Genomic DNA, 56934 nt, shown 5'->3' on the forward strand with positions numbered 1-56934 from the left:
GACCATTCCGATTCGTTTCGATCTGCGTGAAGTTCGCCGTTAATGAAAAACTCGGCTCCAGGTAAACGGAGGCTGAGTTAAAAGCCAAAGCGCATCAAACGGATAGCAGCGATGGGGTGGTTTCTACTTGATCGTCGCCAGAAAAATACAAATACTGTATGCATGAACAGTAATCTGGTGCCGTTATGAATAACAACCCACTGACTATGAAAGGTCGGCAACCATGTTCGCCCTGGTAGACGTCAACAGCTTCTATGCCTCCTGCGAGACCATCTTTCGGCCCGATCTGCGCGGGCGGCCGGTGATCGTGCTGTCCAACAACGACGGCTGCGTGATCGCCCGCAGCGCCGAGGCGAAGGCGCTGGGCGTGCCGATGGGCGCGCCTTATTTCAAAATCAAAGAGGAGATGCGCCGCCGCAACGTCGCGGTGTTCTCCTCCAACTACGCGCTGTACGCCGACATGTCCCGCCGGGTGATGGACACGCTGGAAGAGATGGCACCGGCGGTGGAGATCTACTCGCTGGACGAAGCCTTTCTGCGGCTGGACGGCGTGGCGCATTGCGAAGCGCTGGAGCCGTTCGGCCAGCGGGTGCGCGATCGCATCCGGCGCGAGCTGCATTTGACGGTCGGGGTCGGCATTGCGCCGAGCAAAACGCTGGCCAAGCTGGCCAACTTCGCCGCCAAGAAATGGCGCGGCACCGGCGGCGTGGTAGATTTATCCGATCCGGCGCGCCAGCGCAGGCTGCTGGCGTTGATCCCGGTGGAAGAGGTGTGGGGCGTGGGGCGCCGCCTGACTCGCCAGCTGCAGGCGATGGGCATTCACACCGCGCTGCAGCTGGCGGACTGCGATACCCGGCTGGCGCGTAAAACCTTCAGCGTGGTGCTGGAGCGCACGATACGCGAGCTGCGCGGCGAATCGTGCCTGCGGTGGGAAGATGAGGCGGCCGCCAAAGAGCAGATCATCTGCTCCCGCTCGTTCGGCCAGCGGCTGACGCACTACCCGCATATGCGTGAGGCAATCTGCAGCTATGCCGAACGCGCCGCCGAAAAGCTGCGGCAGGAAAAGCGCTACTGCCGCAACGTGTCGGTGTTTATCAAAACCAGCCCGCATTCGGCGGGCGAGGGGTATTACAGCAATATGGGCACCGCCCGGCTGCAAACGCCGAGCAACGACAGCCGCGACATCATCGCCATGGCGGTGCGTGCGCTGGAGAGCATCTGGCAGGAAGGGCGGCGTTACCTGAAGGGCGGCGTGGTGCTGGGGGATTTCAGCGCCGCCGCCATGGCGCAGATCGATCTGTTCGACGACTGCCCGCCGCGCCGCAACAGCGAGCGGCTGATGGCGACCCTCGATCGCCTGAATCAGGAAGGACGCGGGCGCGTGTGGTTCGCCGGGCAGGGGATCGTCAAGCCGTGGCAAATGAAGCGCGACATGCTGTCGCCGGCCTACACCACTCGCTTGGCGGACATTCCGGTGGTGCGGTTGGGGACGTTTTCAGACGAAAAATAATTCGCGTGTCACACCACCGGCGCCACCGTCAGCAGCAGGTTGGCGAAGCGGCGCTGTTCGCCGGAGGCGATCACCAGCAGCGTCCGATCCGATTTGACCGCCGCATAAAAATCCTCACGCGGCAGGTGTTCTACCGGGCAATGCGCCGGCAGCAGCTGTCGGTATTCGGCTTCGATGGTGTTGGTGAAGTCCGGCGGGCAGGCCATCAGCGCCGCGCTTTCCACGTTGATGCAGGCCAGCAGTTTTTCCAGGATTGGCGGGGCGGCGAGTGTGCCGGGCGCCAGGTTCAGATAGACCACGGTGGCGTCTTTCGGCGCGTGGGTCACGCAGGCGTAGTTGCCGTCGGCGATCAGCACCTGGGTCTTATGCCCGCATTGCGCCAGCGCGGCGAGCAGCGGCGGGTGGGTGATGGCGGATTTGATCATAAAGCGATTCCTGAATGAAAGGGCGGCAGCCGTGCCGCCCGCGGTTGAACTACATGCGGTAGATGCCGCCGTTGATGTCGAGGGTAGCGCCGGAGATGAAGCCGTCGTATTCCGCCGCCAGGAAGGCGATGGCACGCGCCACGTCGTCCGGCGTGCCTGCGCGGCCCAGCGGAATGGCGCGAACGGTTTCCTCCGCCGATGCTTGGGTGGTGTGGCGATTATGGAAACGGGTGCCGAGGATCAGGCCGGGCGCCACCGCGTTCACCCGGATGCCGTATTCACCCAGCTCCGCTGCCAACGAGCGCGTCCAGGTGAGCACCGCACCCTTGGTGGCGGAATAGACCAGCGAGCCGGAGTGCCCGCCGGCGCGGCCGGCCTGCGAGGCCAGGTTGACGATACTGGCGCCGTTTGCCGCCTTCAGGAACGGCAGCGCGCTCTGGGTCACGTTCAGCATGGTGGTCATGTTCACGTCGATTACGGTTTGCCAAAAGGCGCGCTCGATCTCGCCCAACCATTTGCGCCCGACGATGCCGCCGACGTTATTGACCAGAATGTCGATGCCGCCGAGAAACTCGGCGCCGGCCGAGACGCAGCGCAGCGTTTCGTCGGTATCGATGAGATCGGCGTAGCCGTAAGCGGCCTTTTGCCCCAATGAATGGGCCAGCGCCACCAGCGCTTTGGGGCCGCTTTCGTCGCTGTGATAGTGAAAATAGATGTCGCAACCGGCCTTGATCAGCCGCTCTGCGGTGGCGCGGCCGATGCCCTGTTCCGCCCCGGTGATAAAGACCTTTTTGCCTGCAAGATCGCCCATGATTGACTCCTTATTGTTCGTTAAGCATTGATGACGCCTTCACGCTGTTTCGCGCAGTAGAAAATGCAGATCAACCCGGTGGCCAGCAGGCACGAGGCCAGGAAAAACAGCCCCGGCGCGCTGCTGCCGGTCAGATCGTTCAATACGCCCACCGCATAAGGCGCGACGAAGCCGCCGATATTGCCGATGCAGCTGACCACCGCCAGCCCGGCGGCCGCGGCCGCGCCGGTGGAAATGTTGGCGGGCATGGATAAAAACGGCGGTACGGCGGTGTAGATGCCGATGGCGGCGATGCACAGGAACGACAGCGCGACGAGCGGATCGTATTTAAAAAATGTCACCGCCCCCATCAGGCCGATAGCGGCGACCACCATGCTGAGGCCGGCGAACACGCCAAGCTTTTTGGTTTTGCTGGCCCACAGGCTCCACGGGTACACCAGCAGCGCGGCCAGTCCGTAGGGAATGAGCGCCAGCAGGCTAACGCGGAAGATATCGCTGCCGGAAAGGGCGGTAATGATCGACGGCAGCCAGGTGCCGAAGCCATAAATGCCGCACACCATGCCGAAGTTGAGCAGTGCGTAGAGCAGGTATTTCTTGTTTTTAATCCCTTTCAGGAAGTCGCCCAGCGTGATTTTAGAGCCGGATTTGGAGCGGCCGGCGTTGCTCATCAGCCAGGCCTTTTCCTCCACGTTCAGATAGCCGACGTCCTTGGGCGAGTTCTTGATCAGGAACGGGATCAGCAGGCCGATGACGATCGGCGGCAGCCCTTCGAGGATAAACAGCAGCTGCCAGGGAGCGAACCCGAACCAATCATGCTGAATATTGAGAATAAAGCCGGAAATCGGCGAGCCGACGGCGTTGGACAGCGGCTGGACGATGATGAACATGCCGAGAATTTTGGTGCGGTATTTTTCCGGGAAGAACACCGTGAAGTAATACACCACCGAGGGAAAGAATCCGGCTTCGCACACGCCCAGCATAAAACGGCAGATATACAGCTCCAGCGGCGTGCGTACAAAGCCGAGCAGGGTCGCGAAGATGCCCCAGGAAATTAATATTCTGGCGAACCAGATGCGCGGGCCGAATTTAATGGTGCCGGCGTTGCTGGGTATTTCAAACAGAAAATACCCGATAAAGAAAATCCCGGAGGCGAAGCCGAAGGCCGAGGCGGTCAGGCCCAGGTTATCTTCCAGCGCTTTGGCGGCGTAGGCCATGTTATTGCGATCGAGAAAGGCCAGGAAATACAATAAAATCATGAGGGGGACAATATGCAGCGTCAATTTCTTGATAGCGCTGCGTTCAATATCCTGCGGCTTGCTTATTTTCATTTTGATATTTCCAATGTGGTTAATCGGAATAATAGAGGCCCGGCCCATAACCCTGAGCTGAACGTTAAATAACGGCACGACGCTGATTCATTGAGGCGCGGGCATCCCTTAAGCGCGACGGCCTTTTCCTTTGTTTTTGGCTGACACCGATCCGGACGATGCCGCTGCGCATCGCCTGGGAAGACGCTGTTATTTCAGTTAGCCGGCGGCTTTGACCGAGCGCCGGCTGATGACCGTCGGCGGGAAGAGAAACTCGCCGGGCGGTTGCGCATCATTGTTGATGCGGCCGATCAGGCGCTCGACCATCAGCTGCGCCATCTCCGCCAGCGGCGGCCTGACGGACGTCAGCCCCGGTTCGGCCAGGCCGGCCAGCGCGATATTATCGATGCCGATCACCGAGATGTCTGCGGGTACCTGGACGCCGGCGGCGCGCACCCCCACCATCAGCCCGATGCCTAGCGCATCGTTAATCGCCACGATACCGTCCGGGCGCGGCGTCAGCGCGAGCACGCGCGGCGCCAGCGTCAGCCCCAATTCAAACATTTCCGTGTCGCCGTAGGCGCTGTTGGCTTTGCCTTCGATCACCCGTTGGCGTTCGCTCAGGCTGTGCCCCAGCGCACTCAGAAAACCGTCGATTTTGTGGCTGCGCCCGACGGTGAGCGTCGCTTCGGTGGCGAACACGATGTGTCGGCAACCGCGTTCGAGCAGGTGCTGCGCGGCCAGGCGCCCGGCGGCGACATTGTCCATCGAGACGCTGTCGAACAGCGGGGTATCGATGGCTGCCCGTTCGGGAAACGGATTGTCGTAGCTGACGATCTTCATGCCCCGCTCGGCGGCCCGAACAAAATGGGTCTGGCGAATGTCGCTCGCCGCCACGATGATGCCGCGCACGCCATGCAGGAACATATCGTCGATAAACGCGGCCTCTTCCTGTTCCTGGCGGTACGCGTTGCCGAGCAAGACGCGGTAGCGGTGAGCCCGCGCCGCACCGTCGATCGCATGCGCCAGCGCCGAAAAGCTCGGGTTGACGATCGACGGCAGCAGCAGGCCGATGATCTTAGCCTGCGGTGCGGGCAACGCCGCCGCCCGGGCCGGCCGGTATCCCAGGGTCGCCATCGCTTGTTCGATGCGCTCACGGGTCTGCGCGCTCATCTGGTGGCTGCGGTTATTCAGCAGGTTCGACACGCTGCTGATGGACACGCCGGCCAACCGTGCGACATCACGAATATTTGCCATTTGCCGATACCTTGCTGCCTGCCGTTAGCCTGCAATCTATAAGGGAAGCCGGCCGCAGGCAAGCCACAACCGGGGCACCGCGCGCATGGGATCGCGCATTTGTGAGAATCGTCAGGCGGCGGCCGCGTTGTTTACTAAACAGTAAGGCGGGGCGGGAGGTTATGCCGAGATGGGGCAAATGTCCGGCGGTGTCTCGGCGGCCTGCTGGCGGAATTTTCCCGGCGTCAGGCCGAAGTGGCGGGTGAAGGCTTTATGCAGCGCCACCTCCGACGAGTAGCCGGCCTGTTCGGCGATACGGCTCAGCGGCAACGCCTGGCGCGCCAGCAGCCGGGCCGCCAGCTGCATGCGGATGGCGGTGAGGGCCTGCAGCGGCGTTTGCTGCGTGACCTGACGAAAGACGCGGGCGAAGTTGGCGCGCGACATATGGGCCCGTTCGCTCAGTTCCACCAGCGTCCAGGGGTGTTGCGGGCGGCGCAGCATCTGTTCAACCACGTTGCCCAACTGCGGATGCAGCAACGCGGCGACCAGATTGCCGCTCTGATTCGGCTGGGCCAGCCAGGCGCGGATCGCCAGCGCGAACAGCAGCGCCATGGTCTGGCTGACAATGGCGTTGTGCCCCTGGCCCTGTTGGCTGAACTCATCGCTCAGCAGCTGGCCGGTCGCCTGCAGCAGCGTCAACTGCCCCTGTTGGCGGCTGTTGAACAGCAAACATTCCGGCAGGCTCGCCAGCAGCGGCGATGCGCTGTGCGGCAAGATTTGCATGCCGCACAGCAGGTGCGTGGCGCTGTCGGCCCCCTCCGGCAGCAGGCGATGGGCGGAGTTGTGCGGCAAGAACAGCAGGCTGCCTTGCTCCAGCGGTACCGGGCGGCCGCCGGGGATCTCCAGCCGACAGCTGCCCGCCAGCACCATGTGCCAGCGGATCTGACTCCACTCCCCGGCGGCATGCTGCGAGCGCCACTCGCCGCTGAAATGGCAATCACGCGCCACGTAACCGCGCATGTCGTTAAGCATCAACAGTTGGCTGAGCGGATCCATTTTGAGACTCCTGGCTAAGAAGCTGATTGTTTCGGCAATGGGCCGGCGTAATGCGAAGCACTAAGATCGGTTCGATAGTGCAGCGATGCGGAGGGCGCCGCTACGATGCATGAGTTATCAATGACATGGAGCCGGTAATGAAAATACTATTCTTTCTGAGCAAGGGCGACAAGCTGGGATTAACGCTGATTCGCCTCAGCATCGCCATCGTCTTCTTATGGATTGGCCTGCTCAAATTCATCCCTTACGAAGCGGACAGCATCACGCCGTTCGTCGCCAACAGCCCGCTGATGTCGTTTTTCTATGACATGCCGCAGGACTATCAGGCGCACCTGACGCACGAAGGCGAACTGAACCTCGCCGCCCGCGCCTGGCAGCAGGCCAACAATACCTATGGCTTCTCCAACGGCCTGGGCGTGGTGGAGGTGGCGATCGCGCTGCTGGTGCTCGCCAACCCGTTCTCCAAATGGCTGGGGCTGTTGGGCGGCATGCTCTCCTTTTGCACGCCGCTGGTGACGCTGACCTTTTTGATCACCACCCCGGAGGCCTGGGTGCCCGCGCTGGGCGATGCGCATCACGGCTTCCCTTATCTCTCCGGCGCCGGGCGCCTGGTGCTGAAGGACACGCTGATGCTGGCGGGCGCGGTGATGATCATGGCGGATTCGGCGCGCAGTGTGCTCGAGAAACAGTGGCGGGGGAAGGTCGCATGAGCGTCATGAACCGGGCCGTGGCCGGCAGCCTGATGCTGCTGGCCTGTTCTGCAGTGGCGGAGGGGACAATGGGGCAAGAAACCCGAACGGTAGAGAGCGCCTACGCTTATCAGGAAACGCGTCAGCGCATTATCAGCACGGCCGAGCAGAAGGGCGTGACGCTGTTTGCCGAGTTCGATCACGCGAGAGCGGCGCGTGAGCATCATCTGACGATGCCACCCACCGCGGTGCTGGTGCTGGGCAACCCGCTGGCGGGCACGCCGCTGATGCTGGCGCGGCCGGCGTTGGCGCTGGATCTGCCGTTCAGGGTGCTGATTGCGCAAGACGAGCGGGGCAAAACGCAGGTCAGCTACCACCCGGCGGAAAGTCTGAAACGGAGCGCCGGGGCCGACGAACGACAGATCGCGGCGCTGAGGCCGCTGGAGCGGTTAGTTGAGGCCGCAATACGCTGATAGAACGGCGATAAACATCACGAGACGAGGCGACACAATGTACGATTATCAGGCGATTATCATCGGTTTTGGCAAGGCCGGCAAAACGCTGGCGGCCTTTCTGGCCGGGCAGGGATGGCGCGTGGCGATGGTGGAGGCGTCGGCGCAGATGTATGGCGGCACCTGCATCAACATCGGCTGCATCCCGACCAAAACGCTGGTGCACGATGCCGAGCTTCACGGGCCGGGCGAACAGGCGTTCAGCCAGGCGATGGCGCGTAAGCGGCAGGTGACCGGTCTGCTGCGGGAGAAAAACTACCAAAACCTGGCGGGGTTTGAACCGGTCACGGTGATCGACGGACGGGCGGAGTTTATCGATCCGCACCGCATCAGCGTGCAGGGTGCGGCGGGAACGCAGGTGCTGAGCGGCGAGCGCATCTTCATCAACACCGGGGCCGTCAGCCGCTGGCCGGCGATCGACGGGTTGGATCGTTCGCAGCGGAGTTACGACAGCACCGGCCTGCTGCAGTTGACGCAGCGGCCCGCGCGGTTGGGCATTATCGGCGGCGGTTATATCGGGCTGGAGTTCGCTTCGATGTTCGCGCAGTTCGGCAGCGCCGTAACGGTATTCGAAGAGGCGGGCGCGTTGCTCGGCCGGGAAGACCGCGATATGGCGCAGGCGATACAGCAAATCCTGAGCGACGCCGGGGTGAGCTTCACGTTTAACGCCGGCGTGAAGCAGGTGCGCGATGTGGAAGGGGGCGTTGAGGTGGTGCATCAGGGCGGCGTGCAGTCGTTCAATGCGCTGTTGGTGGCGGCCGGGCGCGTGCCGAACACCGCCGGTTTGCAGCTGGCGCGCGCCGGAGTTGAGACGGATGAGCGTGGGGCCGTGCGGGTGGATGCGCAGCTGCGCAGCAGCGTGCCGCATATCTGGGCGCTGGGGGACGTCAACGGCGGGCCGCAGTTTACCTATATCTCGCTGGACGATTTCCGCATTGTACGCGACAGCCTGTTCGGCGCGGGTAAACGCAGCACGGCCGATCGCGGCGCAGTGCCTTACTCGGTGTTCATCACACCCAGCTTCTCGCGCATCGGCCTCAGCGAAGATCAGGCCCGGCAGCAGGGGCGCGACATTAAGGTCGCCACGCTGCCGGCGGCGGCGATCCCGCGCGCCCGCGTGTTGGGCGACACGCGCGGCCTGCTGAAGGCGGTGGTCGATGCGCAGACCGGCCAGATCCTCGGCGTGGCGCTGCTGTGCCGCGATGCCCACGAGATGATCAACATCGTCAAAACGGCGATGGACGCCGGGCTGCCCTATACCCGGCTGCGCGATCAGCTGTTTACCCATCCGACCATGAGCGAGTCGCTCAACGATCTGTTTGGGTTGATAGGGTAAAGCGGGGCGAGAGGGGCGGCGCAGATGAGTGAGATCTGCGAAGCACCTCTCGTTTATCGCCCTTCGGGGCGGCGGGTTCTGTACTATTGTTTTCTCTTTGCGGCACGTTCCAGGCCGATGGGGCGCTGGGCGCAACGGAGATCACAGATGAACAAACGGGAATTAGAAAGCGCGATTGTCACCGATTTTTCCAAACGCATGAGCTACGGCGACTACCTGTGCCTGGACTCGCTGCTGGACTGCCAGCACCCGCTCTCCAACCCGCCGCATCATGACGAAATGCTGTTCGTGATACAGCACCAAACCTCCGAACTGTGGATGAAGCTGATGCTGCACGAGCTGCAAGCGGCGGTGCGGCTGGTGCAGCAGGACAAACTCAGCCACTGCTTCAAAATCCTTGCGCGCGTCAAACAGATCCAACGGCTGCTGTTCGAACAGTGGGCGGTGCTGGAAACGCTGACGCCGTCGGAATACGTCGAGTTTCGCGACGTACTGGGCAGCTCGTCGGGCTTCCAGTCGCACCAATACCGGTCGATCGAGTTCCTGCTCGGCAACAAGAATGCGGCGATGCTGGCGGTGTTTAGCAGCGATGCGGAAAAGCACGCTGCGCTGAAGGCGATCCTCGAAGCGCCGAGCCTGTACGACGAATACTTGCTGTACCTGGCGCGCCACGGCCTGCCGATCCCGCAGGAGTGCCTCGAGCGCGACTGGACGCAGCCCTACCAGCGCAACCCGGATCTGCTGCCGGCGTTCAAAGTGATCTACGACAATCCGCAAACCTACTGGGAAGCCTATGAAATGGCGGAGAAGCTGGTGGATATCGAAGAGAGTTTCCACCTGTGGCGCTTCCGCCATATGAAAACGGTGGAGCGGATCATCGGCTTTAAGTCGGGCACCGGCGGTTCCAGCGGCGTCAGCTTCCTGAAAAAGGCGTTGGACCTGACCTTTTTCCCCGAGTTGCTGGACGTGCGCACCGAAATTGGCGCCTGAAATAACGTGGGAGGATAAGGGCGATGAGCGTGAGGATTATCGATAAGGCGGCGGAGAAGGTGGTGGGGGTCAGAGTCGTGGGGCCGTATCCACAGACGATCCCGCAGGGCTCGCAGCAACTGCTGGCATGGCGGCAGCGCCACGGCGTGCCGTTCGGCAAATGGCTGGTGCTGTATTGGGACGATCCGGCGGAAGTGGCGCCGGAAAAGCTGCGCGCCGACGTGGTGATGAGCGTCGCGGACGATTTTGCGCTGCCGGCGGGCAGCGAGGGCGTTACCGTGCAGACGCTGCCCGCCGGGCAGTATGCGGTTTACCACGTGCGCATCAGCGATGGCGACTTCGAGCGGGTGTGGGGCGAGTTCTATCAGAAGCTGCTGCCGGCCAGCGGCTACCAGCCGGTTGAGGGGGTGAGCTACGAACACTATCTCAACGACTGCGAAGCCGACGGCTATTTCGACCTCGATATTTACCAGACGGTGAAGAAGTGGTGAGGGTGGGTTAATGCGAAGGAAGGCTGAATCGATGAACGGTACAGATTCAGCCCGTTGTTTTGACTCAACGTCGGTGACTTTGCCGCCAGCTCATTCACCTCGTTGCCAAAAGGGGTTACAGCGGCAGCCGGTTTAGCCGGCGCCGCTGCCGCCGCCCGAGAGGCTGCGTTAACCGGCTTTCCCGGCGTACCACTTGGCTACTCTTTAGGGAACAGCTGATCGACGGCGTTCTGGATCGCCGCCTGATGGCCGCCGCCCGGTGCGGCGGTGCGTGCGGCGCCGCCGGGCTGGTTGAGATCCAGCTGGCCGCCGGTATTGATCTCTCCGTCCTCTTTCACCGTGATATTGAAGCTGGTGCCGGTGATGTTGATTTGGCCGTTCGCCAGCAGCTCGATCACGCTTTCGCCGCACTCCAGCCGCAGCGATTCGCCGGAGCCGAGGGTAAAGGCGTTAACCACGGCGTCGCTGCGGGTTTTGCCGGTCAGCGCGGAGGCATCGCCTTTGACACCGGTGGCCTGATTGAGCACCACCCGTTTGATCTGGTTGCCGCCCACCAGGTGGGTGTGGTCGTTATCGATGGTGTGGCTCTCATCGTTTTTGACCTGGGTGTCCATGTTGCGTTCCGCCTGGATCCACACCTGTTCGGCGCCGGCCTTGTCTTCGAAGCGCAGGGCGTTGGCGTTGTCGGCGGTGCCGTCCTTGGTGCGGCTCATAAAGCCCATCTGGGTGGCGGCGGCCGGCAGCGCCCACGGCGGCATGCTGGCTTCGTTATAAACGCGCCCGGTAACGATCGGCCGATCCGGATCGCCGTTGATAAAGTCCACCACCACTTCGTCGTTGACGCGCGGGATCTGCACGCCGCCGTAGCCCTGACCGGCCCAGGCGCTGGAGACGCGCACCCAGCAAGAGCTGCCGTCGTCCTTCGGCCCGAAGCGGTCCCAGTGGAATTTCACCTTGATGCGGCCGTATTTGTCGGTCCAAATCGATTCGCCGGCCGGGCCGACCACCCGGGCGGTCTGCGGCCCGTGGGTTTTCGGCCAGGTGGCCTGCTGCGGCGGGTGCCAGGGCACGTCCGCCGGCAGCACGACGAAGTCGATACGGTGTTCGCTGCTTTGATCGTCGCCGCTGGCATAGCGGTTCTCTTTCAGATGGTAGTTGGCCTGCAGCGTCAGGTACTCGCGGTTGTCGTCGGCGTGCGGGGCGTTATACAGCGTAAAGGTGCTGCCGGGAGCGATGCCCAGCGCGGTGGCGGTGCCCCGGATCTGCTGATGTTCGGCCTGCCAGGCTTCCTGGCGCACGCGGGCGTAGAACTCCCCCTGCTGATGCTCGGTGTAGCGGCCCGGCCAGTCGTAGACGTCAATCTGCCCCGGCGTCGGCGAGACCGGGTTTTGCCGCGCCTGGAACAGCCAGGCGTTCGGCTTGCGGAAATCGTAGTCGTCCAGGCTGTAGATGCCCGGCGTGACGCGATCGGACAACGTCCACTGGCTGATGCCTTCCTCGCTGGTGCTGCCACCGGACGGCGTCAGGTGATAGGGGATCATCTCGTAGCCGGGATAGGGCTGGTGGTGGTGGGGCGCATCCCCGAGCACCAGCGTGTGTTTGCCCATCTCGTGTTTGAAATAGTAATAGATGCCCTCCAGCTCCATCAGGCGGCTGATGAAGTTGAAGCTGCTTTCGTTGTACTGCACGCAGTAGCCCCACAGGCGATAGTCGCCGGTCAGCTGATCTTCCAGCTGCATGTTGTGCTCCGCCAACAGGGTCTTGACGATCTGCGGCACCGTCTGTTCCTGGAAGATGCGGAAGTTGCGATCTTTGGTCATCGGCCACAGATCCGGCTGCACGTGCAGGCTATACACCGCGTAGCGGGTGCCGCCGATCTCTTCGCTGCTGACGGCGATGGCGGTGATCTTGCCGTTCAGGTAGCGCGGGGCGCTGAGAAAGCCCTGAGTCGGGATCTCCAGCGTCAGCGGTTGGCCGAGCAGCGCTTTGCGATCGAGCCGCGCGTCGGTACTCAGCAATTCAATAGAGAAGTCGAAAGGGGTGGAAAGCGCTTCGATGCCGTCCAGTGAGCGGAACAGCAGCTGCTCCTGGCCCAGCGGCGTGTGCGCAATAATGCGATCCAACATGAGAACGTCCTCTGTGATTGACGTCGTGTTCTGCTTACCCCAGCGTTGCAGCGGCCTTGCCGCGCGGCCAATGAGGGTGGGCAGCGGTGCGTCAGTCTCATGAAATAGGTGAAACCCCGCCGCGGCGGGGCTTCAGAACGGAATTAACCGGCGGTGGCCGGATTGACCAGCCAGGTGCCGGCGGTGTCGATACTGAGTTGCTGCCGGCGGAGCCGATCGTTGTGGCGGATCTCCAGCTGATAACGGCCCGGCGCCAGATTCAGGCTGGCGAAGCCGTTGTCACCCGGCGTTACCTGCTGCGGCTTGCCGTCGAGGCTGACCTGTTCGCCCGGCTGCAGTTTGAAATACACCAGCGCCACCGGCTGCGGTGGCGGCGCCGCCTTTTCAGGTTCCACCGGCGCAGATGGCGCGGTTTGCGGCGCGCTCGGCTGCTCCGTCAGGGTTTTCTGCGCCGGTGACGCCTCGGTATTTTGCGCTACGGCCTGGGTATCGTCCTTGCCGCCGCTCAGCCAGGCGACGGTGCCGATCACCAGCAGTGCCGCGACGCCGGCGCCGGCCATCATCGGCCGCGAGAATCGGGTGCTGCGCGCGGTAACGGCGCCGGCGGCTGCGGCTGCAGCGGCCGGGTTGGCGGCGACCAGCAGGTTCTCCGGCGCGGCGGCCGGCGTGCTGATGATTTCGTTTTCATCGGCGATCGGCAGATGCAACAGCTCGGCCATTTCATCGATGGTCTGCGGGCGGTCTTCCGGCTTCAGCGCCAGCGCGCGGTCGACGGTGCGCAACAGCTCCGGCGAGTAACCGGCGGGGCGACGCTCGGCCAGCGGCTGATAGCTGTCTTCGATGCTGCGCACCACGCTGACCGGCGGCGGCGAACCGACGATCAGCGTGTGCAGCACGGCGCCCAGCGCGTAGATATCGGTCCAGGGTCCCTGTTCGCCGTCGCTGTTCTCGGTGTACTGCTCGATCGGTGCGAAGCCCGGCTTCAGCATGATCTCCGTTTCGTCCGACAGGTTGCCGATCTCTTTGCGCGCCGACCCGAAGTCCAGCAGCACCGGCAGCTGGCTCTCCTGAATTTGGATGTTATCCAGCGAGATGTCGCGGTGCAGGTAACCTTCCTGATGGATGGTGTTGATGGCGCTGAACAGCGGCGGCAGCAGCCGACGGATCCACGCCTCGTCGATTTTCTCCGGCTGCTGCGCCTGCAGGTTCTTCAGCGTGGTGCCGCTGTAGAACTGGGTGCCCATGTAGGCGGTGCCGTTCTCTTCCCAGAAGCGCAGCACGTGCAGCAGGCCGGGGTGCGAGAAGCGGGCCAGCAGGCGCGCCTCCTGAATAAAGCTGTTTAACCCGGCCTGGAAGGTTTTGCCGAAGCGCTCGCCGCGCAGCCCGATGCTGAGATCGTCGTTGCGTTTCGCCAGCGAGGTCGGCATGTACTCTTTGATGGCGATGGTGCGTTCCAGTTGGTGATCGTAGGCGCGGTAGACGATGCCGAAGCCGCCTTCGCCGATCGCTTCCTGGATCTCGAATTCGTTGAATCGATAGCCGCTCGGCAGGCTGTTCGAATTCGGTTTGGTTATCCCGGTTCCCGACATAGTGATGACTCTCTGTGTTCAAAGGGCCGCCGTCTCGGCGGCCGCGGCGTTATGCCTGAAATTGACAAATGAATTCGTGGTTCTGCAGCGCGATATGCAGCTGGCGATAGCGCTGGTCGTTGGCGCTGCCGGTCAGCAGGGTGTGGCTGATCTGCGGCAGCAGGGTGTTGGTCAGGATGGCGTCGACCATGCGGCCGCCGGACTCCACCTCGGTGCAGCGGCTGACGATCTGCTCGATGACCGCGTCGTCGAAGGTGCAGACGATGTCGTGATTCTCCGCCAGGCGACGCTGGATGCGCCCCAGCTGCAGGCGCACGATGTTGCCCAGCGTGGCGTCGGTCAGCGGGTAATACGGCACCACCAGCAGGCGGCCGAGCAAGGCGGCCGGGAACACCGACAGCAGCGGCTGGCGCAGCGCGCCGCTCAGCGCTTCCGGCTCCGGCAGCAGCTCCGGATCGCTGCACAGCCCGGCGATCAGCTCGGTGCCGACGTTGGAGGTCAGGATGATGATGGTGTTGCGGAAATCGATATGGCGGCCTTCGCCGTCCTCCATCCAGCCCTTGTCGAACACCTGGAAGAAGATTTCATGCACGTCCGGGTGCGCCTTCTCGATTTCGTCCAGCAGCACCACGCTGTATGGGCGGCGGCGCACCGCCTCGGTCAGCACGCCGCCTTCGCCGTAGCCGACATAGCCGGGGGGCGCGCCTTTCAGCGTCGAAACGGTGTGCGACTCCTGGAATTCGCTCATGTTGATGGTGATGACGTTCTGCTCGCCGCCGTACAGGGTTTCCGCCAGCGCCAGCGCGGTTTCGGTCTTGCCGACGCCGGACGGCCCGGCCAGCAGGAACACCCCGACCGGCTTGTTGGGATCGTCCAGCCGCGCCCGCGAAGTGCGCACCCGGCGGGCGATCAGATCCAGCGCATGGCGTTGGCCGATCACGCGTTGGTTCAGGGTGTCGGAGAGTTGCAACACTGCCTCAATTTCGTTTTTCACCATGCGGCCCAGCGGGATGCCGGTCCAGTCGGCCACTACCGCCGCCACGATGTTGGCGTCGACGGCGGCGAAGATCAGCGGCGCCTCGCCCTGCAGCGCGCTCAGCTGCTGCTGCAGTTCGCCCAGCTGGGCGCGCAGCGCGTCGGCGTCAGGGCGCGCCTGCGTCTCTTCTTCAATAGACTTTTCTTCCTGCCGGTGCAGCTGGGCGCGCAGTGTGATGATCTCTTGGATCAGCGCCAGCTCCTGCTGCCAGCGGTCGGTCAACTGTTCCAACTCTTGGCGCAGCGCGGTCAACTGGGCTTCAATCTCCTGCGGGCGCAGGGGATCGCCGATGCCCACCTTGGCCTCGCGGCGGGCAATATCCAACTCTATCTGCAGCGCATCGATGCGGTGGCGGCAGTCTTCGACCTGGGCAGGCTCGGCGTGTTGGCTGACCGCCACGCGCGCGCAGGCGGTATCCAGCAGCGCCACCGCCTTGTCCGGCAGCTGGCGGGCCGGAATATAGCGATGCGACAGCCGCACCGCGGCGTCTACTGCTTCATCCAGCAGCAGCACGCGGTGGTGTTGCTCCAGCGGGCTGACGGTGCTGCGCAGCATCAGCAGCGCCTTGTCTTCGCTCGGCTCGTGTACCTGCACCACTTGGAAACGGCGGGTGAGCGCCGGATCCTTCTCGATGTATTTCTTGTATTCCGACCAGGTGGTGGCGCCGAGGGTGCGCAGCTGGCCGCGCGCCAGCGCCGGTTTCAGCAGGTTGGCGGCGTCGCCGGTGCCCTGGGCGCCGCCGGCGCCGATCAGGGTGTGAATTTCGTCGATAAACAGGATGATCGGCGTCGGGCTGGACTGCACTTCGTCGATCACCGCCTGCAGCCGTTTTTCAAACTCGCCTTTGACGCCGGCGCCGGCCTGCAGCATGCCGATGTCCAGCAGGCACAGCTTCACGTCGCGCAGCTGCGGCGGCACGTCGCCGGCCACGATGCGCAGCGCCAGGCCCTCCACCACCGCGGTTTTCCCGACACCGGCCTCGCCGGTCAGCAGCGGGTTGTTCTGGCGGCGGCGCATCAGGATATCGATGATTTGCCGGATCTCTTCGTCGCGGCCGGCCACCGGATCGATCTCGCCGTTGCGCGCTTTGGCGGTCAGGTCCTGAGCATACTGCGCCAGCACGCTTTCACCGCTGCGCGGCGCGCCGGATACGTTCTCGGCGCTGCTTTCCGCCGGCGCATCCTGGGCGTTTTCCGCCGAGTGAGCGGTGATGGCGGCGAACTGCTCCATCAACAGATCGGCGTTGATGCGCTCGAACTGCGGGGAAATGGCCTTCAGCAGATGGCGCAGGCTGTAGGTTTTCAGGATGCCGAGCAGCAGGTGGCCGCCGCGAATGCGTGCTGCGCCGAATTTCAATGAGCCATAGACCCAGGCGCGTTCTACCGCGCTGTCGATGTGCTCGGACAGATCGGAGATGGCGCTGGCGCCGCGCGGCAGGCGATCGAGCGCCTCGACGATGTCGCGCGCCAGCTGCGCCTCGTCCAGCGCGAAGTGGCGGACGATCTGCTGCAGATCGCCGTCCGGCGATTGCATCAGCTGATGCAGCCAGTGCGCCAGTTCGACGTAGGGGTTACCGCGCAGCTTGCAAAACGCCGTCGCACTTTCCAGAGAGGTGAATAACAGGCTATCCAGTTTGCCAAATAATACCGAGCGGCTGATTTCAGACATGGTTTTCCTCAGGTCTCAGAGTGGCCTGGCGCCGCAGGGCGCCGGCCGAAATAGGGTCAGAACGGATTTTCCAGCGGTTCAGGGCTGAAGATCAGATCGTCGAGATCGCGTTGCCGCCGATCGTCGGCCAGCCAGCTGCTCAGGCCCAATCGTTGCGCGCCGCCGAGCTGGAGGCCGTGCGCCTGTTCCTTCGCCAGGATCAGGCGCACTTCCCAGACGAACTCGATGCCCAGGTATTGGCGCACCCAGTCGCGCAGCTGCCGGCACAGGTCGGCGCCGGGCAGGAAGCGGTCATAGTCCCGCTGCGGCATCGGCCCCAGCTCGATGCGGAATTTGTGCTGAATATCGCGCACCGCGATGCCGAGAAAGGCCGACTCGCCGAGCCGCGGCGCACCGCGCCCGGCCTTGAGCCGCGCCTGCTCGCGCGGTTCCACCCGCAGCCAGTGCGGTACGTTTTCGACGATGCGCACCGGCACCTTGAAATACTGCTGCAAAATCTTGCTCAGGCCTTCCGGATCGCGGCTGTGGCGAATCAGATGACCGGCCATAAAATGTTTGGCGTGGGCGTTGATGCTGTCGCGTTCCTGCTGCGCCGGCTGGCCGATGCCGATCAGACTCGACAGGTATTCGTCGAAGCGCCGGTTGTCCGGGCGATCCAGCGACACCGTCGGCTGCGCGTCGGCCCAGGCGCGGTAAAACAGCAGCGTCAGCCGGTGATGGAACAGATTGGTGAACGCCAGCAGGGTGGTGTCCTGATGGTGGTACACCCGTTCGCGCACGTATTCGGTCAGGTGCAGCGGCAGCGGCCCGTTGGGGCCGAACAGGCCGAAGCTGAAGATCGAGACGTCGTGCAGCGGGCTGTTGGCGCGCGGCGCCACCTGCGCCAGCGTGGAGGGCGCGAACGACAGCGACGGCTCCTGGCCCAGGCGCAGCATCTCGTGACGCGGCAGCGGCGCGCGCCCCAGCAGGTAGGGTTGGCCGCCCTGGGCGTCGATACGGCGCAGCAGCTGAAACAGATCGTGCTTGTAAGGCGCGCTGCGCAGCCGCGGCCAGAAGTCGTCCGGCAGGCGATACAGCGCGTTGATCTGCGGCGGCGCCAGTTCGGTGGCAATCATCTCCGCGCTCATATCAGCGTCCTTTTGCCCATGCGCGCCTGCCAGTGGGCGATTTCGCCGCGCTGCTGGCTGGAGAGCGTCATCTCGGTGAAGGTGTTCATCGCCACCAGGCGCGAGAACAGGCGCTCCAGCACGCTGCCGAGCAGGTAAGGGCTGTTGCCGGAGAACGCCTGCTCATCGACCGTCAGATCGATGGCGATGCCGCGTGCGAACACGATGGGGCCCGGCTCCGGCACTCGCCGATAGACCGGCCGCAGGTTGCAGTGGCGCACGCCCTGGATCTGTTTGGCGATCGCCGGTTCGCTCAGGTTGCCGTACAGCCCCATCAGCTGGCGCAGGCTGGCGGCGCCCTGTTCCGGATCGCCGTCCATCATGCTGAGGTAGTTCAGCTGCAGCTGGCTGATCAGCCGCCAGGTGATCATGCCTTCGGCCAGCACCGGGCGCGGCGGAGTGGGGCCTTTGCGCAGCGAGACCTGCTTGATCGGGATCGAGTCGGGCATCACGAAGTTGCCCTGATCCTGTTGCAGCAGCATCAACGGCAGGTCGCGGCTGGTGCACAGCACGTCGGCGGTGAGGTATTTCAGATCGCTGTGCCACGGCGATTGCCGCTCGTCCACCAGCGACACGAACACTTCCGAACCGGCATAGCCGGTGCGGGTGCCGTAGCGGCGGGCGTGCTCCGACAGCGTGCGCTGTTCGCGCCGCAGCGAGAAGTAGGCGCCATAGTTGCCGTCGTCCGCGCTCAGGGTGCTGTAAAACGGCCGAAACTCTTGCTCGTAGCGTTTTTCGCTGGCGCTGCCGCCGAGCCGCTGCACTGAGAACACTTCGTAATCCAACGGCCGGATATTGTCGACCACCAGATGGTATTCGTGGTTTTTTTCGTTGATCGCGATGCGTTCGGCGACCTTCGGAAACAGGTTGATCACCGGCGTGCAGTGCAGGGCCAAATGGGCGGCATCGACCACCCGTTCCAGCGCGGCGTCGTGCCGATCCAGCAGCACCACGATTTCGAACTGGCGCAGCGCCTTTTTCCCTTCGCGCACGCTCTGCAGCAGCGGACGCAGGCCGTTGACGCTGAAGAACTGGAAGCGCGCCGGGAAGGCGAAATATTCCTGCAGCAGCCGGTAGCCTTCGAAGTTGCGCAGGTCGTTGGGCAGCAGCGCCTGTTCGGCGGCGAAGCCCTCCTGCCGCAACCCGTCCAGCGCCAGCGTGCGCCGCTGTGGCTGCGCCTCCACCGTTTGACAGACAAGCCCGACGCTGTGCTGCATCAGCAGTTCCAGCAGCTGCTGCGCCTGCATGTCCGGCCCGGCCAGGTAAAACATCAGCTGGTCCAGCTGCAGGTTGTTGAGCGTCACGCTTTCGTAGCACTCGAGACGAATGCGCAGCGCGCTGACGCAGCCGCTGTGCTGCAGCCCCAGCGAGGCCAGCGGGATATCGGCCGGAATGCCGCCCAGCTCGACGCCGGCGATGCGCACCGGCTGCAGCGTGACGTCATGGGCGGTGGTATAGCTGCAGGTGATGCCGCTTTTCTTCAGCGTCTGGCTATCCATCATGGTGCCGCGCGGCACCACGAAGCCGTTGCTGATGTCGCCTTTGCTGCTGTCCGGCTGCAGCTCGGCGATCGCCATCGACGGCGTCGGCGACAGGTAATTGGGGTAGATGATCTCCAGCAAGCGCTGAGAAAAGCGCGGGAACTCGGCGTCCATTTTCAGCTGCACGCGCGAGGTGAGGAAGGCGAAGCCCTCCATCAGGCGCTCGATATAGGGATCCGCCACGTCGATGCCGCGCATGCCGAGACGGCCCGCGACCTTCGGGTACTGTTCGGCGAACTCGGCGCCCATCTCACGCAGATAGGCCAGCTCGCGGTTGTAATAGTCTAAAAGTTTACTGTCCATCGCCTTACCCTATGTCTTTCAGATCGAAGTGGCCGTTTTCCAGATCCACGTCGGTACGGAACAGAAACTCCAGCGGATAGGGCACGCACCACAGGCGGCCCTTGATTTCGATCGACAGCACGTTGTGCAGCTCCAGCGAGCCGGTGTCCGAGATGCAGCGCACCTGCAGCCCCTCGGGCAAAATGCGCGGTTCGAAATGGAGAATGGACTCGGTCAGCGCGCGCTGAATGTCGAGCCATTCGATATCCGACATGCGCTTGCCCGCCAGCGAGGCGATGCCGTAATTCAGGGTGGAGCGCCGCACCTGCGGAAAGTCGCCCAGATCCAGATTGGACTCGCTGTTGACGCAGTTGAACAGCCACTGCAGATCGCGCAGCACCCGGCGGCGCAGCTCGCTGTGCGACACCAGGTTGCGCACCTGTGCTTCCTGCTTTTTCTGCGGTTCGTCGTCGGTCAGCATGTCGAGCAGCACCGGCTGCATTTTGTCGCGCGACGTCAGGCGCTCGCTGTCCTGACGATAGCGATAGCCCTGGCGGCGCAGATCGCCGCCGTCGTAGTGGGGTGGGCGCTTATCGTTCATGTTCAAGCGCTCGCGTCGAAGCTCAACTGCCGCAGGCTGTGCAGCGGGAATTCGTCGCTTTCGCTGAGCCAGGTCTTCAGGCCCTGCCCCGCATAGTGGGTGCCGTCGCCCAGCGGTTGCCATTCGGTGCGTTTGCCGAGCAGCAGCGCGTCGTCGCTGCCTTCGGCCAGCGGATAACGGGCGGGCAGTTGGCACACCTGTTCGCGGCCGTCGGTGAGGCGCACCAGCGCATGGCTCCACACCAAATCGATGGCGCTCTGCGGCGCCTGGAACTGGATCGCGGCGATGTCGGCAAACGGCAGCCAGTAGTAAACGCCGTTCAGCGCCAGCTCGCACACCGGCCCGAGGCGGCCGTCACCGTCGGTCAGCCAGTCGAAACTCAGCTGCCGTTCTTGGTCGCCTTCGGCCAGCGTTAACCGCCCGGCGCCGGCCGGGGCGGCCTCCAGCGCTTCGTCACGCAGCGCCTGGGCCTGTTCGGCTGCGCCTTGCGCATCCTGATGCAGCGCCTGCACCATCAGTTTCAGCCAGGGCTGATCCTGCCGCAGCAGCGCCGGCGCGGCCGTGCCGGCGAACACCGCCTGGCGTTGCAGCTCGGCGTTGACCGACTGCATCAGCAGCAGCGTGGTCGGTTGGGCGATCGGTTTCAGCGCCTGCCAGGATTTCAGCTGCGCGTTGGCGCGCGTCCAGTTGCCACTCAGGCACAGCAGTTGCACCAGCGCGGCGCGCAGGTCGGCATCCGCCGGTTTTCCCTTGATCTCGTTTTCGACGGCGGTGATGGCCGCGCCGATCGACTGGCCTTGCAGCATGCTTGCTAATGATTTCACAGGCTTTCCTTATAATCAGTGAGTGGCGCCGTTAACCGACAGGTAGCTGCCGCTGGCGGGATCGACCCGGTCTGCGGCCAGCTTTTCCACCAGCTTGAAGGTCAGCGGAGCGGGGGCGCTCAGCAGCGGTTGCCAGGCGGTTTGCGCCTGCTGCAGGCGCTGTTTGACCTTGTTCTCGTCGGCGGCATCGACGCGCGGCATTTCAACGATCGCTTCGCCGTTGAACGCCCAGGCGTGCAGCTTCGGTTCGAAGCTCAGCAGCAGGAAGCTGCCCGGCGCCTGCGGGTTACCGCCCAGAACCAGCCGTTGGGCGTTGGCGCTGACGACGGTCAGCGGGCGATCGCCGCCGTTAATCTGCGCCAGCGGATAGCCCTGAAGGAACCACAACGTCGGCGAGAGGGTTTGGCCGCCCTGTTGCAGCGTGACCGCGCCGCTGCCCTGCAGCCAGCCGTCCTCGCCGCAGCGCAGCGCGTCGCCGGCGGGAATGAACAGCGCGCCGCCGTTGGCGTCGTCATGCCAGAAGGTGCGGAAGTGGCAGCCCTGCGGCAGGTTGAAACGCTGAGGCGGCGCAGTGTCCGCCTGCGGAGAGGTCACGGCTACCGCCGCAGGGATCGCCGGCTGCGGCGGGGTTTCCGGCTGCTCGACGGCCTCCTGTTTGACCACCGGTTTCCAGCCGCGCGCTTTGGCGGCTTCGCCGCTGGCCAGCTTTTCACCGCGCTTGTCGGTCAGCGTCCAGGGCAGGTGGCCGGCTTTCGGGCACTGTTTTTCCAACAGATTGCCGACGCGCGGCAGAAAGTCGTTCAGCACCGCCGGATCTTGGCTTTGCGCCGAGACGATGCGCAGCGGGATGCTCTTGCCGCACCAGCTTTCGGGATTGCTGTTTTTGACGTCATCGATAAACACTTCCAGCTTCTGGCTGGGGGAGTAAACCAGGCGATAGTTCATCGCCTGCGCGGTCGGTACCGCCATCAGGGCGACGAGCCCCGGCATCCAATATTTCATAGTGAACCTTGCTGTGAATGTGCGCTGCTCAGTCGCGGCTCAGAAACCGTTCCGCATCCGCCAGCGAATGCAGCAGGGTGGTTTCCTGCGGTGAGCCAATCCAGACGGCGATAGCGCTGTAGTTATCGCTGTTATTGTTTTTCTTCCATGCCTGCTGCATCAGCGCGATCCACTCGCTGGGGGAGTTGACCATGTGCAGCGACTGTTCCAGTTCGGCCTGGCTGAAGCTGTGCCAGAAGCCGTCGGTGCACAGCAGGAAAACGTCGCCGTCTTCCAGCTGCAGCACGTCGCTGTAGGTGGCGTCGCGCTCTTCGTTCAGCCCCAGCGCGAAATACAGCAGGTTGCTGTTGATGCCGTTGGTCTGATAGCCGGCGTCCTGCATTTGCTGGATCAGGCTGTGGTCGGTGGTGACGGCATGCAGGTAGCCGCGGCGGAACAGGTACAGGCGGCTGTCGCCGGCGTGCGCCCAGTAGGCCAGCTGGTAATCGCGATCGATAAACAGGCTGACCAGCGTGGTGCCCATCTTGCTGTATTCGTCCGACTGTCGCTGTTGCTGGTGGATGGCGGCGTTGGCGCGCGTAATGTGCTGGCGAATGCTTTGGGCGTTCAGGTGCTTTTCGCCGTCGAAGTTTTGCAAAATAGTGTCGCGCGCCAGTTTGGCGGCGATATCGCCGCCCGGAAAGCCGGCGATGCCGTCGCACACCACGAAGCAGGCGGCGCGGTTGCCGAGCACCTCGCCGGTCTGATCCTGGTTGGAGGCGCGGCCGCCCTGGTTGGAGGTAGAGGCTATGGTGATATTCATTACGCGTCCGGTTTGGTCTGTGAGTCTTTGTATTGATTCACTTCAACGTCATAGGCGTGCAGGAAGGCTTCGCCGAACAGGGTGTGGAAATCGTCCTCGATTTCGCCGGAGGTTTGCTGATAGTTCTTCACGAAGTAGTCCCACAGCGCAGCTTTGCGGTTGGCGGGCAGCGACAGACGCGGCGCCACGCCTTCCTTGCGCGCTTCCTCTTCGAGGCGCTCCGGGTTGAACGACTGCAGCATGGCGGCGATGATGGCGCGGATGCCGGCGATCATCCCCAGCTGGTGCGCCTGCAGGTCGATCAGCGCGTCGCGCACCGCCTGCTCCGGCGGCATAAAGCCCGGCATCTGGCTGCCGAACATCTGCATCAGCACCGTTTTGCCCGAAGGCAGCAGCTTGAACGGGTTGTTGGCCTCGTCGAGGATCATGGTCATCTCGGCCTTCACGCCGCGCTTGAGGATCGAGCGGGATGAAAGCAGGGCGACGGTGCCCTGCGAGAACAGGCTCAGCAGGCGGCCGGCCTGGCGGATCTGCCGTTCGTCGAAGTGCGGCTGCGGCTGCAGATCGTCGAGGCCGATGCCTTGCAACAGCGCCGTCAGCAGCGGCCCCTCTAAGGTGTCGCCATTCGGCGCGGCGGCGTGCTGCCGTTGAGCGGACTGGTAGGCGACCGGATCGATGCCCAGGCGGTTGCCCTGGCGCGGGCGCGGCGGTTGCGCAGGCGGTTCCTGCTGGTTGAACTGCGGCACGGGTTGGGGCTGTGGCTCAGGCGTCTGCACGGGTGGCGGCGTCGGCTCTGGGCGTGGCGCTTGCGGTTGTGCGGCGATCGGAGGCGGAGACGGCGGCGCGGGCGGCTGTACCGGCTCGTCCGGCTGAGCCAGAGGCACGGCGCCGCCCATCAGCAGCCCCAGCGGATCGTTGCTGTTTAGCGTCTCGGGCGACGCGGGCGCAGATGAACCGCCGAACAGCGCCAGCGGATCCAGCTCTTGCTCCGGTTGCTGCGCATTCTGAGCCGGGGTTGCCGGCCGCGCTGGCGCAGCCTGCTCCGCCAGCAGCGCGCTGGGGGTGGTATCGGCCAGGATGTGTTCGCGCTCAAAGGTGGTGTCGGTGTTGAACAGCGCCGCCGGATCGGTTTGCTGCTGCTGCAGCTGGCGCAGATCGACATCGCCCGCCAGCTGTGCCAGCGGATCGGCCGGGTTCAGCTCGCGAGCGGGGGTATCCAGCAGCGGGTGGTTGCCAGGATTGGCGACCGGCGGCGGCGTGACGGCGGCCGGCGCATTCGGGGTAAATTCTTCCACCAGGCTGTCCCAGATTTCGTTGGGGATGGGCGCGGCGGATTTTTCTTTGGCGGCGGCTGTTGGGGCCGCAGCAGCGGCAACGGCGGCGGCCTTGGCCACCGGTTGAGCCTGTGGCGCGGCGTGCTGGTGCAGCGCGCTGACTTCAATCTGGTAATCGTCGATGCCGAGCACGTCGCCGTCCTGCAGTTCAACCTGGCGGCCACGTTCCAGCGGAATGTCGTTCAGCAGCACGCGGGTAACGTTGCCGCGGTTGGTGATGCGGCATTCGCCGTCAGCGGAAATATGCACGATCGCCTGCAGGCGGGAAATGGCGCGCTCTTCGTCCGGCAGCACCAGGTTGTTGTCCACGCTGCGGCCGATGGTGCCGCCCGGCGGCAGAAAATCGCAACTGCTCTGCGGCGGAACCTGGCCGCTTTTATTTTTTACAATGGAAAATCGCATAAGGCATTCCTGCTGATTAGGAGGTAGTGCAATAATTAATGATTCGATCTTTGGCTTGCCAAAATTGGCGGATATTTTGGCAAGCCGTTAAGTTGTTTCTTAACTCGTTCACTAAGGCTTGTTGTAGTCTTAATTTTACGAAATGCTTTTGTTATTAATTGAAAGAATTATGGAATAAGAAGGTGAAATGAAATTCCGTTGAACATCTCAAGGGTAACGGCTCTCTCATAACTAATTCTGATATCAGTTGTTGTCTTTCCCTTGGTACTTCTTGATGATGGCTTGCAACGCTTGGCTATGTACAAGATCGATGCACTTTGCCATCGTCATCGGCTCCCCAGACATGCTGTCATAGTGCTTTGCCAGAAATTCTTTTGCCAGCGCCCTGACAGCGGTATGCGCTTCCAGAGAATAATCGCCGAACTCCATGTAACCCCTGGCGGCAGCGGCGGCATCGTTTTTGACTTCTTTTGCTGAGTACCCCTCGGCGATACAAACGCTAAGCGCGTAGTTTTTGAGGTATTCGGCAGGGGAGTAGTCAATTTTTGTTGCTGCATTAGCGTTCAACGTTACGGCTATGGCCACAGCCAGTAAGATTCTTTTCACTGGTTATTTCCGAGACGGTTTTTCATTCACTCTAACCGGATTGTCTTTCACCCAATTATCATTAGGGCTCTGTACATAGTCTTTCGCGAGTTTGTCAAGATCTTCACTATGGTACATATCCATGCACTTCATTAAGTCTAAGCGGCTTTTTCCGTCCTTAGCATTGTAATTCTTTTGCAAGTACTGCTTTGTCAGTGCAATTATAGGGGATTCTTCATCACGAATTGCATAGTATGACCAAGCATCGATTCCATTCGATGAGGCAATTGCATCTTTGCTGGCTTCTGGTGATGTCTTATAAGCGACGGAAATGCAGTAGGTTAGAGCAATATCCTTGTAGTTTTGCAAATAGCTTCTGTATGCCGCTTGCGGCGGCCACTTTTCAATCGACTCTTCTTGATTTTTCTGCGCTATAGCGCAAGTGGCATATAGACAAAAAAAGGAGATAAGGATTCTTTTCATCTCAACACTCCAAAATCCGTATGGTTTGTGCAGAGTAATAGATAACCAGCGCATGAGTATCTCAATGCTTGATGGCTAATACCCAGTGAAAATAATTAATAAAACTCTAATTTGCTTAAGTTGATGATTTTATAAAATTGCAACCTACAATATTAATTATTAATTAGAGTAACGTTTGAAGATGGCTTTAGCCTCACTGGAACTCTGAAGCGAAAGGCAATCTAAAGTATGATAACTTCCTTTAACTGAGCCTTGACTATTTTTATTTGCGTACTGTTCAGCCAGTTTTTCGCCTTGTTCGAATGCATCCATGGGGAGTTTACTGAATTCTAAATAGGCGGAAGCGGAACGGAAAGCATCTTGCTTGGTTTTTTCTGAGTCAGTAGACTTCCCAATACAGCGGCTAACCAGCCAATTTTCATAAATTTCGCTTTGAGGTAAGTTTTCTATTTTTATATCTTCCGCAAGCAGCATAGGGGAAACGAGAAGAAGAGCAAGGGCTATGTGGGTAGTCTTCATTTTAATATCCAAAGTGATGCGACTTCAGGAACAAAAGATCCATTCTCAGGATCCCCCATGAAATGACAAGAGTCAGAGCAAATGTCACCGTTCCATAATGTGACATGTCCTCTGGCATTTCGCCAGCCATTTCCTTGTATAACCATTATCCCTTTTTTACCTGAAAATTTAACTGGTGTAGGGGATTTCACCGTGATATCAGGCTTGCCGAAGTTCTTTTCTAAAAAGAGAATCATATCGTTAACACGATAAAGATACCATTTTTTATCTTTACCAGACACAGTCGCATAACCGGAGTTAGAGGGAATTGGTATGCCTGTATAGTTGAGTACATAACTCATTCGAATAGGACAAGCATTTTCAAAAATACCGTTCTCAATATTGCTTTCTACTTTTCCACCAATCAATGCACCCACTTTTTTTACATTGATATTGACTTCAGAAAAACGAATCCATGCGGGCCCAAATAGAGGTTTTTTCATCCTGACTCTCCATTGTATCCATGTTATGAACCCCCGGCCGTAACCGGGGGGGCATGCAGATTAAGCTTCGCGGTTTTCCTTGATGTTCCAACCTGCGCTGCTTTCGGCGCCTTTGCCGCCTTTGTCGCTCTGCTCCCAGTATTGCTGTTTCACTTTCGCCGCCTGGAAGGAGTAGGTGACGCCCACGGTATCTTCGCCGCCTGCACCGGTGTACTGTACGGCGGTGACCAGCACGTCTTCCAGGGTGATTTTTGCGTATTCAACCTGGCTACCACCCGCCTTACAAACCGACAGCTCAATCTTGGTCAGGTGTTTGCCGCTTGAGCAGTGTTTCAGCAAGGCCGGGGTTGACTTGTCGATCAGCGCGTTGACGTGCAGATCGTTGAAGCATACTTTGCCGGCGCCACCGCCGCCGCCAACGCCCATATTGCCCGGTTGAGAAGCGCCCCAGGAGAAAGAAGTAATGTCGGTCCAGCCTTTGTGATTCGAATCTTTGGATTCGCCGCTGGCACCTTCAACTTTCAGGAACATATCAATAGCCATAGTTTCTTCACTCTTTATTAAGGGTTAACAGTAGTATTAACGTTACGTTGAAAAACTCAGGTAATAGCAGCAGGAATTGCAAGTGTGGTAATGCATTACCAATTTATATCCTTGTGCCATGCACCTTCTTAAATACCGAAAACTATCGGTACGGGTTACCGAGCCACTATTAAGTGCTAATGGCTCAATGCTTAATTATTTCGCACTGTCTTGGTCCATGTACGTTCTGGATTGCCAGCTATGAGCAAGCATACAGTTAAACCAAACCTCAAGCTTTTACTGGTCAGCCGATGGAACACTAGCTTAATTCCCAAAACCAGACTTCTTTGCAGTTAAAATAGCAATGGGAATGGCAGGTCAATAGCGAGTTTTCTGGTTCGATAAGATCAATGTGTCCGCCATCATAGTTGGTGATCTTATTAAAGAACACGACGCCTTTTTTATTGCCGATACCCTTCTCTGCATCTGGAGCATTAAAGAAAATGTTGGCTTTGCCAAAACTACTGGAGCGATGCAACTGATCGGCCAGCAGTTTGGCTCCAGGTTCAATCGTTTTACCCTTATAGGCGCCTTTTTTGATTGGCAGGCGGCCTTTGAAGCTGATGCCGGCTTTCAACAGCGCCAGGCTCATGCGGACGGCACAGGTATTGGCATAACCAGGGTTTTGCTTTAGAAGCGTATCAAGCTCATAACCAATCTCGGCGTAAACGGCTTCTGCTGCCAAATATCCCGGGCTAGAGTAATCAGAGGAGTAATGGCTGCTTTTTAGCTGACGATATAAAGGTTTCATGCTTTACCTCCTTTGCAGGGGAAGCGAGTCGCCAGAGCCTCTTCAATCAGGGGGGCAGCCCTTTCGTGTAGGCGCGCAGCGGGAAGTTTATTAAAGAATTCGAACACAAACTCCTGCAGAGTGACAGTTTGTAGCTGGCTGTATTGGCACCAGCTTTTTCCTTCCGTCGCGTCCAGCACGCCCAGCAAATAAATCCGCGCTTTCTCTTTTTCCTGTTTATCTGCACTGCGATAGAAACGGAAAAAGTCGCTGCCTGGCAGATTGACATCATCGGACGTCAAATGCGCTATTGATGCCTGCTCTGCGAAAGCTGGCGGCGCGGCGGAGAGCGAGCAGACGACAGCCAACAGCGATGCCAGATAAAACCGTTTTGTCTTCATCTTTCTTTCCCTGTGATGAGGTTGATGTATCAGCCAGGCCGCACTCTCGCGGCCTGACTTCAGTCCATCAGGACGCGTCGTTTTGCTTCAGCGAAGGCAGCTTCGACACCAGGCGCAGGGAGACGGTCAGGCCTTCCAGCTGGTAGTGCGGGCGCAGGAAGAACTTGGCGCTGTAATAGCCCGGGTTGTCTTCGATCTCTTCCACCTGCACTTCCGCCGCGGCCAGCGGTTTGCGCGACTTGGTTTCCTGCGAGGAGTTGGCCGGATCGCCGTCCACGTAGTTCATGATCCAGTCGTTCAGCCAGCGTTCCATGTCGTCGCGCTCGCGGAAGGAGCCAATTTTGTCGCGCACGATGCACTTCAGGTAGTGCGCGAAGCGGCAGCAGGCGAACAGGTACGGCAGGCGCGCGGAAAGCTGGGCGTTGGCGGAGGCGTCGGCATCGTAGTATTCCGCCGGCTTCTGCAGCGACTGCGCGCCGATAAAGGCGGCGAAGTCGGAGTTTTTGCGGTGCACCAGCGGCATAAAGCCGTTTTTGGCCAGCTCGGCTTCGCGGCGATCGCTGATGGCGATCTCGGTCGGGCACTTCATGTCCACGCCGCCGTCGTCGCTCGGGAAGGTGTGGCACGGCAGGTTTTCCACCGCGCCGCCGGATTCCACCCCGCGAATGGCGGTGCACCAGCCGAACTCTTTGAACGAACGGTTGATGTTGGCGGCCATGGCGTAGGCGGCGTTGGTCCAGGTGTAATTGCCGTGGGTCGCGCCGTCGGTTTCTTCTTCAAAGTCAAACTCGTCCACCGGGTTGGTGCGGATGCCGTAGGGCAGGCGCGCCAGGAAACGCGGCATCACCAGGCCCAGGTAGCGCGCGTCTTCCGACTCGCGCAGGCTGCGCCAGGCGGCGTACTCGGTGTTCTGGAAAATCTTGGTCAGATCGCGCGGGTTGGACAGCTCCTGCCAGGACTCCATCTGCATCACGCTCGGCGCGGTGCCGGCGATGAACGGGCAATGCGAGGCGGCGCCGATCTTGGCCATTTCGCCCAGCAGCTCCACGTCCTGCGGGCTGTGATCGAAGTAGTAGTCGCCCACCAGGCAGCCGAACGGCTCGCCGCCGAACTGGCCATACTCTTCTTCGTAGACTTTCTTGAAGATCGGGCTCTGGTCCCAGCCCACGCCTTTATAGCGCTTCAGCGTGCGGCCCAGCTCCTGTTTGGAAATGCTCATAAAGCGGATCTTCAGCATCTCGTCGGTTTCGGAGTTGTTGACCAGATAATGCAGGCCGTGCCAGGCGCCTTCCAGCTTCTGGAAGTCGTCGTGGTGAATGATCTGGTTGATCTGCTGCGACAGCTTTTCGTCGATTTCCGCGATCAGCGCCTGGATGGTGCGGTAGGCGTCGGAAGAAACGGTGACGGTGTTTTCCAGCGCCTGTTGCGCCAGGGTTTTCACCGCGTTCTCGACCGCTTCTTTGGCCTGATCGGTCTTCGGCCGGAACTCTTTGTTCAGCAGCGCGCTGAATTCATCGCTGGAAAAAGTCTCGGTGGTCTGCAACGCATTTTGTTGCTGAGGCGAGTTGCTCATCGATTAATCCTCACGCTCGTTGTTGTCGTCGTTAACCGCCGGCTTCGGCGCGTCGGTCAGGGATTGCAGCAGCGCCGGGTTTTGCAGGATCTTGGAGATCAGCTCTTCGGCGCCGTTCTTACCGTCCATATAAGACAGCAGGTTGGAAAGCTGGGTGCGGGCGTCCAGCAGATTGCCCAGCGAGTCGACCTTGCGGGCGATAGCGGCAGGGGAGAAGTCTTCCATGCTTTCGAAGGTCAGATCGATGTTCAGCTTGCCTTCGCCGGTCAGGGTGTTATCGACCTGATAAGCGACGCGCGGCTTCAGCGATTTCATGCGCTCGTCGAAGTTGTCGACGTCGATCTCCATTAACTTGCGTTCTTCCACGCTGGCTTGCGGATCGACCGCTTTCCCCACCAGATCCGCCATCACGCCCATCACGAACGGCAGCTGGATTTTGCGCTCTGCGCCATAAATTTCGACATCGTATTCAATCTGTACGCGCGGCGCGCGGTTGCGGGCGATGAATTTCTGCCCGCTGCGGGATTTCGAGTTTGACATGATTTACTCCATCTAATGGCGATTGGGAACGCGCCTCGTCCGGCTGGGAGAGTCAGGTTCTGATTCGGGTCTGCGCCGGGGCAGACGGTATCGGATGCGTCAAGAGAACAAAGGTCGGCGGCTAGCTGTTCTCCTCGTGGTCGGGGCGACCGAGAATGGTCTCCAGTTGGTTAAGCCCATCGGGCGCCAAATCGCGGACGATTTGCATAAAGTCCAACGTAATCAGCCGCTGGACCCGATCGATCATCAGCGGCGCCGGGTGGCTCGGCTCATGAAGACGAAAATAGTTTTTCACCTTGTCCAGCATCAGCTGGGCGTCGTCGCGCGACTGGATCTGCGCGCTGCGCCAGTTCAGCGGTGCCGTGGCGTTTTGCATCGCAGCCGGTTGTTGCTGGGCGGCGGTTTCCGGCGGGACGTCGGGTTCGGCGGCGGCCGGGGCATCGCTCTGGCCGGCGAGCGCCACCAGAGAAAATACCTTGGTCAGCGCGCCCATTTCCGGCAGGGCGCTTTCCCCCAGATGGCGGGTCACTTCACTGCGAATGGCGCCCAGGGTGTGGGCGATGTGCGTCACCAGTGCGCCTTCGGGGCGGCCCTGCTGCGCCAGCTCATCCTGCAACCGTGCGCGGCCGCCGGGAAAGTTGGGGCACTCTTGCTTGCTGCCGTCGAGCAGGGCGCCGGCATCGCGCAGCGAGATTTCACCGGCGGCGCTTTTCAGCAGCGGCGCGGTGCGCACGCTGGCGGCCAGCGCGGCTTTGTCGCCGAGGTCGGCCAGCGCATTGATGCGAAACAGCGGGTCGGCTTCGCCGTCGAACTCCAATGCCGGTTGCAGAGCATCCCAGTAACGGAGTATCGACTGGTGGATCAGCGTCAGCCCGTCGGCGTAGCCCGGCAACCCGCGCAGCTGGGTCCAGGCGCGGGTGAGATACAGCATGACGCGCAGGTCTTTGGTGCGCGCCAGCAGCGAGGTCGCGAGGCGTTCGACCTGCACCCAATCCGGCGCTTCTTCCGGAATGATGGTGCTGCCGAACTGCTGTTCGGCCTTGCCGGTGGCGGCGCGCGCCATTGCCAGAAAGTCGGCGTCGTATTCCAGGTTGTCGCCGCAGGGATTGTCCGCGTCAACCGGGGCCAGCAGGGTATCGGTGTCGATAGCCATAGAATTTCCTTCAACGAACGATGTTAATCAAACATTTGCGGGTACTGGCCGCCGCGGCCGGGGCGTGCCCAGCCGTTGGGCTCGAACAGCAGTGAAAACAGCTGCACGGTGAGGTTGCCGCTGTGCACGTGGGTGTAGAGCGGGTGTCCGTCGGCCTGATTGGTCCACCAGAAGCTGGTGTACTGCGCTGGATCGAAACAGTCGGCGGCCTGTTGCCAGCCGAGACCCGGCACGTCCGGATGCTGAAAACCGATAATCGACAATATCTCGGAATCCGCTTCCGCCGGCGGGCTGGGCAGCGCCGGGATTGCCTGCAGCGTGCGGTCGATCTGTTCGGCGGAGAAGCCGTTGCGCACGCCGTTCAGCAGGGTATGGCCGAGCTGCTGGTACCAGCTCGCCGCCATGTTCAGCTGTTGCGGGCGCCATTCTTGCAGGCTGAACAGGCGCAGCGCGCAGATCGGGTAGCGCCGCCCGACGCGATCGCGCGCCGGCAACAGGCAGCCCATCTGCACGTACGGGCTGCCGAGCGTGGCGGGGATCACGAAGTTCCACACCGGTGCGTTGCTGAACGGGTGGCCGTTTGGCCCCTGCGCATCGCGCTGCAAATTCACCAGCCCGTTATGGAACCAGTGGGCCCAGTTGTTGACCACCGGATCGGGCAGGCGGCGCTGCAGAAAATCGCCGGCGGAAGGAAGTTTGCCGTACCAGCCGAGGCTCGTCGGGGCGCTTGAATCAGTGCTCATGATCATGTCCTTTCGGGGCTACGGGCACGAGAAGGCCGGCAGTTGGAACGGATTACGGATGCTGTTGGGCGTGAACTCCAGCGTGACGCGATGGCCGTCGAGATTGAACGTCGCCTGGCGGCCGAGGCCGCCGGTGCCCGAGGATTGCGCCATGTCCACCAGGCGGTTCAGCGCCCATGGCCCGCTGGTCACCAGGCTGGCGGTGGTGCCGTTGGCCAGCGCCAGCTGCAAATGCACCTGGTTGGTATTGCGGGTGCCCGGCCAGCTGACCACCAGCGGTACCTGAGGGCCATGGCTATATTTGAACAGCTGGCCGTCGATATCCAGCGTCAGGTTGAGGATGTCGTTATCCATCCGCACCGGCCGCACGGTCACGCGGTACGAGGGCGTCGCGGTACCGTTGGCGAAGAAGGCGTCGCGGATGCGCTGCGCCTGCTGGAACGAACGCAGGATGCCTTCGCCGCCGGGCAGCGTCTTGCCGTCCACGCCGGGAGTAAAGCGCCAGTTGGCGCGGGTGGTGTCGACCTTGCCCTGCAGATTGTCGCGGAAGAAACTGTCCATCAGCCCGCTGTTCGGCGCGAACATGCGCGCCAGATCGTCCGGCGTCACGTCCTGGCGCGCCCGGGCCACCAGCGGATAACGGCCGGCGATCGCCTGGCGGCAGAAGCTGCCGACCTCGAAGCTGATGCGCTTTTTCACGTTCTCCATCTCTTTACGCTGGGTGTCGCTGCTGGCGCCGATCGCCAGCGACAGCAGCATCTGTTTGAACGGCACCGGCAAGCGGCCGGATTCGGCCTGCAGACGCGGGATGATGTCGCTCGGCGGCGCCGACATGCCGCTGTTGGCCGCACCCTGTACTGCCGTCAGATAGCTGTATAGCTCATCGACCTGCTTCAGCACGCTGTCGAAAGGGATCGCCTTATTGCCTTCGCCCTGGCTTTGCGCCAGCTCCAGCAGCGGCGCGAAGTGCGCCATCACCAGCTGTTCCGGCTGGGCCGACACATCGCCGTCGGCGTTGGCCGGCCGGTTGGTGAACAGCGCTTCCAGCGTGCGGTTGGCGTTTTGATTCAGCCTGTCTTCGGTTTTGGCCAGCAGCGAACGGGAATCGGCGTCGCTTTTCTCGTCGCGCAGGGTGACGTTTTTGCTGACGTTGACCAGCAGGTTACGCATCGGCGACGGGTTGCCGGAGAGTAGCCGCGCGCTGCTGATGCGCTGGGTCAGGTTGCCGATGTTGGCCAGCTGGATATCTCCCAGCAGCGCATCCCAGGCGCTGATGAAGTCCTGCATGTACAGCTGGCGGATGGTCTTGGTCAAATCGGCGCTCTTCTGCTCCGGCGCCTGGCTGTTCAACACCCAGACGTCTTCCTTGCGCAGCGTGTCGGTCACCGGGTCGATATTGTCGCTGAACGCTTTCCAGTACCCTTGTGAGGTGAACAGGCCCGGCACGCCGTCGGTGACCGGTTTGCCGCTTTTGCGGCTGAACGCCAGCTCGGTTTGCGGGCCGGCCAAATCGACCAGGCTGACCGGCTTGATGTCGGTCTGTTTCAGCAGCAGACGTTTGAGGCGGCCATAGACGCGCTGCGACAGCGGCGCCCGATTGATGGCGGCCTGCGCCTGCGCCACCAGCGGTTCGTCTTTGGCGTAAGGCGAGGCCTGGATCTGCGTATCCAGCAGCTGGCTCAGGTGCCATTCGATCTGCTGCAGCTGTTTCTGCGTGCTGCCCTGCGGCAGGTTGCGCTGCAGGTTGAGCATCACCCAGGCGCGCAGGAATTTGCCGTCGTACTGCTTTGGCAGATACAGCATCTGATAGGCCTTCAGCGCTTCGTAGCTGAAGTCCGCATCGCCGTGGTTGTCGTTGCGCAGCGTGGTGGCGATCTGTTGCGCCACCTGCGGCAGCAGCAGTTCTTTCAGCGCTTTTTGGTACAGCGCATTGCCGGCGTCGCCCACCTGATCGCCGCGGAACAGCCCCATGCGGTAGGTGAACGGCGGATCGTCCAGCGAAAAGTTCTGGCTGTCCGGCAGGTGCAGCAGGCTATTGAGGAACGGCAGCAGCGAGAACATGTCGCCGTTACCCAACTGCGTCAGGTTTTGCCCCTGGCGTTCGACGCCGGGCACCTTGGCGGCCACTTCCGCCAGATAGGCCTTGTTGTTGCCGTAGCTGGTGAACCAGAGCATCGCCAGCACCGCCAGGATCACCGCCAGCGCGATGTAACCCGCCCAGTGCAGGGCGCGATTGCGGTATTCCCACCAGCGGTTGCTGCCCGCCAGCCCGGATTCCTGGAAGACCACCGATTCCAGCGTCTCTTTCAGGAAGAAGCTTTGGCCTTTGGCTGCCGGGATCGGCGTTTCCTGGCCCACGCTGTCCCAGGCCGCGTTGGCCTGCGCCCCTGAGTTTGCCGTCGGCAGCTGCAGATAGCGGTTCAGCTCGCCCATCACCCGGTCGAACGGCAGGCCTTCCTGCGTGCCGCTGGTGAAATAGATGCCGCGCGGGGTAAAGCGGGTTTCAAAACTGGAGGTGGCGAACACCTGTTCCAGGTATTGACTGAGCAGCGGGCGCAGGGCAGCGAACTCCTGCGGGAACAGGTAGCTTTCGGCGCGCTGGCGCGCGTCGTGCTCCATCAGCAGCGTATCCGGCAGCGCCGCGTCCAGCCGCTGTTGCAGCAGGGCGTATTGCTGTTCGAAAGCGGCGTTGAGATTGAAGTCCGGCTGCCGCGAGCGCTCGTAAGGGAAGGTGAACCCCCAGATCTGGTCGCGCTGTGCTTTGTCGAAGCTGCCGAAGTAGGCCATAAAGCCGTTGAGCAGGTCGGTTTTGGTCACCAGCACATAGACCGGGAAGTGAATGCCCAGCTGTTCGTGCAGTTCGATCAGGCGTTTGCGCAGCGCGCTGGCCTGGGCGGCGCGCGCTTCGGCGCTGTCGCTCAGCAGATCGGCCACGCTGATGGTCACCATCACGCCGTTGATCGGCTGGCGGGTGCGGTATTTTTTCAGCAGCGCGACGAAGCTTTGCCACTCGCCGGCATCTTCTTCGCGCTGGCTTTCCTGCGTGGTGTAGCGGCCGGCGGTGTCGAGCAGCACGGCGTCGTTGGTAAACCACCAGTCGCAGTTGCGGGTGCCGCCCACGCCGCGCAGCGCGGTTTTGCCGAAGCGATCCGCCAGCGGGAAGTGCAGGCCGGAATTGACCAGCGCGGTGGTCTTGCCGGCGCCGGGCGCGCCGATGATCACATACCACGGCAGCTGGTACAGGTATTGGCGGCTGAAGCGGGTCATCCAGCGGTGTTTGCCGCCCTCCTGGCCCGGTGCGAAGCGCGCCTTCTTCAGCAGCTGCGCCGCTTCGTCGAAGCGCTGCGCCAGCTGTTCGTCTTGTTTAATCTCGGGCTTGCCGTCTTCCGCCGGTACCGCTTCGGCGGCGCGCAGGTTGCTTAGCAAACGGCTGTTGAACCAGGCGCTGTAAAGGCGCGGGATCAGGCGGCACAGGAACCAGATCAGGTAGATAACGCCGATGGCGATCTGGCGGTTGAGTTCCGGCTCCAGCGGGCGATAGTCGCCGATGGCCACCAGCGGGCCGATCATCCAGATGATGAACGCCAGCGCGGTGATGCCGACAAAGCCCCACAGCAGGCGGCTGGTGATGATGGAGAATAACGTACTGAGCATTACTTTCCGGTTCCTTGCGGCAAGCCGTTGATTTCCGCCTGGGTATTTTCCGGGGCGACCAACAGCGTAATTTCTACCCGGCGGTTCAACGCGCGGTTCACTTTGTTATCGTTCGGCGCGACGGGGTTGCTTTCGCCGCGGCCCTCGGCCTTGACCCGCTGCGGGTTGGCGAGGTGCTTTTGCAAGCGGGCGCTGACCGCTTCGGCGCGCGCCAGCGACAGCTCCCAGTTGGAGGCGAAACGGGCGCTGCGGATCGGCACGTTGTCGCTGTAGCCGGTGACCAGGATCTTGCCGCTGACGCCGTTCATGGCGGCGGCGATGCGGTCGATGACCGGAATATAGTTGGCGCGCACCGTGGTGGCGGCGGAGTCGAACAGCCCGTCGCCTTTGAGGATCACCACGCTTTGCTGCGCTTCGTCGCGCACCACCACCAGCCCTTCGGCGATCTCTTTGCGCAGGAAGCTTTTCAGGCTCAGCGTCGGCGGCGCGGCCGGCGCCGGGTTACCGATCGCCACCTGCGGCAGATTGGTTTGGTAAATCGCCGCCAGCACCGGGCTGGTGTTGTCGCCCAGCCGCCAGTTGAGGGCGATGAACAGCAGCGAAGCAAGGAAGCCGGTCAACGCCACGCAGGCCCACAGCGGCACCAGCGGGCGCCACAGTTTCTGCTGTACCGGCAGGTCCAGCGCATGAGGCGACAGCGGCGGGGCATAGCCGCCACGCACCGATCGGATCAGCTGCAGCAGGCGCTGCTTCATGGTTTCCAGCTGCGAGCGGCCGTTTTCCATCACCCGGTAGCGGCCTTCAAAGCCCAGCAGCAGGCAATAATTGATCAGCTCCAGCAGGTTGATGTGCTCGCGCGGGCTTTGCGACAGCTTGGCCAGCAGCTGGAAAAACTTCTCGCCGCCCCAGGTTTCGTTATGGAAGGTCACCAGCAGCCCGCTGCCGGACCACACGCTGTTGCTGCCCCACGGGGTCAGCGCCGCCGCTTCATCCAGCGCGGTGCACAGGCAATAACGCGCGCCGATGATCACTTCGTACGGCAGGTTGGCGCGTTGGCCGCGGATCTCGAAGCGGCGCATTTCGTCGATCAGCTGTTGGCGCAGCTGCGCCGGGTTGGCGTGCGTGGCCGACTGGCGGATCTGCGAAATGGCGTTCAGCAGCGGGTTGGCGGCATCTACCAGCGGGTTGGCCGCCGGCGCCGTGCTATTTTCCTGAGTCATAGGTTACCGGTCCGTATGGCTGCGAATCGCCCAAAATTCCATGTCCAGCCCCGGGAATTCGCCGGCCAGGTGCAGGGCGAAGGCGCTGGATTTTTCCATCTGTTTCCACAGGTCGCCGCCTTTTTCCAGCTCGAAGTAGGTGTAGCCGGCGTGATAGGGGATCTGGCGCGGCGCGGCGGGCATGGTGCGCAAACCGATGCCCGGCAGCTGCAGCTGCACCAAATCGCGGATGCGCGTGACCGGTGCGATCTTCATCTGCGCCGGGAAATGGGTCAGCAACACCTCGGCGGCCACGTCGGCGCGCACCGCCAGCACGAAGCCGAAATCGCGCATCATTTTGGCGTCCTGCACGGTGGCGACGTTCAGCCCGTGGGAGCGTTCGACCAGCGTCAGCTGAATGGCGTTGTCTTCCAGCACCACCGACAGCCCCTGACGCAGCAACAGCATCAGCTTGCCGAAGCACAGCGCCAGGTTGTCGTGGTCATACACCGGCAGGCGCCCTTCCGGGGTGCGCTGCGCCGAGAAGCTGGCGAGCTCGGTGGCGAACTGCAGCCAATCGGCGAACAGGCGCTCCGGGTGCAGATGGTCGAGGTGGTAGGCGTGGCTCACTTGGCCAAGATGGCGGTTGATCAGCTGCAGCAGCATGAAATCGACCATTTCGGAACTGCCGCCGCGGCCCGGCTGCAGCAGGCGCTGGCTCATCTGCTGGCTGCGCTGTTGCAGCAGGCCCTGCAGATCGTTGATGAAGGTTTTCAGTACCGGGTTGCCCTGGCAGTTCAGCATCGGCGGGATCTGCGCGGTATCGAGGCGCAGGCTGTTGTCGCCGCGTTTTTCCAGCACGCGGGTCACGCCGAGCGCGGTCCATTCGGCGTTGAGTTCGCTCTCCAGCATCAGCCGCAGGCGCAGGCGGCCGAACTGCAGCGCCGCGCTGCCCACCGAGACGGCGTTGAGATCGTCGACTTCGTTCTCGTAAGCCAGATAGCGCGCCAGCGCCTCTGGGCTTTCCTGAAAGATCACGTCTTCACGCCCCGCGCGATAGGTCGGCAGGGCCAGCACCACGTTTTCACCGGTCTTGTTTTCGGCGATGGTCAGCGGCGCGGGTGCCTGCTGGGCGCCGGCGAAGCGAAACGGCGTGCCGTCCGGCATGATGCCGCTGGCGGCGTTGAGCGCAATCTTGCCCTGGCGCAGCAGCGTTTGGTCCAGATCCAGGGTCAGGAACCCCCAGAAACAGCCGCTGTGGGCCTGGCCCCAGTTGCGCATATAGCCTTCGAGATAGTTTTCCGCCTGCTGGAAATGGTGAGGGCGCAAAAACATTCCCTCAGTCCAGACAACCTTATGAGCATCTTTCATCATCACACCTATAGTTACTTCGCTTCAGCGCAGCGGTAGGTCAGTCGACCTTTTTTACGGGGCGCAGGCCATTCACGCCCGCGACGATATGCGCTTCCAGCTCATCCGGCGAGAATTGCCATACCTTGTAGAAATTGGTTTCGGTGGGTTCCGGCAGCGGCAGTGAAATGCGCCAGGTCTTGCCGTCCAGATTTTGATACTCGGCGATTACGCCGATGTAGCGCGCATCCAACGCGCTTTGCCCGCCGAGCTTCTTGCCGGTCTGGCCCGGCGTCAGGAAGAACTGATCGCTGTCCAGCAGGCTGTTGCCGAGCACGCTTTTGGCGTCGTTTTGCAGACTGAAGAAGTCGGCATCCATAAATTCCGCATCCGAACGCAGCAGCAGCACGCGGATTTTGATCGGCGCCGGTTGCGCGCCGGCGGCGGCGTTGACCTGGCGATCGGCATCGAACACCAGGCTGTAACGCGACGGCACGCTTTTGGCGGAAGACATGCAGCCGCCGAGCGCCAACGCGCCCAGCAGCAGAAACAGCATCCCGCACCAGCGGGAAGCGATAGGAGTCGTCATCATGGGAATCTCGTCGCCCGCAGGCGTGCTGACTACTGGAGGATCCAGGTAGCTGAACCGGCGTTTTTACACGCCTTGCTGTCGCCGCCGACTTTGACGCAGTCCTGTTTGGTGGCGCGTGCGCGGCGCGGCAGATCTTTGCGCAGCGTCGATTTGTAGCGCGCTTCCGGTACGCCGGCGTTGGCCTGGATATACCCCACCAGATCGCCACCGCGGATGGCGGAGATCGCCAGCCAGTTGTTTTCCACTTCGCCCAGCGCGTAGAACGCGGCGGCGTTGTCCAGGCTGCCGACGGCGGTGCCGGTATAATTCGGGCTGCTCATGATGCTGGCGGCGTACAGGCTGCGGTACTCCTCACCGATCGGTTTGAACTGCTTCGGCGCGCTCACCGCGGCGCGGTGCTGCAGCGTGACGCCGTTGACTTCACTGCTGACGATAGCGTCGTTATTGAGCGCCGGCGGCGGTGGCGGCGGGGTGGAACAACCGGCAAGCGTCAGGGCGGTCAACAGCGTCAGGGTAATCCGTGTTTTCACAATGTCCTCTTTTCTTGATTGAATGGCTGTGTAATAAGGCGCCGTCATCAGGGCGCAAGCAGCAACACTTTTAATTGGCTCGGCACGATGCGCATGCCGAGCGCGTTGGTGGAATTCTGCAGGCTGAGGCTGGTCAGCCGGGTGGCCGGGGTGCCTTTGAGCAATACGGTAAAGGCGCCGGTCAGGTGGCGGGACGGCCCCATCACCGTCCCGGAAGCGACGCCGGTGGCCACGCCGGGGTTGTCGCCGTTGGTCAGCGGCGTCACCGTCGCCATGTTGTGCGCCGGGGTGCCGACGAACAGAATGTTGAACGCGTTCGGGATGGCGGTCGGTGCCAGGGCGATATCCGGGTAGGGCACGGGCACCGGCGCCGGGCTTGGCGTCAGACAGACGTCGGGAAACGCCAGGTCCACGCCGATCATTTGGCTGTTGGCAAACATAAAAGGCCTCCGCAGGTTATCCGACGTGGATTTGTTCCGAATCCAGCTTGGTGATGTCTTTTGAGGTAATGAGCGTGTTGCGGGCATGAATGCGGGCGTAGTCTTCCGCCTGATAATCCAGCTGCCCGGCGCGCACGTGCTCGGTTTGGCGCACTTTACGGAACAGCGAATGGCTGATCTGGCTGACCGAATGCCACAGCGACTCGCAGCGCTTGCCGACCAGGCGGCTGATACTGACGAAGGCAGACAGCTCCTCGCCGCTGTATTTCATCTTGTCGACGTGGCAGTCGCCGCTGTTGGCCTGCAGCGTCATGGCGTCGCCGCTCAGCTTTAGCGCCTGCGCGCTGTGCAGCGACAGTGAACCGCTCGGCGTTTCAATTTGCAGATCGCCTGTGACGCAGAGCCGCGCTGCGCTTTGCGGCTCTGCACGTTCGAGAACGGCGATCGCCCACAGCTGGTGGCCGCAGCCGGCGACCAGCACGTTATCGCCGAGGGCCGGCGTCAGCAGGCAGCTCGCCGCCCGGCGGCAATGCCAGCCGCGGCCTTCGCACTCCACCACCAGGCTGCCGTCCGGCAACAGGTTGACGACCTGGCCGGCGGCCTGCTGGGGCGGTGCGATGTTGACGGCGCGAGTTGTGTTGGCAACGCTCATGGTGATCCCCTCGTGAAGTGGTCAATGCATTCAGATTCGGCTCTGGCGCTGTGCGCTCCAGGTTTCGGCGGCGTACAGTTCTTCGTCGCGCTCGAGAATTCCGCTGCGATCGCCCCAGCGCGTTTGCTGCTGGTGGGCGCGGTGCATGCGGGTGCGCATAAAGCGCGCGCGCCGGAAATCGGCGGCGCCGATGTCGGCATAACAGAAATCGGCGTAGGTCAGGTCGCTGTCGCTGAAATCACAGCGTGCCGCACGGCTGCGCTGGAACACGCATTGATACAGGCGCGCCTGGCTGAAGTTGGCGGCATCCAGCGTCGCTTCGCTGAAGATCGCCTGATCGAACTGCCCGCTGAGGCACTGCGCCTGAGTCAAATTGGCCTCCAGCCACAGCGACTGCTGCGCTTGCACGCCCGTCAGGTTGGCACGCCGCAGCGAAGCGCCCTTGAAATTGCTCTGGCGCAGCGTCGCCTGGCTGAAATCGACGTCGTCCAGTTGGTTATCGGTAAACTGGCAGGCGATGAGGCGCTGCCCGGCGTAACTTTTGCCGCGATGGTCACATTCGAAAAACGTGACGCGGTCGAAAAAACAGTTTTTTAATTCAGTCGTACGTAGGTCAAGACGAAAAAAAGTGACAAGCGTCAACTGACTTTGAGCCAGATTAACCTGCAACAATGCCGTTTCGTAGAAAGTCACGCGATCCTGAATAGACGCGCAAAAGTCACTGCGTTCGAGCGGGCAGCGCATAAACTGCGTTTGGTCGAGCACGGTCTGTTTGAAACTGGCGTCGTTCAACCGGCATTCATTGAAAATGCTTTGCTCCAGTCGGCATTCCGTGAAGTTGGCACCCGCCAGGGCGCACTGATTGAAGGTGGTCTGGTGCAAGGTTTGCCGGGCGAAACAGCACTGATCCAGACAGCATTCGCTGAAGGTGGCCTCCTGCAGATTGCATCCGCTGAAATCTATGCCTTGCAGGTTTACTCGTGAAAAAATCATGCCGGACAAATCCCAGCCGCGCAGATCCAAATGGCTGATATCACATTCCTGCAAAGGTTCACCGCGCTCTATTTGCTGCCGAACGCTTTCTGCTTCAAGCGTCATACTTTCTCCTGAGCGGTGCGAGGCAGCGTTTTCGTTTGCCGGGTATAAGCACCTTCAATTTTTGTTGAACCGTCGATCCGCGACTGCGACAGGTCGGCCCGGAACAAATTCGCGCCGCGCAAGTCGGCACCGCTGAACAGGCTTTTTTGCATCACTGCGCTGACAAAACTGGCATTCGACAGATCGGCGTTGCTGAAGTCGCAGCGGATGAACAAGCTGCCATTGCCGTTCGCTTTCTGCAGGTTGGCGGCGGTGAGCTGGGCCTCGGAAAAGTCGCTGTTATCAATCCGTGCAAGACGGAAACAGGCCTGATGTAGCGGTAACTGACGCAAATTGCATTGCTTGAGCGTCGCTTCGCTGAAGTTTGCTCCTGGCATCGCGCTTTGTGCGACAAAAGAGCATGTTTGCAGCCTGGCACCCTGAAAAGAGCAGCCTTCCGCACGGGTTTCGACCAACGAACAGGTATCGAGCCGAGCATGGCTGAAGTCGAATCCTTCGAGTTGGCAGCGAATGAACGTCACCTTCTCCAGCTTGGCTCGGTGAAATTTCAGCTGGCTCAGTGTTAAAGCCATCATCGTGATCACAGAGAGTGTGGCCTGAGAGAAATCACACTGCGTCATAAAGGTGCGGTATCCCGCCAACTGCTCCAGTCTGCTTCCCGTGAAATTGCAGTTTTTGAACAGCGTTTCCTGAATATTGGTTTCCACCAGGGTTGCGCGAGAAAAGTCAGCGTTCACACAGTGGGCCAATGCCAGCGAGGCGTAATTGAGGTTAACCCCTTGCAAGCGGGCGTCGGTGAAGTCTGCACGTGCCAACATCGCCTGTTCAAAATTGGCATGATCGAGGCGGCAACCGCTGAAATTGGCGTTTTCCAGCAAACAACGGCTGAAGTCTGCGCCGGTGAGATCCAATCCGGAAAGATCGGCGCCGGTCAGATCGATACCGCTGAAGTTTTTATCGCCGCGTTGGGTGGCCATCGCGCGGTTACGTATTATCGTTGCTAAGTCGCCGCTCAGGCGTGGCGCTGGACCTTGCGATTGTGCGGTCATCAGGTAGGCCTGGTACAGCGCCTGTTCCTGTTCTTCCAGACGGCGGCGATCGGCAGGATCGCTGTGTTGGTAAAGCAGATCCCGCATCTGCTGGAAGTTTTCATGCCCACTGCTTAACGGCGACTCGGCGACGCTTTGCGGATCAACCCCTTGGGCTCGCAGTTCGTCATACAGGGCCTGCTGTCTTTGCTCGGCTTCTTGTTCAAGACGTTCGACATAGTCGGGCAATTCATCCAATGCGGGGCGTTCCGTAGGGGGAAGCGCTTCATCGATGTCCTGGCCTTCCGAGAGCCGGCGATCGCGATAGTGTTGCTGCAGGTGTCGCTGATAGCGAGTGAGGTTGCGTACCGCCGGGCTTTCTTCCGTCGATTGCTCCGTATCCAGCCAGGGGCCGATAGCTGATTCAGGTACCAGTTCTTTCTCGCGAAAAGCGAATAAACCGCCTTTCTCGGTATCGCTGCGTTGGCGCAACACTTTGCGATAATGATTGGCAGAACGAGTGGCCCCAGACAGCTCTAACGCCGGCATAAGGTGCAGAACGTCAGCGGCGTCGTCTTCGTCAATGCGTGCGCTGCCGTGATAAATCAACAGCATCTGTTGGCGATGTGGAAAGAACCAGACCGTCGTGTGCCGCATGGCGATCTCTTCGAGCTCAGGCTCACCGTGCCGCAGACGATTGATAAAACAACGGGCTACCCATGCGGGTAGCTGTCCGTGTTGACAGGGGATCTGCGGGTGCATGTTCCAAATGCGATAGGTGGCACCGCTCGGAAGTGCGTCGCGCTGTGGCCACTGTTGATCGTTATCCGCCATATTAAACAGGCGCCAGTCAGTATCGCTGGCCAACCCTGGGAATTCATGTTGCAGCCAGTTGGCGTCATATTTTTTGCCTATGCGACTGAAGCGGCGCGGCCAATTGATGTCCAGCGCGTCAAAGCTGACGGGGAGCGGCGTCTGGCGCGGCGAGCTCAGTCGATTGTGCAGGGGTTCGATATTGGGGAGAGGGCAGCGAGAACCCCGTGGACATGTTTCTGGGTTAGCGCCAAGGCCGTGCGGGTTTTCAACCCATTGTGGGCCGCCGAAAGCGCGGCTCCAATCCAGACGCATTTCATCAAAGGAGAGTGGGGATGAGGGGCGGTCATTGATCCAGTGACGATCGCCGAAGACCACCAGCGTTTTCTCCAGCGTATCCAGTTGGATTTTAACCGCACAAGCCGTTTTATCAGCTTGATGATGGGTATAGGCGTAGCCGGTGGCAAGAAATTCTGCGCAGGCTTTGGGGAAGGCGAGATCGAGCACGCCCCCGCTCAGTGCCAGCTCTTCGCTGGCGAGCTGCCATAGTTCAGGCTCGGGACGCAGACGTGGGGATGCCCCCATATCGGCTAATGCCAAAACGGAGACGCCAAGGTAATTTTCCCCCTGCCAACGGTAGGGGCGATGAAGCGTGCTCAGACGCAAAGGTTTTACGACTTTCATTGTGTGTGCAAGGCTTCCGGTAGATACCTGCGGGGCAACATGTTGCGCCGCACAAAAACAATCCCGTTTTTCGCTTTATTGGATATCAGGCAAAGTCACATCAGATGAAAATATTCACCCAAAGTTTGGTTCAGGGGACGCTAACGTTCCCCCAATCGAAACGACGGATAAGATATAAATGCTATTAATTATAAATAGTTATATGGAAAGACCCCTGCGTACCAACAGGACTGTTGCGACGGATAGTGCGGCAGCGATTGCCTTGGCTGTAAATTGAACACCGCTTTCCAGGTGATAGGGCGCAAAGAAACCGACCACGGCGGATGCCAGCACCAGCAGTGCGGCGAGCAGAGCGAAGCATCCCAGTTCTCCCATCTGCGACAGCCCGCCGCCGGGAGAGGTTACGCCCAAGTAAACCATCAGGAAACCGGGCAGGATAAGGAAACCGATCAGCTCTGCGGGGTAATTCACCGCCGACATCACGTACTGGTTGTATTTCAGAAGTGCCAACATCAGCACGACAAAGATGAGCAGACGTGCAGGGAAAGACAGTGGTTTATTTGTCGGCAAAATATTTTTGCAAATTGCGGCGATGAGTACGCCGCCAACCAAAATGCCGAACAGGGTAAAGACGACTTTTCCCCAGAGACTATCCTGTGTCGCAAAGTCAATAAACGAACCCATCGTGACGCTTCCTTATGAAATGGATGTCAGGATCGCAATCGCGAGCCTAATGGAACAATAAGTCATTTTCAGATCGTTGAAATCGGCTTCCGGACCTTTTTTATACAAGATGAACTGGGGTTCGAACTTCACTACCGCGGCGGTTTTAACATCGACGGTCAGGCCGCCGGTAATGGAGAATGCCGCGCCAGTCTTGATGCCGACATCCAGCCACTTAGTCCAGGTCATGTTCTTGGGGCGGATGATAATGTGCTCACTGTCGCTTTTTACCGTCACCTTGTTGCCGTGGATGTAAATATCCGAACCGCTGGGGCCTTCGCCATCGACGGTGGCGATCTTAATCTTCGACGCTTTCTGCACGTAGTCTGTGGCGGTGGTGACGGTTAATTTATTCTGAGAGCGCGTTTCTTCGCCGCTGACGGTAGAGGTCAGGTTGCCGGTGATATCGAGGCTCTTGTCGCCGGCCGCCAATTTGGTGCTCTGGTTCCCGCTGGTTATCTCCAGCTTCTTGTCGCCGGTTTCGATTTTCGTGGACTGGCCATACTGCTCAATGGTGGTGTCCTGGCCTTGCTTAATCAGTTGGGTCTGCTTGTTTTCAATCGTATGGTGGCGATTGCCCTTCAGCAGAATAGTCTGATCGCCAGTAATGTTGACGTTATCGCCGCCGTCGTGAATGGTGAACTGACGCCCGGCTTTAATACCTACCTGTTGTCCGCTGTTGAACGTGGCGGTTTCAGGTCCGGTAACGGTGGTATTACGCATTGAGCCGAACAGGAAAGTGGCATTGCCGATAACCTGGTGGTCCTGCGTTTTGCCGATGCGGGTGAAACGATTGCCGTCAATATTGACGTTCTTGTCGTTTTCCACCGTCATGTTCATGTTGCGTTCGGCGTGCATGTCGAAAGATTCGTTGCCGGGCGCGTCTTCCAGGAACAGGAAGCTGGCGTTGTCGGTGCCGCCGCCTTTGCTGCGGCTCATAAAGCCCATTTTGGTGGCGTCGCCGGGCAGATCCCACGGTGGCATGCTGTCTTCGTTGTAAACGCGGCCGGTGATGATCGGGCGATCCGGATCGCCGTTGATAAAGTCGACCACCACTTCCTCACCCACACGCGGGATCTGGATCCCGCCGTATTTCCAGCCGGCCCAGGCGCTGGAGACGCGCACCCAGCAGGAGCTGGTTTCATTGCCGTTGCCGTGGCGATCCCAACGGAACTTGAGTTTCACCCGGCCATATTTATCGGTCCAGATGCTTTCGCCTTCCGGGCCAACCACTTCGGCGGTTTGCGGGCCATGGGTTTTCGGCCAGGGCGTGGTGCGCGCGGGGCGCCAGTTGATGCCCGCCGGGACGACCTGAAATTCGGTACGTTGCTCGCCGGCGTCGTTATCATTGCTGGCGTAGCTGTTTTCCTGCATGAAGTAATGCGCGCTGACGACCAGGTAGGCCTGGTTGTCTTCCGTGCGCGGCGCCTGGGTCAGTTGGAAACGGTAGCCGGGGGCAATGCCCTGCGAACTGCCTTCGCCGCTCATCTGTTCATGCTGCGCTTCGAACTCCTGCTGGCGAACCTTGACGTAAAACTGGCCGTGGGCGTGATCGGTATAACGCCCGGGCCAGTCGAACACCTCGGCTTTGTCCTGCGCGAACGAGGCGGGATTCTGCCGGGCCTCCAGCAACCGCGCGCGCGGTTTGCGAAAATCGTAGTCGTCCAGGCTATACAGGCTGGGCGTAATGGCGTCCGAGACGCTCCAGCTGTTGATGCTGTCTTTATTTTCCACCAGGCCGCCTTCCGCGAGCTGATAGGGAATGCTGGCGTAGCCGGCGAGTTCCTGATGTGCCGACGGCGCATCAGCCAGCACCAGCGTATGGCCGTCTTGCTGGTGCGTGAAATAGTAATAGATGCCTTCGTGTTCCATCAGGCGGCTGATGAAGTCGAAATCGCTCTCCTGGTACTGCACGCAGTATCCCCAGATGCGGTAGTCGTAGCTCAGGCGATTATCGATTTTCACCTGATACTGCCCCAGCACCTGAGTCAGGATGTCGGGAACGGTCTTTTCCTGGTAGATGCGAAAGTCGCGGTTTTGCGTCAGATACCACAGCGTGGGGCGCAGCACGGCGCGGTAGATATAGTAACGGTTGCCGCCGGCTTCTCTTCCGGAGAGCGTCATGCGCGTGATATTGCCGTTGAGATAACGCGGCGCCAACGGATTGCCCCGCAGCTCCAGCGTGATTTTTTGTCCCAGCAGTGCTTTCAGATCGAGCCGATTGTCGGGGCTGAGCAGCTCGACGTCGAATTCGAACAGCCCGGCCAGTTTTTCCTCACCGGAAAGGCTTCGGAACAACAGCTGATGGGCGGGCAAAGGCGTGTGCGCAATGATAAGGCGATCCATACTATTCCCCGGTTTAGGCATAGCTACCGCACGAGAGTTGACGCGCGATCCCGATGGCGTATCTGTCACGAATTGAGACAGGAACTGACGAAAGATTTAACAAAGTTTACACAAAGGCACGATTTGTGCAGTCTACAATAGAGCTCTGCATTTGCAAAATAGCCTTGTGGATCAATGCTCAATTCGTTAACTTGCTCACGATCTTGATTTTTATTATCTAAAACATATAGATGCGAGCAGATCATTTTTTATCTCAAATTATTGGTAAATTGGTAATACCAAAAAGTAAATCTGTAACACTTAAACCAACGTGTTTATAAAACAACTCTTTTTTTTCGTAAAAAAAGTCACTGACTGTTTTTTATCCTTACCATTTGCCAGTTAAAGATGATCAAATATATAAATTTGTCGAATGTTAATTCGGATGATTCCTATTTGGTGGGCGAAAAAAGGCCCAGCGACGGGGCCTGAGGTGCGGGTTTGAACGATTGAAAATGCAGCGAGTGCCGGCGTTAAGCCGGGCAGAAATCGAAGGGAATTTGGCCGATCAGTTCGCAGAGCCAGATTAAGGCCGGGTCGCGTTGCGCCTGCCGGCCGGCGATCAGTTCAATGGGAAAGGGGGCGATGGCCAACTCGTCGGGCAGCGGGAGAAAACGTACGCGTTGCGGATCGGAAAAGCGCAGAGCCACGCTGGCGGCCAGGGTGGCGATCAGATCGCTGCCGGCGACCACGGCCGGCAGAGCGACAATATGCGAAAAGGTTACGGCGACGCGCCGCTGGCCGCCGATTTCCGCCAGGCGACGGTCGACTAATCCTCTGGCAGAGCCGTCGTCGGCCGGTGCGTACAGCCCGTGCGGCAGGCTGAGATAGCGCGCCAGATCCCAGCGGCCATCCGCCAGCTGTGGGTGCGAACGGCTGGCGATGCACACCAGATGCTCTTCAAACAACGTGCGCACATAGTGGCTTTCCGTACCGGAAAGATGCCCTCCCAGCGCGATGTCCACCTCGCCACGATCCAGCTGCCGGTAAATATTGTGACGATCCAAGCGCGAAACGCGAATATCAATGCCGGGCGCTGTCTGACGCAATCGACTGATGATGGCGGGCAACAGTAAGATATCGGCATAGTCGCCGGCCGCCAGCGTAAAGCGCCGTTGCCCGGCGGTGGCCGGATCGAAACGGGCAGGGGGTGCCAATGCCAGGTGGATCTGTTCAAGCACCTGCCGTATCTGCGGCATAAGCTGATGGGCGCGCGGCGTGGGCGCCATGCCGCCGCCACTGCGAACAAACAGCGGATCGTTCAGCAGCGTGCGCAGCCGCGCCAAGGCATTGCTGACGGAGGGCTGGGCGCGGTTGAGACGCCGGCCTGCGGCGGTCACGTTGCGCGTCTGATACAACGCCTCGAACACCACCAGCAAGTTGAGATCGACGTTGGCTAAATTCATTTTATGAATACTCTATATACAGATAATCCATTTCCAGAATCATACTGCGTTCTCTAGGCTGGTGGCACACGAATTTGGCCTTCAGTCAGGAGAAATGATGAACAAAGTCTTGGTTACCGGCATTGAGCCGTTCGATGGTGACGCGGTGAACCCTTCCTGGCAGGTCGCGCAGGCATTGGCCGGTGAGCAGATCGCCGGCGCGGAGATCGCGGTGCTCGAGCTGCCCTGCGTATTGGGCCAGGCCAATCTGCAGTTGATCGCTGCGATCGAGGCATTGCAGCCGCTGGCGGTGATTTGTCTGGGGCTGGCCGGGGGCCGTGCCGAGATATCGCTGGAACGGGTGGCCATCAATCTGATCGATGCCCGCATTCCCGACAATGCCGGTAAGCAGCCGATCGACGTACCGGTCGTCGCCGGCGGGCCAGTGGGCTATTTCAGTACGCTGCCCGTCAAAGCCGCGGTGCAGCAGCTGCGCCGGCAGGGGATCCCGGCGGGGGTGTCTTATACGGCAGGCACTTATAACTGCAACCATATCTTTTACGGTCTGCGGCACTATCTGGAGACGCAGCACGCGAAGGTCAGGGGGGGATTCGTGCATATTCCGTACAGCCACACGCTGGCGGCGGCGCATCCGGGCAAGCCGAGTATGGCGCTGGCGACGATGGTGGAAGCGGTGCGCACTATCGTGCAGGTGACGCTGACGGTAGAGGAGGATGCGCGATTCGGCGACGGTGCCGTGCATTAAAAGCAGGGCGTGGTGTACCACGCCCTGTTACCGGTTACTCGTCGGCGACGCGGATCACCAGTTTGCCGAAGTTCTTGCCCTGCAGCAGACCGATAAACGCCTGCGGCGCCTGTTCCAGCCCGTCGACGATGTCCTCGCGGAACTTGATTTTCCCCTGCTCGACCCAACTGCTCATCTGTTGCAGGAACTCATCAAAGCGAGAGCCGTAGTCGTCGAAGATGATAAAGCCTTGCATACGAATGCGTTTACGCAGGATCAGCCCCTCCAGCAGCGGCAAACGGTCCGGCCCGGCGGGTAATCCGGTGGCATTGTAATGGGCAATGATGCCGCAGACCGGAATGCGGGCTTTGGCGTTCAACAGCGGCAACACAGCGTCGAACACCGCACCGCCGACGTTTTCATAATAGATGTCGATGCCCTGCGGGCAGGCAGCGGCCAATTGCTCGGCAAAGTCGGGCGCGCGGTGATCGATGCAGGCGTCGAAACCCAATTCTTCCACCACATAGCGGCACTTTTCCGCTCCGCCGGCAACGCCGACAACGCGGCAGCCTTTCAGCTTCCCGATTTGGCCGACCACCGAACCGACTGCCCCGCTGGCGGCGGCCACCACCAGCGTTTCACCCGCCTGCGGTTGGCCGATATCGAGTAACCCCATGTAAGCGGTAAACCCTGGCATGCCCAGCACGCCCAGCAGGCGGGAAGGGTGCGGCAGGTGCGGGCCGAGGTTGCGCAGGCCGCTGCCGTCGGACAGGGCATAATCCTGCCAGCCGTCATAACCCAGCACCCAATCGCCGACGTTGAAGTCGGGATGCTGTGAGACCGCCACGCGCGAGACCGTGCCACCCACCATCACCTGACCGATCTCGACCGGCGGCGCATAAGAAGGGGCATCGCTCATGCGCCCGCGCATATAAGGATCCAGCGACAGATAAACGGTACGCAACAACAGCTGTCCCGCGCCGGGCTGCGGCACGGGGACGGTGTCGAGACGAAAGTTCGCCGCCGTCGGTTCGCCGTGGGGGCGCGAGGCCAGCAGGAAGCGGCGGTTCTGTTGAGAAGGGGACATCGAGAGCTCCTTTGCATTGCGACAAACAAGGTTCGTTAAGCCTAGTTCAGGGGCGGCAAGGCAACGTTACCGAATGTGCTTAGCCTTAGAGCGGGACGATCAGTACGTCAATATGGCTGATATTGATGAAGCGGGCGGCGGAACAGGAGACTTTGTTCATCATGCCGTCGCGGTGATTGCCGCACAGCAGCAGGTCGAACGGCCTGCTGCGGCTGGCGTATTCCAGGCTGTCACCCAGTTCGCCGTGCACGATCAGCATATCAGCAATCGGGTAACCGGCGCGTTGACGCAGCTCTTCCATAAACAGCCGGGTTTCCTCCTCCATCAGCGTGCGCAAATCGCCCAGCATCGGCCCGGCGAAATTGTTGTACATTTCCGGGTTGGCGAGGGTGCTTAACAGGGTGATGTTGCCGGCGTAGGGGCGGACGATAGAGACGGCCTTTTCCACCAGGCGGTGGCTGTCAGGCGCGACGGCGACGGTGACCAGAACGTTTTGATACCCCATATCCCACTCCTTGTTGTTTCCGCCGTGTTTCAGGCTGCCGCGTCGGTGGCCTTAGAGAACATGCTGCGCTCGGATAAAGGGTAGAACCTGATGGGCGTAATAAATGTGTTTCGCATCACGCGCGGCAATAAAAGCGGCGTTTGCCCGGTTATATAGCAATAAAAGATAAAACCGTTGCCGCACGTAATTTCGCTGAATTAAAGCACCTGCGCCCACAGCGTTTTCGGCACCTTGCCCAGATCGAACAATTTACCGGCAACCAGCTCGGCGCGACGGTGGTCGGCGGCGCGGTACATGTTGCTAATTTCTGTATCATTTTCAATGGAATAGTTCAGTTTGTCGTACACCTTTTCCAGGCTGTCCAAAGAGGAGCATTTACGGAATGTCAGCAAATATTCGAGCGTATCGGTCATGATTAAAATATAGCCTGTTAATAGTTAAAGCCGGGTGAATAACACATCAGCGGCTCACGGCGACGCCGCCGAGGCAGTGATGTACGACCTGACAAAAATCATTTCAAGTAGATAAATTGCACTGGGTAATAATGAGGCGTCGCCTGCGGCGGCGCTTCGATAAATCATAATATGCAAGTGCGTCATCAGCAATCTCATCCTGCTGATAAATGAAGAAATAGGGAAAGTCTCAGGGCGAGGCTGCGCGGATGACGGCAGAAGCGCCGCTGTTCCTGCTGCGCGCCAGTTCGCGCTGTCGCTTTTGCGGCGTTTTTTTCACCCGCCCTAAGAGGCGCAACGGCATTACGCGGTGTTTGTCATTGCCGCTTGCGTTGAGGTTTCACCTCCCTGACGCTGAAGATTGGGGGGAGTAAAACAAAACTGCGTTTTATTTTATCGCAATGAAAGGATGGAAACGGGGGCGGGTTAATAATCTATTCACCTGCGGAATAATTATAACGGCGACAGAAAAGAAATAAAAAAGCATTAAAGTTTTAGGGTGTGCTGCCGATATGCCGTTTTAGGGGTGATTTAACGTAAAAAGACCATTCTTTCGCCGTGCTGATACGGAAACATATCGTTACGTCTGTTTGCTTGTTCACTACGCCAGCGAATCATTGATAAGCCTTAATCACCTGATGTTGAAAATTAGAACAGCCTCAAGCGGGGGGCTTAAGTCAAATCTGATAGCTAATAACCTTATAGTTTACAGCGGTTATTTTTCAGCTTGGATATTTTTTAGCGGCTTAACTGGTTATTTATGCTGAGTTTGTCGGCTACATGCAGATTTTTGTTCTGTTATTTTGGTTTGGTGATGCTTTTGTTCGAATTGATCTAAAAAAGATAATTTTTTGGCTGATAAACATTGTTTTTAAGACGTTTTTTTACCTGTGTCTGTTTTGTGAGCAAAATGGTGGTCAATAAGTGTGCGTATTTGGGGGTATTTGGCTTAAATATTTTTTATTTTTGTGATCTATGTCACATTGTATTTAAAATTGCCTCTCACTTACATTGTGTGTGCTAATGGTTCGGGGGTAGAGTTGCGCTGATTTAGGAATAATCTTATTAAATTTGTAAAAATAGTTTCATGGTGACTAAACACTATCGAAGCAGAATGCTGTACATCCATACACGTTGGTTTACGCTCGTAGCAAATACTGAACAGTGGTCGAATTTAGCGATTGGCGAAAATTATAGCAGTCGTTTTTGAGAGATTAATTTGCCAACTTTGGGAAACAACCCAGGTCACGGGCGATAAAATTTATCACCCAGCGTATGTTTTTAAACATAGTCTGTCGGGATGGGGAATATGGGTACGTCTGAATTACTTAAGCATATTTATGACATCAATTTGTCATATTTACTTTTAGCACAGCGTTTGATCAACGATGAAAAAGCGTCCGCGATGTTCCGCCTTGGTATCGATGAAACCATGGCCGACGCGTTGGCGCAGCTGACTTTACCGCAAATGGTCAAACTGGCCGAGACCAACCAGCTGGTTTGCCACTTCCGCTTTAACGATCACCAGACCATCGAACGCCTGACCAAAGAGTCGCGCGTCGACGATCTGCAACAAATCCATACCGGCATTTTGCTATCAAGCCATTTACTGCAAGAGCTATCGAGTAAAGACGCTAGCCCGACGAAGAAAAGAGCCTGATGATGGTTGAGAAAAGTATTGTTCAAGAAGCCAAGGACATTCAGCTCGCCATGGAGCTGATTTCACTGGGAGCCCGTTTGCAGATGCTGGAGAGCGAAACCCAGCTCAGCCGCGGGCGCTTGATTAAACTTTATAAGGAGTTGCGCGGTAGCCCGCCGCCAAAAGGGATGTTGCCGTTCTCAACCGACTGGTTTATGACCTGGGAACAGAATATTCACTCGTCGATGTTTTACAACGCCTACCTGTTTCTGATGAAAAGCGGGCAGTGCAGCGGGGTCGAAGCGGTGATTAAAGCCTATCGCCTCTATCTGGAGCAGTGCCCCCAGCAGGCCGGCGATGCGCCGCTGCTGGCGCTGACCCGTGCCTGGACGCTGGTGCGTTTCGTCGACAGCGGCATGCTGCAGCTTTCCGCCTGCAGCTGCTGTGGCGGCGCATTTATCACCCACGCGCACCAGCCGCTGAACGGTTTCATCTGCAGTTTATGCCAACCCCCATCCCGCGCCGTAAAAAGACGTAAACTTTCGCCGCAACTGGCCGATATTATTCCTCAACTGCTGGACGAGCAGGTCAAACGCGCCATTTGAGCCGCCACATTGCCGGCTCTCGGCAATGAATACCGACGTGTGATACGCAGGGGCGGCATGCCGCCCCCAGACACGCAGCCTGGTCTGTCGCGCCAGGGCGCGTTTGCCCCACCTTCCATCCACATTGTTAATTTAAGGAATGCGTGTGCTAGTTATTTTGGGTTATCTCGTGGTATTGGGTGCGGTGTTTGGCGGCTACCTGATCGTGGGCGGTCATCTCGGTGCGTTATATCAACCGGCGGAGTTTCTGATTATCGGCGGGGCGGGGGTCGGCGCTTTCATCGTCGGCAACAACGGCAAGGCGATCAAGGCTACGCTGCGCGCGCTGCCGCGGCTGATGCGCCGTTCCAAATACAACAAAGATCTGTACATGGATCTGATGGCGCTGTTGTTCCGCCTGCTGGCCAAATCGCGTCAGCAAGGCATGCTGTCGCTCGAGTTCGACATCGATAATCCACAAGAAAGTGAAATTTTCTCTAATTATCCGCGCATCCTTGCCGATAACACCCTGGTGGAGTTCATTACCGACTATTTACGGCTGATGGTGAGCGGCAATATGAATGCGTTCGAGATCGAAGCGCTGATGGACGAAGAGATCGAAACCTACGAACAGGAAAGTGAAGTGCCCGCCGGCAGCCTGGCGATGGTGGGCGACTCCTTGCCGGCGTTCGGTATCGTCGCGGCGGTGATGGGGGTGGTGCACGCCCTGGCTTCGGCCGATCGGCCGGCAGCGGAACTGGGCGCGCTGATCGCTAACGCCATGGTCGGTACTTTCCTCGGCATTTTGCTGGCCTACGGCTTTATCTCGCCGCTGGCCACGTTGCTGCGCCAGAAGAGCGCCGAAAACGTCAAGATGATGCAGTGCATCAAGGTCACGCTGCTGTCGAGCCTGAACGGTTACGCGCCGCAGATCGCCGTCGAGTTTGGCCGTAAAACGCTGTACACCACAGAACGTCCTTCTTTCGTTGAGCTGGAAGAACACGTGCGCCGCGTGAAAGCGCCGGCGCAGCAGGCGACGGAAGAAGAAGAAGCATGAAACAGAATCATCCGGTCGTTCTGGTCAGAAAGCGCAAGTCGCATCATGCCGCCCATCACGGCGGCTCCTGGAAGATCGCTTATGCCGACTTTATGACGGCGATGATGGCGTTCTTCCTGGTGATGTGGCTGCTGGCGATCGCCAGCCCGCAGGAGCTGACGCAAATCGCCGAATATTTCCGCACGCCGCTCAAGGTCGCCCTGACCAGCGGCGACAAGAGCAGTTCCGAAAGCAGCCCGATCCCGGGCGGCGGCGACGATCCTACCCAGCAGCACGGCCTGGTGAGAAAGCAGGTCGACTCGCCGGACTCGCGCGCCGAAGAGCTGCGCCTGAACAAGCTGCGCGAAAAGTTGGACGAATTGATTGAGTCCGACCCGCGCCTGAAGGCGCTGCGTCCGCATCTGTTGATCAACATGATGGACGAAGGGCTGCGCATCCAGATTATCGATAGTCAGAACCGGCCGATGTTCAAAACCGGCAGCGCGCAGGTCGAGAGCTACATGCGCGATATTCTGCGGGCGATAGCGCCGATCCTTAACGACCTGCCGAACAAGATCAGCCTGTCCGGCCACACTGATGATATCCCTTACGCCACCGGCGAGCGCGGCTACAGCAACTGGGAACTGTCGGCCGATCGCGCCAACGCCTCCCGGCGCGAGCTGATCGCCGGCGGCTTGGCGGAAGGCAAAGTGCTGCGGGTGGTGGGCATGGCGGCCACCATGAGCTTGAAACAGCACGGTGCCGATGACGCGATTAACCGTCGCATCACCGTGCTGGTGCTGAATAAGCAAACGCAAGAAGGCATCGAACACGAAAATGCCGAAAGCAACGCGATGGATATCGCCCAGCCGGATAGCCTGAAGCAGCTGGCGCCGTCGGCGACTGCGCCGGCCAGCCAAACGCCGGAACCCCAGGCGGTAACGCCGACCGATCAAGCGACGCTGCCGCCGGCGGCGGACCCTGTCGCTCAATCGCAGGCATCCCCGGCGATACCCCCGGCCGGCCAAGCGCCGGAACAACCGGCGGCCGCACCCGCACCGACTAACCGCGACTCACAGCCAGAGGTGACCCCGTGAGCATGGACATTAGCGATTTTTATCAGACCTTCTTTGATGAGGCGGACGAGTTGCTGGCCGACATGGAGCAACACCTGCTGGAGCTGGATCCGCTGGCCCCCGATATCGAGCCGTTAAACGCCATCTTCCGCGCGGCGCACTCGATCAAGGGCGGTGCGGCGACCTTTGGCTTTTCGGTGCTGCAGGAAACGACCCACCTGCTGGAGAACCTGCTGGACGGTGCAAGACGCCAGGAAATGAGCCTGAGCACCGAGATTATCAACCTGTTTCTGGAAACCAAAGACATTATGCAGGAGCAACTGGACGCCTATAAAACCTCGCAACAGCCTGATGCCGAAAGCTTTGAATACATTTGCCAGGCGCTGCGCCAGCTGGCGTTGGAGGCGCAACAGCAGCAGGAGGCGCCTGCGGCTCAACCGGCCGTTCAGCAGCCTGTCGTGAAGCCGGCGGCTGCGCCGGCGGCGATCGAAGGCGGCATGCGCATCAGCCTGAACGGGCTGAAAGCCAGTGAAATCCCCTTGATGTTGGAAGAGCTGGGCAACCTCGGCGAGGTTAAAGACCCTCATCAGACGGAACACAGTCTGGACGTGACGTTGCTCACCTCCGCCAGCGAAGACGACATCAGCGCCGTGCTGTGCTTCGTGCTGGAGCCGGAACAAATCAGCTTCTCGACGCCGACGCAGAGCGAACCGGCCGTTGCAGAAGCGAGCTTACCGGCAGCGGTCGCCG

At 60.2% G+C, this 56934-nt stretch carries 54 protein-coding genes (2 of these 54 only partly in view); 13 read left to right on the plus strand and 41 right to left on the minus strand.

Annotated elements, in window-relative coordinates:
• On the plus strand, positions 1 to 43 hold the final stretch of the coding sequence (locus ACUXAC_RS04025) for an energy transducer TonB (RefSeq protein ID WP_387441522.1). 719 nt of this gene lie to the left of the window's left edge; only the last 43 of its 762 coding nucleotides appear in the window; its start codon lies beyond the left edge, outside the window; its stop codon occupies positions 41 to 43.
• A 180-nt stretch (positions 44 to 223) separates the two neighbouring features.
• Entirely contained in the window at positions 224 to 1510 is a 1287-nt protein-coding gene (umuC, locus tag ACUXAC_RS04030; RefSeq protein ID WP_060439694.1) for a translesion error-prone DNA polymerase V subunit UmuC, read from the plus strand.
• 8 nt (positions 1511 to 1518) lie between these two features.
• Here the strand turns inward: umuC and ACUXAC_RS04035 are convergent, their stop codons facing one another.
• The 5 genes from ACUXAC_RS04035 to ACUXAC_RS04055 all read right to left on the minus strand — a co-directional run bounded on the left by ACUXAC_RS04035 (position 1519) and on the right by ACUXAC_RS04055 (position 6345).
• Complete coding sequence (locus tag ACUXAC_RS04035; protein WP_159318140.1) at positions 1519 to 1935, minus strand: RbsD/FucU domain-containing protein; 417 nt, start codon at positions 1933 to 1935, stop codon at positions 1519 to 1521.
• A 49-nt stretch (positions 1936 to 1984) separates the two neighbouring features.
• Positions 1985 to 2746 carry an SDR family NAD(P)-dependent oxidoreductase gene (locus tag ACUXAC_RS04040; RefSeq protein ID WP_060420684.1) on the minus strand — a complete coding sequence of 254 codons (762 nt, stop codon included), beginning with the start codon at positions 2744 to 2746 and terminating at the stop codon, positions 1985 to 1987.
• A 20-nt stretch (positions 2747 to 2766) separates the two neighbouring features.
• Positions 2767 to 4002, minus strand: a complete 1236-nt coding sequence (locus ACUXAC_RS04045; RefSeq protein ID WP_170310536.1) for an MFS transporter — start codon at positions 4000 to 4002, stop codon at positions 2767 to 2769.
• A gap of 270 nt (positions 4003 to 4272) precedes the next feature.
• Complete coding sequence (locus ACUXAC_RS04050; protein WP_387441519.1) at positions 4273 to 5310, minus strand: LacI family DNA-binding transcriptional regulator; 1038 nt, start codon at positions 5308 to 5310, stop codon at positions 4273 to 4275.
• A 159-nt stretch (positions 5311 to 5469) separates the two neighbouring features.
• Positions 5470 to 6345: a cupin domain-containing protein gene (locus ACUXAC_RS04055; protein ID WP_387441517.1), complete on the minus strand. Its 876-nt coding sequence runs from the start codon at positions 6343 to 6345 to the stop codon at positions 5470 to 5472.
• 137 nt (positions 6346 to 6482) lie between these two features.
• Between ACUXAC_RS04055 and rclC the strand changes: the two genes are divergently transcribed.
• The 5 genes from rclC to sbmC all read left to right on the plus strand — a co-directional run bounded on the left by rclC (position 6483) and on the right by sbmC (position 10363).
• A complete protein-coding gene (gene rclC, locus ACUXAC_RS04060; RefSeq protein WP_089186115.1) occupies positions 6483 to 7055 on the plus strand; it encodes a reactive chlorine resistance membrane protein RclC in 573 nt (190 codons plus the stop codon).
• A 68-nt stretch (positions 7056 to 7123) separates the two neighbouring features.
• Positions 7124 to 7507, plus strand: coding sequence for a DUF302 domain-containing protein (locus tag ACUXAC_RS04065; protein WP_387441906.1), 384 nt, complete (start codon positions 7124 to 7126; stop codon positions 7505 to 7507).
• Between the two features lie 37 nt (positions 7508 to 7544).
• Positions 7545 to 8882, plus strand: coding sequence for a reactive chlorine resistance oxidoreductase RclA (gene rclA / locus ACUXAC_RS04070; protein ID WP_454266507.1), 1338 nt, complete (start codon positions 7545 to 7547; stop codon positions 8880 to 8882).
• A gap of 147 nt (positions 8883 to 9029) precedes the next feature.
• Positions 9030 to 9872, plus strand: a complete 843-nt coding sequence (kynA, locus tag ACUXAC_RS04075) for a tryptophan 2,3-dioxygenase (protein ID WP_025303311.1) — start codon at positions 9030 to 9032, stop codon at positions 9870 to 9872.
• A 23-nt stretch (positions 9873 to 9895) separates the two neighbouring features.
• The gene (sbmC, locus tag ACUXAC_RS04080; RefSeq protein WP_041035676.1) at positions 9896 to 10363 is read left to right on the plus strand and encodes a DNA gyrase inhibitor SbmC; all 468 of its coding nucleotides are present in this window, start codon (positions 9896 to 9898) and stop codon (positions 10361 to 10363) included.
• 197 nt (positions 10364 to 10560) lie between these two features.
• Here the strand turns inward: sbmC and ACUXAC_RS04085 are convergent, their stop codons facing one another.
• The 33 genes from ACUXAC_RS04085 to ACUXAC_RS04245 all read right to left on the minus strand — a co-directional run bounded on the left by ACUXAC_RS04085 (position 10561) and on the right by ACUXAC_RS04245 (position 49081).
• Complete coding sequence (locus ACUXAC_RS04085) at positions 10561 to 12489, minus strand: type VI secretion system Vgr family protein (protein WP_454266509.1); 1929 nt, start codon at positions 12487 to 12489, stop codon at positions 10561 to 10563.
• Between the two features lie 143 nt (positions 12490 to 12632).
• Positions 12633 to 14078, minus strand: coding sequence for a serine/threonine protein kinase (locus tag ACUXAC_RS04090; RefSeq protein ID WP_060439700.1), 1446 nt, complete (start codon positions 14076 to 14078; stop codon positions 12633 to 12635).
• A 49-nt stretch (positions 14079 to 14127) separates the two neighbouring features.
• Positions 14128 to 16782 (minus strand): type VI secretion system ATPase TssH, encoded by a 2655-nt coding sequence (gene tssH / locus ACUXAC_RS04095; protein ID WP_100395626.1) that lies wholly within the window; start codon positions 16780 to 16782, stop codon positions 14128 to 14130.
• Between the two features lie 56 nt (positions 16783 to 16838).
• Positions 16839 to 17909, minus strand: a complete 1071-nt coding sequence (tssG, locus tag ACUXAC_RS04100) for a type VI secretion system baseplate subunit TssG (RefSeq protein WP_048234377.1) — start codon at positions 17907 to 17909, stop codon at positions 16839 to 16841.
• Positions 17906 to 19792 carry a type VI secretion system baseplate subunit TssF gene (gene tssF, locus ACUXAC_RS04105; protein WP_454266511.1) on the minus strand — a complete coding sequence of 629 codons (1887 nt, stop codon included), beginning with the start codon at positions 19790 to 19792 and terminating at the stop codon, positions 17906 to 17908. Before tssF ends, tssG begins: the two co-directional genes overlap by 4 nt.
• Before the next feature lie 4 nt (positions 19793 to 19796).
• Positions 19797 to 20372 (minus strand): type VI secretion system baseplate subunit TssE, encoded by a 576-nt coding sequence (locus tag ACUXAC_RS04110; protein ID WP_038876749.1) that lies wholly within the window; start codon positions 20370 to 20372, stop codon positions 19797 to 19799.
• Positions 20373 to 20374: 2 nt separating this feature from the next.
• A complete protein-coding gene (locus tag ACUXAC_RS04115) occupies positions 20375 to 21196 on the minus strand; it encodes a type VI secretion system accessory protein TagJ (RefSeq protein WP_308343456.1) in 822 nt (273 codons plus the stop codon).
• 15 nt (positions 21197 to 21211) lie between these two features.
• Positions 21212 to 22198 (minus strand): double-strand break repair protein MRE11, encoded by a 987-nt coding sequence (locus ACUXAC_RS04120; RefSeq protein ID WP_084827629.1) that lies wholly within the window; start codon positions 22196 to 22198, stop codon positions 21212 to 21214.
• 28 nt (positions 22199 to 22226) lie between these two features.
• A complete protein-coding gene (locus tag ACUXAC_RS04125; protein ID WP_015378289.1) occupies positions 22227 to 23000 on the minus strand; it encodes a PP2C family protein-serine/threonine phosphatase in 774 nt (257 codons plus the stop codon).
• Positions 23000 to 24736, minus strand: a complete 1737-nt coding sequence (tagH, locus tag ACUXAC_RS04130) for a type VI secretion system-associated FHA domain protein TagH (RefSeq protein ID WP_060420725.1) — start codon at positions 24734 to 24736, stop codon at positions 23000 to 23002. Before tagH ends, ACUXAC_RS04125 begins: the two co-directional genes overlap by 1 nt.
• A gap of 243 nt (positions 24737 to 24979) precedes the next feature.
• Positions 24980 to 25333 carry a T6SS amidase immunity protein Tai4 family protein gene (locus ACUXAC_RS04135; RefSeq protein ID WP_454266705.1) on the minus strand — a complete coding sequence of 118 codons (354 nt, stop codon included), beginning with the start codon at positions 25331 to 25333 and terminating at the stop codon, positions 24980 to 24982.
• Between the two features lie 12 nt (positions 25334 to 25345).
• Complete coding sequence (locus tag ACUXAC_RS04140) at positions 25346 to 25804, minus strand: T6SS amidase immunity protein Tai4 family protein (RefSeq protein WP_060420901.1); 459 nt, start codon at positions 25802 to 25804, stop codon at positions 25346 to 25348.
• A 159-nt stretch (positions 25805 to 25963) separates the two neighbouring features.
• A complete protein-coding gene (locus ACUXAC_RS04145) occupies positions 25964 to 26323 on the minus strand; it encodes a T6SS amidase immunity protein Tai4 family protein (RefSeq protein ID WP_060420730.1) in 360 nt (119 codons plus the stop codon).
• Positions 26320 to 26805 carry a type VI secretion system amidase effector protein Tae4 gene (locus ACUXAC_RS04150; RefSeq protein ID WP_072265414.1) on the minus strand — a complete coding sequence of 162 codons (486 nt, stop codon included), beginning with the start codon at positions 26803 to 26805 and terminating at the stop codon, positions 26320 to 26322. Before ACUXAC_RS04150 ends, ACUXAC_RS04145 begins: the two co-directional genes overlap by 4 nt.
• A 60-nt stretch (positions 26806 to 26865) precedes the next feature.
• Positions 26866 to 27348 (minus strand): Hcp family type VI secretion system effector, encoded by a 483-nt coding sequence (locus ACUXAC_RS04155; RefSeq protein ID WP_038876771.1) that lies wholly within the window; start codon positions 27346 to 27348, stop codon positions 26866 to 26868.
• A 298-nt stretch (positions 27349 to 27646) separates the two neighbouring features.
• Positions 27647 to 28138, minus strand: a complete 492-nt coding sequence (locus ACUXAC_RS04160) for a T6SS effector amidase Tae4 family protein (RefSeq protein ID WP_033653618.1) — start codon at positions 28136 to 28138, stop codon at positions 27647 to 27649.
• Positions 28135 to 28518, minus strand: a complete 384-nt coding sequence (locus tag ACUXAC_RS04165; RefSeq protein ID WP_060420734.1) for a Rap1a/Tai family immunity protein — start codon at positions 28516 to 28518, stop codon at positions 28135 to 28137. The genes ACUXAC_RS04160 and ACUXAC_RS04165 overlap by 4 nt, the downstream gene beginning before the upstream one ends.
• A gap of 67 nt (positions 28519 to 28585) precedes the next feature.
• Positions 28586 to 30091 (minus strand): type VI secretion system contractile sheath large subunit, encoded by a 1506-nt coding sequence (gene tssC, locus ACUXAC_RS04170; RefSeq protein WP_019452990.1) that lies wholly within the window; start codon positions 30089 to 30091, stop codon positions 28586 to 28588.
• A 3-nt stretch (positions 30092 to 30094) separates the two neighbouring features.
• Entirely contained in the window at positions 30095 to 30631 is a 537-nt protein-coding gene (tssB, locus tag ACUXAC_RS04175; RefSeq protein ID WP_454266512.1) for a type VI secretion system contractile sheath small subunit, read from the minus strand.
• 121 nt (positions 30632 to 30752) lie between these two features.
• Complete coding sequence (gene tssA, locus ACUXAC_RS04180; RefSeq protein ID WP_141959547.1) at positions 30753 to 31784, minus strand: type VI secretion system protein TssA; 1032 nt, start codon at positions 31782 to 31784, stop codon at positions 30753 to 30755.
• A 23-nt stretch (positions 31785 to 31807) separates the two neighbouring features.
• Positions 31808 to 32527 (minus strand): type VI secretion system-associated protein TagF, encoded by a 720-nt coding sequence (gene tagF, locus ACUXAC_RS04185; RefSeq protein WP_038876781.1) that lies wholly within the window; start codon positions 32525 to 32527, stop codon positions 31808 to 31810.
• Between the two features lie 18 nt (positions 32528 to 32545).
• Complete coding sequence (gene tssM, locus ACUXAC_RS04190; RefSeq protein WP_342119685.1) at positions 32546 to 36181, minus strand: type VI secretion system membrane subunit TssM; 3636 nt, start codon at positions 36179 to 36181, stop codon at positions 32546 to 32548.
• Positions 36181 to 37401 (minus strand): DotU family type VI secretion system protein, encoded by a 1221-nt coding sequence (locus tag ACUXAC_RS04195; protein WP_060427397.1) that lies wholly within the window; start codon positions 37399 to 37401, stop codon positions 36181 to 36183. The genes tssM and ACUXAC_RS04195 overlap by 1 nt, the downstream gene beginning before the upstream one ends.
• A 3-nt stretch (positions 37402 to 37404) precedes the next feature.
• Complete coding sequence (tssK, locus tag ACUXAC_RS04200) at positions 37405 to 38751, minus strand: type VI secretion system baseplate subunit TssK (protein WP_033638522.1); 1347 nt, start codon at positions 38749 to 38751, stop codon at positions 37405 to 37407.
• 40 nt (positions 38752 to 38791) lie between these two features.
• Positions 38792 to 39322: a type VI secretion system lipoprotein TssJ gene (gene tssJ / locus ACUXAC_RS04205; RefSeq protein ID WP_060439705.1), complete on the minus strand. Its 531-nt coding sequence runs from the start codon at positions 39320 to 39322 to the stop codon at positions 38792 to 38794.
• A 29-nt stretch (positions 39323 to 39351) separates the two neighbouring features.
• A complete protein-coding gene (gene tagV / locus ACUXAC_RS04210) occupies positions 39352 to 39852 on the minus strand; it encodes a type VI secretion system accessory protein TagV (protein ID WP_055316351.1) in 501 nt (166 codons plus the stop codon).
• 47 nt (positions 39853 to 39899) lie between these two features.
• Positions 39900 to 40292 carry a DUF4150 domain-containing protein gene (locus ACUXAC_RS04215; RefSeq protein ID WP_004934933.1) on the minus strand — a complete coding sequence of 131 codons (393 nt, stop codon included), beginning with the start codon at positions 40290 to 40292 and terminating at the stop codon, positions 39900 to 39902.
• 16 nt (positions 40293 to 40308) lie between these two features.
• The gene (locus ACUXAC_RS04220) at positions 40309 to 40944 is read right to left on the minus strand and encodes a DUF3540 domain-containing protein (RefSeq protein ID WP_060420752.1); all 636 of its coding nucleotides are present in this window, start codon (positions 40942 to 40944) and stop codon (positions 40309 to 40311) included.
• 30 nt (positions 40945 to 40974) lie between these two features.
• The gene (locus ACUXAC_RS04225; protein ID WP_060439706.1) at positions 40975 to 42042 is read right to left on the minus strand and encodes a pentapeptide repeat-containing protein; all 1068 of its coding nucleotides are present in this window, start codon (positions 42040 to 42042) and stop codon (positions 40975 to 40977) included.
• The gene (locus tag ACUXAC_RS04230; RefSeq protein ID WP_454266514.1) at positions 42039 to 44567 is read right to left on the minus strand and encodes a DUF2169 domain-containing protein; all 2529 of its coding nucleotides are present in this window, start codon (positions 44565 to 44567) and stop codon (positions 42039 to 42041) included. Before ACUXAC_RS04230 ends, ACUXAC_RS04225 begins: the two co-directional genes overlap by 4 nt.
• A gap of 198 nt (positions 44568 to 44765) precedes the next feature.
• On the minus strand, positions 44766 to 45251 hold the full coding sequence (locus ACUXAC_RS04235) for a hypothetical protein (protein WP_100395634.1): 486 nt from the start codon (positions 45249 to 45251) through the stop codon (positions 44766 to 44768).
• A gap of 12 nt (positions 45252 to 45263) precedes the next feature.
• Positions 45264 to 47636, minus strand: a complete 2373-nt coding sequence (locus tag ACUXAC_RS04240; RefSeq protein WP_226908262.1) for a type VI secretion system Vgr family protein — start codon at positions 47634 to 47636, stop codon at positions 45264 to 45266.
• Between the two features lie 512 nt (positions 47637 to 48148).
• A complete protein-coding gene (locus ACUXAC_RS04245) occupies positions 48149 to 49081 on the minus strand; it encodes a LysR family transcriptional regulator (RefSeq protein WP_070914634.1) in 933 nt (310 codons plus the stop codon).
• A gap of 97 nt (positions 49082 to 49178) precedes the next feature.
• Between ACUXAC_RS04245 and pcp the strand changes: the two genes are divergently transcribed.
• The gene (gene pcp / locus ACUXAC_RS04250) at positions 49179 to 49826 is read left to right on the plus strand and encodes a pyroglutamyl-peptidase I (protein ID WP_060420769.1); all 648 of its coding nucleotides are present in this window, start codon (positions 49179 to 49181) and stop codon (positions 49824 to 49826) included.
• 34 nt (positions 49827 to 49860) lie between these two features.
• On the opposite strand, the gene ACUXAC_RS04255 is transcribed toward pcp, so the two are convergent.
• The 3 genes from ACUXAC_RS04255 to ydgT form a co-directional block, all read right to left on the minus strand.
• The gene (locus ACUXAC_RS04255) at positions 49861 to 50892 is read right to left on the minus strand and encodes an NADP-dependent oxidoreductase (protein ID WP_060420772.1); all 1032 of its coding nucleotides are present in this window, start codon (positions 50890 to 50892) and stop codon (positions 49861 to 49863) included.
• Between the two features lie 85 nt (positions 50893 to 50977).
• Entirely contained in the window at positions 50978 to 51397 is a 420-nt protein-coding gene (gene uspC, locus ACUXAC_RS04260; RefSeq protein ID WP_060420775.1) for a universal stress protein UspC, read from the minus strand.
• 197 nt (positions 51398 to 51594) lie between these two features.
• Positions 51595 to 51810, minus strand: a complete 216-nt coding sequence (gene ydgT, locus ACUXAC_RS04265) for a transcription modulator YdgT (RefSeq protein WP_038876804.1) — start codon at positions 51808 to 51810, stop codon at positions 51595 to 51597.
• Positions 51811 to 53158: 1348 nt separating this feature from the next.
• On the opposite strand from ydgT, the gene flhD reads away from it, so the two are divergent.
• The 5 genes from flhD to cheA form a co-directional block, all read left to right on the plus strand.
• Entirely contained in the window at positions 53159 to 53509 is a 351-nt protein-coding gene (gene flhD / locus ACUXAC_RS04270) for a flagellar transcriptional regulator FlhD (RefSeq protein ID WP_033643537.1), read from the plus strand.
• On the plus strand, positions 53509 to 54093 hold the full coding sequence (gene flhC / locus ACUXAC_RS04275; protein WP_019452971.1) for a flagellar transcriptional regulator FlhC: 585 nt from the start codon (positions 53509 to 53511) through the stop codon (positions 54091 to 54093). The genes flhD and flhC overlap by 1 nt, the downstream gene beginning before the upstream one ends.
• 145 nt (positions 54094 to 54238) lie before the next feature.
• On the plus strand, positions 54239 to 55129 hold the full coding sequence (motA, locus tag ACUXAC_RS04280; protein WP_015378266.1) for a flagellar motor stator protein MotA: 891 nt from the start codon (positions 54239 to 54241) through the stop codon (positions 55127 to 55129).
• Positions 55126 to 56205 (plus strand): flagellar motor protein MotB, encoded by a 1080-nt coding sequence (gene motB, locus ACUXAC_RS04285; protein ID WP_308343452.1) that lies wholly within the window; start codon positions 55126 to 55128, stop codon positions 56203 to 56205. The genes motA and motB overlap by 4 nt, the downstream gene beginning before the upstream one ends.
• On the plus strand, positions 56202 to 56934 hold the 5' end (the start) of the coding sequence (cheA, locus tag ACUXAC_RS04290; RefSeq protein WP_421115095.1) for a chemotaxis protein CheA. Its footprint extends 1253 nt past the window's final position; only the first 733 of its 1986 coding nucleotides appear in the window; it begins with the start codon at positions 56202 to 56204; the stop codon falls past the right edge of the window. The genes motB and cheA overlap by 4 nt, the downstream gene beginning before the upstream one ends.

The sequence above is a fragment of the Serratia sp. 121840015-1 genome (genome assembly GCF_053627655.1).

Bases quoted from the DNA above. Each gene is read 5' to 3' on its own strand.
- rclC (WP_089186115.1), top strand. From the start codon at position 6,483: ATGAAAATACTATTCTTTCTGAGCAAGGGCGACAAGCTGGGATTAACG.
- ACUXAC_RS04125 (WP_015378289.1), bottom strand. From the start codon at position 23,000: ATGAATATCACCATAGCCTCTACCTCCAACCAGGGCGGCCGCGCCTCC.
- ACUXAC_RS04085 (WP_454266509.1), bottom strand. From the start codon at position 12,489: ATGTTGGATCGCATTATTGCGCACACGCCGCTGGGCCAGGAGCAGCTG.
- ACUXAC_RS04215 (WP_004934933.1), bottom strand. From the start codon at position 40,292: ATGTTTGCCAACAGCCAAATGATCGGCGTGGACCTGGCGTTTCCCGAC.
- ACUXAC_RS04150 (WP_072265414.1), bottom strand. From the start codon at position 26,805: ATGAAAAAACCTCTATTTGGGCCCGCATGGATTCGTTTTTCTGAAGTC.
- ydgT (WP_038876804.1), bottom strand. From the start codon at position 51,810: ATGACCGATACGCTCGAATATTTGCTGACATTCCGTAAATGCTCCTCT.
- flhC (WP_019452971.1), top strand. From the start codon at position 53,509: ATGATGGTTGAGAAAAGTATTGTTCAAGAAGCCAAGGACATTCAGCTC.
- ACUXAC_RS04195 (WP_060427397.1), bottom strand. From the start codon at position 37,401: ATGACTCAGGAAAATAGCACGGCGCCGGCGGCCAACCCGCTGGTAGAT.
- umuC (WP_060439694.1), top strand. From the start codon at position 224: ATGTTCGCCCTGGTAGACGTCAACAGCTTCTATGCCTCCTGCGAGACC.
- ACUXAC_RS04050 (WP_387441519.1), bottom strand. From the start codon at position 5,310: ATGGCAAATATTCGTGATGTCGCACGGTTGGCCGGCGTGTCCATCAGC.
- uspC (WP_060420775.1), bottom strand. From the start codon at position 51,397: ATGGGGTATCAAAACGTTCTGGTCACCGTCGCCGTCGCGCCTGACAGC.
- ACUXAC_RS04055 (WP_387441517.1), bottom strand. From the start codon at position 6,345: ATGGATCCGCTCAGCCAACTGTTGATGCTTAACGACATGCGCGGTTAC.
- tssF (WP_454266511.1), bottom strand. From the start codon at position 19,792: ATGGACAGTAAACTTTTAGACTATTACAACCGCGAGCTGGCCTATCTG.
- ACUXAC_RS04155 (WP_038876771.1), bottom strand. From the start codon at position 27,348: ATGGCTATTGATATGTTCCTGAAAGTTGAAGGTGCCAGCGGCGAATCC.
- ACUXAC_RS04220 (WP_060420752.1), bottom strand. From the start codon at position 40,944: ATGAGCGTTGCCAACACAACTCGCGCCGTCAACATCGCACCGCCCCAG.
- tssB (WP_454266512.1), bottom strand. From the start codon at position 30,631: ATGTCAAACTCGAAATCCCGCAGCGGGCAGAAATTCATCGCCCGCAAC.
- tssK (WP_033638522.1), bottom strand. From the start codon at position 38,751: ATGAAAGATGCTCATAAGGTTGTCTGGACTGAGGGAATGTTTTTGCGC.
- tssH (WP_100395626.1), bottom strand. From the start codon at position 16,782: ATGTCTGAAATCAGCCGCTCGGTATTATTTGGCAAACTGGATAGCCTG.
- tssC (WP_019452990.1), bottom strand. From the start codon at position 30,091: ATGAGCAACTCGCCTCAGCAACAAAATGCGTTGCAGACCACCGAGACT.
- pcp (WP_060420769.1), top strand. From the start codon at position 49,179: ATGAACAAAGTCTTGGTTACCGGCATTGAGCCGTTCGATGGTGACGCG.
- ACUXAC_RS04245 (WP_070914634.1), bottom strand. From the start codon at position 49,081: ATGAATTTAGCCAACGTCGATCTCAACTTGCTGGTGGTGTTCGAGGCG.
- ACUXAC_RS04255 (WP_060420772.1), bottom strand. From the start codon at position 50,892: ATGTCCCCTTCTCAACAGAACCGCCGCTTCCTGCTGGCCTCGCGCCCC.
- rclA (WP_454266507.1), top strand. From the start codon at position 7,545: ATGTACGATTATCAGGCGATTATCATCGGTTTTGGCAAGGCCGGCAAA.
- ACUXAC_RS04225 (WP_060439706.1), bottom strand. From the start codon at position 42,042: ATGACGCTTGAAGCAGAAAGCGTTCGGCAGCAAATAGAGCGCGGTGAA.
- tssJ (WP_060439705.1), bottom strand. From the start codon at position 39,322: ATGATGACGACTCCTATCGCTTCCCGCTGGTGCGGGATGCTGTTTCTG.
- sbmC (WP_041035676.1), top strand. From the start codon at position 9,896: ATGAGCGTGAGGATTATCGATAAGGCGGCGGAGAAGGTGGTGGGGGTC.
- tssA (WP_141959547.1), bottom strand. From the start codon at position 31,784: ATGGCTATCGACACCGATACCCTGCTGGCCCCGGTTGACGCGGACAAT.
- ACUXAC_RS04120 (WP_084827629.1), bottom strand. From the start codon at position 22,198: ATGAAATATTGGATGCCGGGGCTCGTCGCCCTGATGGCGGTACCGACC.
- tssG (WP_048234377.1), bottom strand. From the start codon at position 17,909: ATGAGCGCGGAGATGATTGCCACCGAACTGGCGCCGCCGCAGATCAAC.
- tagH (WP_060420725.1), bottom strand. From the start codon at position 24,736: ATGCGATTTTCCATTGTAAAAAATAAAAGCGGCCAGGTTCCGCCGCAG.
- tagF (WP_038876781.1), bottom strand. From the start codon at position 32,527: ATGAGCACTGATTCAAGCGCCCCGACGAGCCTCGGCTGGTACGGCAAA.
- ACUXAC_RS04235 (WP_100395634.1), bottom strand. From the start codon at position 45,251: ATGGGTTCGTTTATTGACTTTGCGACACAGGATAGTCTCTGGGGAAAA.
- motB (WP_308343452.1), top strand. From the start codon at position 55,126: ATGAAACAGAATCATCCGGTCGTTCTGGTCAGAAAGCGCAAGTCGCAT.
- ACUXAC_RS04165 (WP_060420734.1), bottom strand. From the start codon at position 28,518: ATGAAGACAAAACGGTTTTATCTGGCATCGCTGTTGGCTGTCGTCTGC.
- tssM (WP_342119685.1), bottom strand. From the start codon at position 36,181: ATGCTCAGTACGTTATTCTCCATCATCACCAGCCGCCTGCTGTGGGGC.
- ACUXAC_RS04035 (WP_159318140.1), bottom strand. From the start codon at position 1,935: ATGATCAAATCCGCCATCACCCACCCGCCGCTGCTCGCCGCGCTGGCG.
- ACUXAC_RS04240 (WP_226908262.1), bottom strand. From the start codon at position 47,636: ATGGATCGCCTTATCATTGCGCACACGCCTTTGCCCGCCCATCAGCTG.
- kynA (WP_025303311.1), top strand. From the start codon at position 9,030: ATGAACAAACGGGAATTAGAAAGCGCGATTGTCACCGATTTTTCCAAA.
- flhD (WP_033643537.1), top strand. From the start codon at position 53,159: ATGGGTACGTCTGAATTACTTAAGCATATTTATGACATCAATTTGTCA.
- ACUXAC_RS04145 (WP_060420730.1), bottom strand. From the start codon at position 26,323: ATGAAGACTACCCACATAGCCCTTGCTCTTCTTCTCGTTTCCCCTATG.
- ACUXAC_RS04045 (WP_170310536.1), bottom strand. From the start codon at position 4,002: ATGATTTTATTGTATTTCCTGGCCTTTCTCGATCGCAATAACATGGCC.
- ACUXAC_RS04160 (WP_033653618.1), bottom strand. From the start codon at position 28,138: ATGAAACCTTTATATCGTCAGCTAAAAAGCAGCCATTACTCCTCTGAT.
- ACUXAC_RS04140 (WP_060420901.1), bottom strand. From the start codon at position 25,804: ATGAAAAGAATCCTTATCTCCTTTTTTTGTCTATATGCCACTTGCGCT.
- ACUXAC_RS04230 (WP_454266514.1), bottom strand. From the start codon at position 44,567: ATGAAAGTCGTAAAACCTTTGCGTCTGAGCACGCTTCATCGCCCCTAC.
- ACUXAC_RS04090 (WP_060439700.1), bottom strand. From the start codon at position 14,078: ATGTCGGGAACCGGGATAACCAAACCGAATTCGAACAGCCTGCCGAGC.
- ACUXAC_RS04065 (WP_387441906.1), top strand. From the start codon at position 7,124: ATGGGGCAAGAAACCCGAACGGTAGAGAGCGCCTACGCTTATCAGGAA.
- ACUXAC_RS04040 (WP_060420684.1), bottom strand. From the start codon at position 2,746: ATGGGCGATCTTGCAGGCAAAAAGGTCTTTATCACCGGGGCGGAACAG.
- ACUXAC_RS04110 (WP_038876749.1), bottom strand. From the start codon at position 20,372: ATGAACGATAAGCGCCCACCCCACTACGACGGCGGCGATCTGCGCCGC.